This is a genomic window from Modestobacter sp. VKM Ac-2978 (assembly GCF_026968025.1).
Classification (GTDB): domain Bacteria; phylum Actinomycetota; class Actinomycetes; order Mycobacteriales; family Geodermatophilaceae; genus Modestobacter.
Window position 1 is genome coordinate 166,606 of record NZ_JAPVBP010000002.1, and the last position, 56,229, is coordinate 222,834.

Consider the following 56,229-nt stretch of genomic DNA (forward strand, 5'->3'; position numbering starts at 1 on the left):
CGAGATCCCCTACGACCCGCCGTCGCAGGCCGACTGGCAGGAGCCGGACGGCACGCTCGGCTGGGCCGGCTACAAGGTCGGTGACCACGTCCGGCAGCACCGGCTGGACGGTGGCGGCGTCTACGGCTACCAGCGCAACGCCGAGCCGGGCATCACCACCGAGACGGGGTTCGAGGTGCCGGTCACCCCGGGCGTGCAGCTGCACCACGTCATGACCGTCCACCTGGACGGGATCGGCGTGATCGAGAACGTGGTCAACGACGTGGGGGGCCGGTCGGACGCCAGCACCCAGGGGACGCCGCAGTACGTCGTGGACTACCCGGGCTGACCCGTAGCCGGCGGGCCGGGGCGTCGTGCCCCGGCCCGCCGGTCACGCCGTTCCCCGGACCACCAGCCGCAGCACCTCGGCCCCGTGGGTGGCGGGCGCCGGGACGCCGTCCAGCGCCGCGGCGACGGCGGTGGCGATCGCCCGGGCCTGCACTCCCGCGTCCTGGGCGACGGTGGTCAGCGCCGGGTCGCTCAGCCGTCCGGCGGGCACGTCGTCGACGCCGATCACCGCGACGTCGCCCGGCACCGACAGCCCGCAGGCGCGCACGCCGGCGAGGACCGCGAGCGCCACCTCGTCGTTGTAGGCGGCCACCGCGGTGACCCCTCCTCTGCGCCAGGCGCGGACGGCGGCGGTGGCCGAACCGACGTCCAGGTCGACGTCCTGCACCACCGGCGCGGCCAGCCCGAGCCGCGCGCACTCGGTGCGCACCCCGCTCAGCCGCCGCTCGGCGAAGTCGGCGAGCCGGGGCTCGACGGGTGCAGCCCAGCCGAGGTGCACGTGCCCGGTGTCGGCCAGGTGCCGCACCTGCAGCTGCCCGACCCGGGTCTGCGGGACGGCGAACACCGCGCGCGGGTCCTCGTCGAGGGAGGTGTTCAGCACCTGGATGCCGGCCCGGCGCATGGCGTCGGCGTCCTCCGCCCCGAACTCGGTGAAGCCGACGACGGCGCGCGGGGTGACCGCCCGCCACAGCTCCGCCAGCGGGCGAGGCCCCCGGCCGTGGTGCACGAGCACCGACAGCTGCCGGTCGGACAGCTCCCGGGTCAGCTCGTCGAGGACGGTGTCGAGGACCGGCCCCACCGTCCAGTTCGGCAGCACGCAGAGCACCAGGTCGCTGCGGCCGCTGCGCAGCGTCCGGGCGGCGGCTGAGGGGGAGTAGCCGAGCCGGGCCGCCGCCGCCAGCACCCGTTCCCGGGTGTCCGCGGAGATCATCGCGCCGTGCTTGTCGTTGAGCACGTAGCTCACCGTCGTCCGGGAGACGCCGCTCTCCTGGGCGACGTCGGCGCTGGTGACCCGTGGCACGTCTCTCCTCCCGCCCGGTGTGCTGCGGTGATCGTGCCGTACCGGTCGCGCGCGGAGGAGCATCGCGCCCGCGACGACGACGCCCGTCCCGGTCGGTGGACCGGGACGGGCGTCGTGGGTCAGGGGCCGGCCGGTGGGCGACGGCATCCGCCCACCGGCCCGGAGTCACGTGCCGGCGCGGGAGAAGCGCTTCAGGCTGTCCAGCGCGATGGCGATGATGATCACGACGCCCTTGATGATCAGCTGGTAGAAGAAGGGCACGTCCAGCAGGATCAGGCCGTTCGACAGCACCCCGATGATCACTGCGCCGACCAGCGTGCCGAGGATCCGGCCGCGGCCACCCGCCAGGGAGGTGCCGCCGAGCACGACCGCGGCGATGGCGTCGAGCTCGTAGCCCTGGCCGGCGGTCGGCTGGGCGGACAGCACCCGGGCGGAGAAGATGAGGCCGGCGACCCCGGCGGCCGCCCCGGCGAGCATGTAGGCCGACAGCAGCACCCGCTTGACGTTGATCCCCGCCAGCCGGGCCGCCTCCATGTTGCCGCCGACGGCGTAGACGTGGCGGCCGAACCGGGTCCGCTCCAGCAGGAACCAGAAGATCGCGTAGACGACGACCATCACGACCACCGGCTGCGGGATGCCGGCCACGCTGCCGTTGCCGATACCGCGGAAGCCCAGGTCGCTGGCGACCAGCGGTTGGCCGTCCAGCAGCGAGTAGGCCAGGCCGCGCAGGTACGTCATCGAGCCCAGGGTGACGATGAACGCGGGCAGGGCCAGCCAGGCGACGAACGCGCCGTTGAGCGCGCCGGCGACGGCACCGATGAGGATGCCGCCGAGCAGGGCCAGCGGCGTGGGCACCCCGTCGACCGCGAGCAGGACGCTGCCCACCCCGGCCACCGCGAGGATCGACCCGACGGACAGGTCGATGCCCGCCGTCAGGATGACCACGGTGAGCCCGGCGGCCAGGATCGCGTTGATCGAGACCGACCGCGCCACGTTGATGGCGTTGTCGACCGAGAGGAAGTTCGGCGCGAGGGCGGCCATCAGCGCGATGAGGATGAGCAGCACCAGGAAGATGCCGACCCGGTCCCACCAGTGGGCGATGACGGACCCGCGCCGGACCGCCGCCGGCTCGGGCTTCGTGTCCGGGAGGGGGTTCTCCGGGGTGGTGTCGGTGATCGGGTTCATCGGGCAGTCCCAGCGGTCTCGGTCGTGGTGGCGCCGTCGTCGTAGACGCCGGTGGCGTGTTGCATGACGCTCTCCTCGTCCGCCGTGCGGGCGTCGAGGGTGGCGACGATCCGGCCGTTGCGCATGACCAGCAGCTCGTCGCTGATGCCGAGGGCCTCCGGGAGGTCCGAGGAGATGACCAGCACGGCTGCCCCGGTCCCGGCGATCTCGTTGATCAGGCGGTAGATCTCGCTCTTGGCGCCGATGTCCACCCCGCGGGTGGGCTCGTCGAGGATCAGCAGCCTGGGCTTCTGCAGCAGCAGCCGCCCGAGCACGAGCTTCTGCTGGTTCCCGCCGGACAGCGCCCGCGACTCGAGCTTCAGCGCGTTGGACCGCACCTTGAGCTGGTCCATCACGCCGCGCACGGCCGTGAGCAGCGACCCGTTCCGGACGACGCCGGCGCTGCTGTGGTCCGGCAGCGTGGACATGCCGATGTTGTCCTTGACCGACAGGTCCAGGAACAGCGCCTGGTCCTTACGACTCTCCGGCAGCAGCCCCACCCCGGCCTTGATGCCGTCGATGGGGTTGCGCACCTCCAGCGGTTCGCCGTCCAGGGTCACGGTCCCCCCGGTGCGGCGGTCGGCGCCGTAGATCAGCCGCGCCACCTCGGTCCGTCCGGCACCGATCAGGCCCACCATCCCGACGACCTGGCCGCCGCGCACGTCGAAGCTGACCGGTCCGATGTCGCCGGGCCCGGTGAGGTCCCGGACGGTGAGGCGGACCTCCCCGGACTGGTGGGCGTTGCGCACGTAGAGGTCGTCGATGTCGCGGCCGACCATCATCTTCACGATGTCGCCGGGCCCGACCTGATCCGGCCCGCTCGCCCGCATGTCCCGGGTGCCGATGAGCTGCCCGTCGCGGAAGACGGTGACCCGGTCGGCGAGCTCCCAGACCTCCTCCATGCGGTGGCTGATGTAGACCAGCCCCATGCCGCGCGAGCGCATCGACCGGATGAGCTCGAACAGCTGCTGGCTCTCGGTGCGGGAGAGCGCGGCCGTCGGCTCGTCGAGCACCAGGACCTGGGCGTTCTCCGCGACCGCGCGGGCGATCTCGACCATCTGCTGCATGCCGACGCTGAGCCGGCCGATCGGCCGGTTCGGGTCGATGTCCGCGCCGACCCGGGCCAGCTTCTCCCGGGCCTGCGCGACCATCGCCTTGCGGTCCAGCATCCCGAAGCGCAGCGGCTCGTTCCCGGTGGCCAGGTTCTCGGCCACCGTCATCTCCGGGATGGTGTTGAGCTCCTGATGGATGATCGCCACCCCGGCGGCCATGGCGTCGCGGGGCGAGGCCATGGTCACCGGGGAGCCGGAGATCCTGATGGAGCCGGTGTCCGGCTGGTAGTTGCCTGAGATGATCTTCATGAGCGTCGACTTGCCGGCGCCGTTCTCGCCCATCAGGGCGTGCACCTCGCCGGCCCGGACGTCGAAGCTCACGTCCGACAGAGCGAGGGTGGCGCCGAAGCGCTTGCTGATGCCCTCCACCTCGAGCAGTGGAGCTGTTGACCCAGTCACGAGAGTTCCTCCCACCAGCCGGTCACGCCGTCACCAGCCTTCGTACGAGCTCACGTTGTCCTTGGTGACGAGCGTCGGCTCGAGCAGGGTGACCCGCTCCGCCGGGGCGTTCCCCGCGACGATGTCCTTGCCGACCTCGAGGGCCTCCAGCGCCATGCCACCCGGGTCCTGGGCGGCGCTGGCGACGAAGTTCGAGGCCGGGTCCTCCAGCGCGTTCACGGCCTCGGGGGAGCCGTCGACGCCGACGATCGTCACGCCGCTGCGGCCGGCCTGGGCCACGGCCAGGTCGGCACCGAGCGCCTCGGGGTCGTTGATCGCGAAGATCCCCTGGACGTCCTGGTTCGCGGTGAGCATGTCGGTGGTCAGGGCGAGTCCGCTGGCGCGGTCGTTGTTGCCGGCCTGGCGGGCCACCACGGTGATCCCGGGGTTCTCGGCGAGGACCTCCTCGCAGCCCTTCACCCGGTCCTGCGGAGCCGTCGTGGGGGTGCCCTCGATCATGAAGATGTTCCCCTGGCCCCCGAGGGCGTCCACCAGCGCCTGGCAGGACTGCCGGCCGGCCTCCACGTTGTCGGTCGTGACGGCGGCGGCGGCACCCTCGGCGTCCACGTCGACGGCGACGACCGTGATGCCCGCAGCCTCGGCCCGGGCGACCGCGGAGGCGATCCCGGAGCTGTCGACGGCGTTGAGCAGGATCAGGTCCATCCCCTGCTGGATGAAGGCGTCGATCTGGTCGTTCTGCGCAGCGAGGTCCTGCCGCCCGTCCTGCACGTTCAGGTCGAAGCCCTGCTCCTCGGCAGCCGCCTCCATGCTGTCCTGCATCGAGGCGAAGAACGGGTTGGAGATGTCCTGGAGCATCAGCCCGACCTTCTCCACCTCGCCGTCGCCACCTCCGCCGCCGCCCGCGCTGGTGTCTCCGTTGCTGCAGCCGCTGAGTGCCACTGCGCCCAGGATGACCAGGGCGGTGGACGTGGTCCGGGCCCGAGAGATCGACTTCATCGTCTGTTCCTCCGTTGGATCGTGCTCGAGTCGTGCACCGTAGGACGGTCCCGCCGTCCGGTGGACGGAGGGGACCGTGGACGGGCCGCCGGTGAAAGATAGCTTCGCTCACGACGCCCGCGAGGAGGGTGACGTCCGGTGTCTCCGACGGGTCGGTCGGCTGCCGGGTGATCCCCGTCCGGGCGTCAGCGCGCCTGCCCGGTACGGGTCCCGTCACCTCCCGCCCATCGAGGAGCCTGCATGTCCCTCTCGCCGATCTCGCTGCCCGGCAACCGACCGCCGGACCGGTTCTACGCAGGCGGTGAGCGGATCGCCGAGTTCCGTGGCGTGCCGTGGACCGGCGGCAACCTGCCGGAGGACTGGATCGGTGCCACCAACACCCTGCACGGGGAGGAGGTGCTCGGGCTCTCGGTCCTGCCCGACGGGCGCGTGCTGCGCGATGCGGTCCAGGCCGACCCCGTGGCCTGGCTGGGGGCGGCGCACGTGGCGCGCTTCGGCACCGACACGAAGCTGCTGACGAAGTTGCTCGACGCCGGCCAGCGGCTGCCCGTGCACGTCCACCCGGACACGGCGTTCGCCGCCCAGCACCTGGGGCGGGCCCACGGCAAGACCGAGGCGTGGGTGATCCTGCGCGGGGGCAGCGTGCACCTCGGCTTCGCCCGGGCCCTGCCGCGCGCGGAGGTGCACCGGCTGGTGCAGGAGCAGGACGTCCAGCCGCTCCTCGCGGCGATGCACCGGATCGAGGTCGCCCCGGGCGACGCCGTCCTGGTGCCCGCCCGGATGCCCCACGCGATCGGCGAGGGCGTCTTCCTCGTCGAGGTCCAGGAGCCCGAGGACCTCTCCATCCTGATGGAGTGGCGCGGGTTCGCCATCGACGGCGAGCGCGACGGTCACCTGGGGCTGGGCTTCGACCTCGCGCTGGAGGCCGCCGACCTGACCGCTTGCTCCACCGAGCAGGTCGGTCGGCTCGTGCGGCGAGCCGAGGGCAGCGGCTCGGTCCTGCCCGGGCAGGCGGCGGAGTTCTTCCGGGTCGACCGGATCGCTGCCGGCGCGGTGCTGGACGCCGGGTTCGGCGTCGTCGTCGTCACCGGCGGGAGCGGTCGGCTGCGGGCCCAGGGCGGGGAGCAGGCGACCCCGGTGCGTGCCGGGCAGACGGTCCTGGTGCCCCACGCGGCCGGGGAGCTGGTCCTGGAGACCGACGGCGGCGACGTCGAGGCGCTGTGGTGCCGCCCGCCGGTGGCAGGCTGATCGGTCAGTCGCTGCCCACCGCCTCCTCGGCGTGCGGGTCCTCCTCGCGGTGCGGGGTGGACGGCGGCACGAGGACGTCGTCGCTCAGTCGGTGGGTCCCACCGGCACTCCGGGCACCGCGGCGGGGGCCACCGCTCCGTCCCGGAGCCGGAACACGGGCAGCATGCTGTGCATCAGCGGCCCGATCGCGGCGGCGTACAGCACCGTCCCGACGCCGACGGTGCCGCCGAGCAGCCAGCCGCCGCCCAGCACCAGCAGCTCGATCGTCGTCCGCACGACCCGCACGGAGTGACCGCGGGCGGCGATGCCGGTGGTCAGCCCGTCGCGCGGCCCGGCGCCGAGCCCGGCGCCGATGTAGGCGCAGGTGGCCACCGCGTTGAGCAGCACCCCGGCCAGCAGCAACGGGATGCGGGCGCCGAGCGCCTCCGGTGCCGGCAGCAGCACCAGCGTGGCGTTGATGGACAGCCCGATGAGGACGACGTTGCACAGGGTCCCGAGGCCCGGGCGGCGGTGCAGCGGCACCCACAGCAGCAGCACCACCGCGCCGACCAGGATCGAGCCGGTGCCGACCTCGATGCCCAGCACGCCGGCCACTCCCTGGTCCAGCACGCCCCAGGGCATCTGCCCCAGCCCGGCCTGCAGCATCATCGCGACGCTGACGCCGTACAGGGCCAGGCCCCCGAGCAGCAGCGCCAGCCGGGCGGGACGGCGGTCGACGGGCACCGGGTCGATCAGTCGCATGAGGCCACCCTGGACGACTTGGCCCTGCCCGAACAGGGCCAAGTCCCGCACAATGGCCCGGTGCGCACCGACCGGCTGGCCGACCTCCTGGGACCCTGGCTGGACGGCGGCCGGGCCTACGCCGGCGTGGCCGCCGGGATCCGCGGCCTCGCGCTCGACGGCCGGCTGTCGGTGGGCGCCCGGGTGCCCTCGGAACGCCAGCTGGCCCAGGCGCTGGGCCTGAGCCGCACCACGGTCACCGCCGCCTACGACGTGCTGCGCGGCGAGGGGTACCTGCACAGCGCGGCAGGTGCCGGGAGCCGGGTGACCCTGCCGTCGTCCGCGCCGGTCCGCCCGGACGCCGATCCGGGGGAGCCGGCCGTCGTCCGGGACCTCACCATCGCGGCCGCACCGGCACCCGCCCAGCTGCTCGACGCCGTCGCCGGGGCCACCGACGACCTGCGCCCGCTGCTGGCCGGCCACGGCCTGCACCCCTACGGCCTGCCCGCGCTGCGCACCGCGGTCGCCGGGCACCTGACCCGCCGCGGGCTGGCCACCGAGCCGGAGCAGGTGCTGGTCACCAACGGCGCGCTGGCGGGCTGGGACCTGCTGCTGCGCACCGTCACCCGGCCCGGGCAGCGGGCACTGGTCGAGCAGCCCACCTACCCCGCGGCGCTGGACTGCCTCGCGGCCCACCACCTGCGGCCGGTCGCACTGCCGGTGGGCGCCGACGGCTGGGAGCTGCCCGGCGCCGCGGCCGACGTCGCGCTGGTGACCCCGGACGGGCAGAACCCCACCGGCCTGCTCGCCGACGACGGCCAGCGCCGGGCGTTGCTGTCCGCCCTCGACGCCCCGGTGGTCGCCACGGACGAGACGTTCGCCGAGCTGGTGCTCGACGGCGCCCGGCCCACCGCGCTCGCCGCGCTCGACCGCCGGGTCGTGACGCTCGGCTCGATGAGCAAGGCGTACTGGTCGGGGCTGCGGGTGGGCTGGGTGCGCGCCGAACCGGCGCTGCTGGCCCGGCTCGCCCAGGCCCGCGGCACCGTCGACCTCAGCAGCCCGGTGCTGGAGCAGCTGGTCGCCGTCCGGCTGCTCGCCGTCGCCGACGAGGTGCTCGCTGACCGGGTGGCCTGGCTGACCGCCGCCCGGGACGGGCTGCTCGCCGCGCTCACCGCCCGGCTGCCGGACTGGCGCGTCGTGCGGCCGCGGGCCGGCTCGGTGCTCTGGGCGCAGCTGCCGGGGGAGAGCTCCACCCGGCTGGCCGCGCACGCCCTCGACCTGGGCCTGCGGGTGACCCCGGGACCGCGGTTCACCGTCGACGGCACCGCCGACCGGTGGCTGCGGCTGCCGCTGAGCGTGCCGCCGGAGCAGGCCGACGAGGTGGCCGCCGTGCTGCAGGCCGCCTGGGCGCGCACGGCGAGTGGCGCCGACAGCCGCCGCACCCCGTCCCGCTGGACCGCCTGACCGGCGGTGCCGCCTGGCGGCTGGTCAGCGCGTGTCCGCCCAGTGCCGCCGTTCGGGGCCGGTCGGCGGCGGATCGGTCGGCGGCGCGGTCGGGCTGGGGCAGCAGGCCCGGCAGGTCTCACCACGATCGCGCCCTGGCTGCTGCGGGCCCTGCGCACCCCGGCGCGGACGTGCCGCAGCGGCTGGTGTCAGTCGTCGGGGACCTCCTGGCCTGCCATGCGCGGCGGGCCACCGCCGGGACCCGGCCCCGGCCCGGGTCAGGCGAGGCGTTCGGCGACCGCGTCGAGGTAGTCGTCGGCGGGGGTCAGCAGGGCGGGGTCATCGCCGTCCGTCCGGGTCACCACCAGCAGGACGACGGCACCGTCGGACACCAGCCGGCGGTCCACCTGCTCGGCCCCGGGGACGGTGCGGACGATCCGCGTCCCCGACCAGTCGTCGGTCGACCACTGCTCGACCTGCTGGGCGTGCGCCCCCGGCGTCTCGGTGACCCCGTCGCCGTCGAGATCGAGGTCCTGGGTGACCGTCCAGGTGCAGGCCGACGCGGCAACGGTGGCCTCGGAGACGAGGGTCTGGGCCGCGTCGGCGTCCTCGGCGGTCCAGAGGTACGCCTCGACGGTCGTGGGCGCCGACTGGAGGTACGCCGCCTCCGGGTCGCCGAGTCCGGCGGGCAGCCCCGGGGGCGTGCTGGCCGTGGCCGTGGGGTCCGGGTCGCACAGCGTCGCGGGCGTCGGCCGTTCCGCGACCGCCACGAAGCCGTCGAGAGACACGTCGAGCACGTCCCTCGAGGCCGTGCCTCCGGTGCCACACCCGGCCAGCACCCCGCCGGCCAGCACCCCGCCGGCCAGCACCCGGCCGCTCAGCGCCGCTGCTCGTCCCATGCCGCCGCTCCCTCGTCGTCCCCGGAGGGGGAGGCTACGACCCGAGCGGTCAGAGGAGCTTCAGGGTGAGGGCGCGCCGGCCCTCGTCGCTGCGGGCGGTGGCCATCCGTTCGGCGCTCGGGGTGCCGTAGTCCGTCGTCCGCTGGCGGGCCGGACGGCCGATCGCGGCGGCCATCGACTCCAGCTCGGCGATCGTCTTCAGCGACCCGTTGCCGGAGCCGGCCATCCGGCTGATCGTCTCCTCCATCAGCGTGCCGCCCAGGTCGTTGGCGCCGCCGTCCAGCATCGCCTGGGTGCCGGTGTCGCCGAGCTTCACCCACGAGGTCTGGATGTTGTCGATCCGGCCGTGCAGCAGCAACCGGGCGACAGCGTGCACCGCCCGGTTCTCCCGGTTCGTCGGCCCCGGCCGGGCCACGCCGGCCAGGTAGATCGGCGAGTTGTGGTGCACGAAGGGCAGCAGCACGAACTCGCGGAACCCGCCGGTCCGGTCCTGCAGGGCGGCGAGCGTGCGCAGGTGCGCGACCCAGTGCGCGGGGGTGTCGACGTGGCCGTACATCATCGTCGAGGTCGTCGGCAGGCCCACGGTGTGCGCCGTCTCGACGATCTCCAGCCAGGTCGCCGTCGGCAGCTTGCCCTTGGTGAGCACCCAGCGGACGTCGTCGTCCAGGATCTCCGCCGCGGTGCCGGGGAGGGAGTCGACGCCGGCCTCCTTCGCCGCGGTGAGGAAGTCGCGGAAGCTCAACCCGGTGCGGGCGGCGCCGTTGACGACCTCCATCGGTGAGAAGGCGTGCAGGTGGATGTCGGGACGGCGGGACTTCACCTCCCGGGCCAGGTCGAAGTAGGCGGTGCCGGGCAGGTCGGGGTGGATGCCGCCCTGCATGCAGATCTCGGTCGCCCCGCCGGCCCAGGCCTCGTCGACCCGGTCGCCGACCTGCTGCATCGACAGGGTGAAGGCGTCGGCGTCGGTGCGCCGCTGGGCGAACGCGCAGAACCGGCAGCCGGTGTAGCAGACGTTGGTGAAGTTGACGTTCCGGTTCACCACGTAGGTGACGTCGTCGCCGTTGACGTCCCGGCGGACCGCGTCGGCGAGCGCGCACAGGTGCTCGAGGTCGGTGCCGTCGGCGCCCAGCAGGGTCAGGTACTCGGCGTCGGAGAGCCCGGCCGGGTCCTGCTCGGCGTGCAGCAGCGCGGCCAGCACCTCCCGGTCGCCGACGGTCAGTGCGGTGGAGGAGCCGTCGCGGGCGGCGACGGTGGCCTCGCGCAGCTCCGACCAGTCGCCGTAGACGGCGTCGAAGTCGCTGCGCCGGTCACCGGTGCGGCCCACGGTGTCGATCTCGGTGTGCAGGTCGACCCGGCCGGAGGAGGTCCACGCCTCGTCCGGCTCCTGCCACGGCAGGCCCACCGGGAGCCGGCCCTCGACCGCCAGGCCGTCGGAGCCGGCGAGCGCGGAGACGTGCGGGCGCACCCGCGGGTCCAGCCACGGCTCGGGCTGGGTGACGTAGCCGGGCTGGGCGGCCAGCCGCTCGCGCAGCGTGAACCCGGCCTCGGCGCTCAGCGCGGCGAGCTTGTCGATGTTCGGCCACGGCCGCTCGGGGTTGACGTGGTCCGGCGTCAGGGGCGAGACCCCGCCCCAGTCGTCGACCCCGGCGCGCAGCAGCAGGCCCAGCTCGGTGGAGTCGCTCAGGTTCGGCGGTGCCTGCACCCGGGCGGACGGGCCGAGCATCAGCCGGCTGACCGCGACCGCGGCCACGTACTCCTGCAGGTCCAGGTCGTCGTGGGCGGCCATCGCAGTGCGCGGCTTGGCCCGGAAGTTCTGCACGATGACCTCTTGCACGTGCTGGTGCCGCCGGGCCGAGGCGCGGATCTCGGCGATCGCGTCGACCCGCTCGGCGTAGTCCTCCCCGATGCCCAGCAGCACGCCGGTGGTGAACGGGACGGCGGAACGGCCGGCGTCCTCCAGCACCCGCAGCCGGACGGCGGGCTCCTTGTCCGGGCTGCCGAAGTGCGGGCCGCCGGGCTCGGACCACAGCCGGGTCGCCGTCGTCTCCAGCATCATCCCCATCGAGGCGGCGACCGGCTTGAGCCGCTGGATCTCCTCCCAGGACAGCACGCCGGGGTTGAGGTGCGGGAGCAGCCCGGTCTCCTCCAGCACCCGGATCGCCATCGCCCGGAGGTAGCCGAGCGTGGAGTCGAAGCCGTGCGCCTCGAGCCACTCGGCAGCCACCGGCCAGCGGTCCTCCGGGCGGTCGCCCAGGGTGAACAGCGCCTCCTTGCAGCCCAGCGCGGCCCCGGCCCGGGCGACGTCGAGTACCTCGTCCGGCGACAGGAACGGCGCCTTGCCCTGCGCGCGGAGCTGGCCGGGCGTGGTCACGAACGTGCAGTAGTGGCACCGGTCGCGGCACAGGTGGGTGAGCGGGATGAACACCTTGCGGCTGTAGGTGACCACCCCGGGGCGCCCGGCCGAGGCGAGCCCGGCGTCACGCACCCGGGAGGCGGCGGTCAGCAGCCGGTCCAGCGGTTCACCCTCGCCCAGCCCGCGGGCGTGCAGCAGGGTCTCGGCCTCGGTGGCGTCCAGCGTCACCCCGCGCTCGGCGCGCACCAGGGCGCGGCGGAGGGCGGAGTCGGTGGGTGCGGGGATGGGCTGGCTCATCAGGGTCACGACGCTAACCCCGCGTCCCGACACCCGCGTTCCCCGGCTCCCCGTCCGGCCGCCGGCCGGCCATGTCGGCCGACATGGCCGGAGCTCGCGGGGGCGGACGGGCCGCTCCGGCCCGGGGGTCAGCGGAGGGCGGTGGCGGCCACCTCGGCGGCGCGGGCGACGACGGCGTCGGAGGGCTCGGCGTCGGCGCCGGGGTGGGTGGAGAGGACGGCGAGCACGATCGGGGCCCGTCCCGGCGGCTGGACGACGGCGATGTCGTTGCGGGTGCCGTGCTCCGCGCTGCCGGACTTGTCGGCCACCTCCCACCCGGCGGGCACGCCCGCGCGGACCAGAGCGGCCCCGGTGGTCGCCGTGCGCATCCACTCCAGCAGCAGCGCCCGGTCGTCGGGCTCGAGCGCGTCGTCCACGGCGACCGCCCGCAGGTCGGTGGCCAGCGCCCGGGGCGTGCTCGTGTCCCGCTCGTCGCCGGGGACGGCGGTGTTCAGCTCCGGCTCGTACCGGTCGGCCGAGGTCGTCTCGTCGCCGAGCTCGCGCAGCTCCTGCTCGAACGCCTCGGTGCCGCCCAGCTGGTCCACGAGCAGGTTGCCGGCGGTGTTGTCGCTGACCTGCACGGCGGCTGCCGCCACGTCGCGCAGCGTCATCCCGGTGTCCACGTGCAGCTCGGTCACCGGGGAGTACGTCACCAGGTCCTCGGCGGTGTAGGTGACCACCTCGTCCAGCTGGGCGGGCGTCGTCCGGTCGAGCACCGCGGCGGCGGCCAGTGCCTTGTAGGTGGAGGCGTAGGGGAAGAGCTCGTCGGCGCGGTGCTCGACGACCTCCTCGGAGCCGGTGTCCACGGCGAAGACCCCGAGCCGGACGCCGAACTCGGTCTCCAGCGCGGCCAGGGCGGCCTCGGCCGCGGCGTCGGTGGACCCGGTCTGCGCAGCGGAGGTGGCGGCGGAGGTGCTGGTCGCGGGAGCGGCGGACGGTGCGTCCGGCGAGCCGCAGCCGGTCACCAGCAGCAGGAACGGGACGGTCGCGGCCAGTGCGGCGCGCGTCCGGGGGCGTGGCAGGGACATGAGTCCTCCGGTCCGGGGAGGCGGCGGACGAGGAGGTCCGCCGCGCGACGACCCCACCCTGGGTGCCGGACGTCATGCGGTCCAAGACGGAAGTGGAGGGATCGATGCGGGATCGGCATAGGTTGGCGGAATGGACGTCCTCGCCGGGTGCCGGGCCTTCGTCGACGTCAGCGCCCACGGCACCTTCACCGTCGGCGCCGCGGCCGGCGGGATACCGCAGTCGGTCGCCAGCCGGCGGATCGCGGCGTTGGAGGAGCACCTGGGGGGCAAGCTGTTCGACCGCACCTCCCGACAGGTGCGGCTCACCCCCTTCGGCCGCGACCTGCTGCCCTCGGCCCGCCGGCTGGTGGAGCTCGCCGACGCGATGGCCGAGCAGGCCCGCAGCGCCCGGCACCGCCCGTTCCGGCTCGTCCTGCCCGAGACCTGCGCCGCCCCGGTGCTCGCGCAGCTGGTGCTCGACGCCCGGCGGCACGGCCTGCACCTGGAGCTGGAGAACGCCGGTCCGACCCGGCGCAGCGAGCTCGCGCACACCCCGGAGGTGGGCGCAGCGGTGGTGGCGGTGCCTCCGGAGGAGGCCGGCTGGCAGGTCCCCCTGGGGCTGGCGGGCCGGACCGCCCCTCGGACGGCGGTGGTGCACCTGGAGACCTTCCGGCCCGGCCGCACCGACAGCGGCCCGCGGCGGCGCATCTGGGTGCAGCCGGAGGACGACGTCCCGCACGTGCGCGACCGGCTCACCCGGCTCCGCGATGCCGTCGGGCTGCACCCCGGCCAGCTCGGCGTGGCCCGGTCGCTGGTCACGGCGGCGGCCCAGGTGCTCGGCTCGGCCGACGTGCTGCTCTGCTCCGCCGTCCAGGCCACGGAGCTCGGGCTGCACTGGCGGCCGCTGGGCGAGCTGGCCGTGCTGCGGGGCTACGACGTCGCCGGGCGAGCCCGGGAGGACGTGCAGCGACTCCGGGGTGAGCTGCACGCGTCGGTGGGGCGCTGCCTCGGCGTCCCGGAGCACGTCGGGCCACCGGCGTGAGCGCGGCGGTGGTGCTGCACGAGGCCCGGTCGGCGTTGCGGGTGGCCGGACTGCGGGCCGGGCTCCTGGTGCGGGACCTGGCGACGGGCGAGGAGATCGGCCTGGAGCCCGACGCGGTGTTCCCCAGCGCCTCGCTGGTCAAGGTGCCCCTCGCGGTGGCCACCCTGGAGCGGATCGAGCGCGGCGAGCTCGACGGGGCCACCCAGCTGCGGGTCGGCCCGGTCGAGGTGGGCGCACCCGGGCCACCCGGGATCAGCCGGTTCCGGCACCCCGCGACCATCGCCATCGATGACCTGCTCTACCTCGCCGTCGCGATCAGCGACGGGGTGGCCGCCGACGCGCTGTTCGAGCTCACCCCGCCGGACCGGGTGCGGGCCGAGCTCGCCCGGCTGGGCATCGAGGGGATCGCCGTCCGGCACCTGGTCTGCGACCTCACCGACACACCCGCCGAGCGCTTCACGGAGGACGAGGTGCACCTGGCGCACGTGCTCGCCCGGTCCGCAGGCACCGGCGGGCGAGGGCACGCGGTCGCCCAGCTGGACGTGACCAGGGCCAACTCCGGCAGCGCCCGGGCCCACGTCGACCTGCTGCAGGCGCTGTGGTCGCCCTCGGCGATCGCGCCCGCGGTCGCGCGACGGGTGCGCGACCTGCTGGGTGCCAACCTGCACCGGCAGCGGCTGACCCCGGACTTCAGCACCGACGCCTCCCGCTGGTCGTCCAAGACCGGCACGCTGCTCAACCTCCGGCACGAGGTGGGCGTGGTGGAGCACGCCGACGGGCAGCGGTTCGCGGTCGCCGCACTGTCGGAGTCACGAGTCGCCGCCGTGCACCAGCCGGGCGCAGAGGCCGTCCTTGCGCAGGTGGCCAGGCAGCTGCGGGACGTGCTGCGTGGCGGGTGAGCCGTCAGGGGCGCCGCAGCGGCGCACCCGCCCCGTCGGTCCAGCGGCCGCGCAGTCGCACCAGCGGGTCGCCGTCCCCGAGCACCGGGACGCCCTCCACCGTCAGCAGCACCACGACGTGGCTGCCGGCCTCGACCACCGAGGCGACCGTGCAGTCCAGCGCGGCCAGTGCGCCGTCCAGCACGATCGCGTCGCTGACCGGGGCGCGGTGCCACGGCACCGACTCCAGCAGGTGCCGGGCGCTGGGCCGCCCCGCCGTGGCGAACCGGCTGGCCAGGATCGCCTGCCCGGTGCTCAGCACGTTCACCGCGCCGCTGCCGATACCCTGCAGCACCTCGGCCGGGTACCCGTCGGCGGCCAGCCCCACGGCGATCAGCGGGGGGTCGGCGGAGACGCTCATCATCGAGGTGACCGTCGTCCCCACGTCGTCGATGTCGTCGCGCACGGTCAGCAGCACGACACCGGCGGCGTACTGGCGCAGGGCGGCGGCGTGGTCGGCTGGATCGACAGGCACGGGGGTCAGTCGACCACAATGCCCAGGTGACCACTGCGGAGCAGACGTTCGACGTCATCGTCCTGGGCGCCGGATCGACGGGGGAGAACGTCGCCGACATCGCCACCCGTGGCGGGCTGAGCACCGTGCTGGTGGAGAGCGAGCTGGTCGGCGGCGAGTGCTCCTACTGGGCGTGCATGCCCAGCAAGGCGCTGCTGCGCGGCAGCGAGGCGCTCGCCCAGGCCCGCGCCGTCTCCGGCGCCGCAGCCGCGGTCACCGGCGAGCAGGACGTCGCCGCCACCCTCGCCCGCCGGGACGGCTTCACCAGCCACTGGGACGACGCCGGCCAGGCGCAGTGGGTCGAGAGCGCCGGGATCGCCCTGGTGCGCGGGCACGGGCGGCTGGCGGGGGAGAAGCGGGTCGTCGTGGCCCAGGACGACGGCACGGAGCTGGTGCTCACCGCCCGGCACGCCGTCGCCGTCTGCACCGGGTCCCGGGGCGCCGTCCCGCCGGTCGAGGGTCTCGCCGACGTGCAGCCGTGGACCCCGCGGGAGGCAACCAGCGCCAAGGAGGCACCGGGCCGGCTGCTGGTGCTCGGCGGCGGCTACGTCGGCAGCGAGATGGCCACCGCCTGGCAGCAGCTGGGCTCCTCGGTGACCCTGCTGCAGCGCGGGGGCCGGCTGCTGCCGGCCCTGGAGCCGGCCGCCGGGGAGGCGGTCGAGGCGTCGCTGCGGGCGATGGGCGTCGACGTCCGGCTGGGCAGCGAGGCGCGCTCGGCCCGGCGGGAGGACGGCGGCGACGTGGTGCTCACGACCGCCGACGGCGAGTTCCGCGGCGACGAGGTGCTGGTGGCCACCGGCCGCGCCGCCAACACCGACGAGATCGGGCTGGACACGGTCGGCCTGGAGCCGGGCGGGTACCTGGACGTCGACGAATCGCTGCAGGTGCCCGGCCTCCCGTGGCTCTACGGCGTCGGCGACGTCAACGGCCGCCAGCAGCTGACCCACATGGGCAAGTACCAGGCGCGCCAGGCCGGCGCCGCGATCGTCGCCCGGGCGCGCGGCGAGCAGGTCGACCTGGCCGACTGGTCGCCGTTCGTCGCCACCGCCGACCGCCGGGCGACGCCGAGCGTGGTGTTCACCGACCCGCAGGTGGCGGCGGTCGGGATGACCGCCGCCCAGGCCGTCGACGCCGGCGTCCCGCACCGGGTCGTGGAGTACCCGATCGGCAGCATCGCCGGCGCCTCGCTCTTCGCCGACGGCTACGCCGGGACGGCGATCGCCGTGGTGGACACCCAGCGCGAGGTGCTGCTCGGCGTCACGTTCGTCGGCGCCGGCGTGGCCGAGCTGCTGCACTCGGCGACGATCGCGGTGGTCGGCGAGGTGCCGATCAGCCGGCTCTGGCACGCCGTCCCGTCCTACCCGACGATCAGCGAGATCTGGCTGCGCCTGCTCGAGACCTACCGGGGCTGACGGGTGCACGATGGCAGCCGGATCGGCCTCGTGCTCCACCCGTACCGCGACTGCGTCGGCGCGGTGGCCCAGGTGCTGGCCTGGACCACGACGCACGGGGTGGAGCTGGTCGCCGCGGCGGCGGACGTCGAGCGGCTGCACCTGCACGGCGTGACGCCGGTGGACGTCGCCGAACTGGCCAGCAGCTGCGACGGGATCATCGCCCTGGGCGGTGACGGCACGCTGCTCGGCGCGATGCGGATGGTGGTCGCCGACCCCGTCCCGGTGTTGGGCGTCAACTTCGGCCGGCTGGGCTTCCTCACCGAGGTCGAGGGCCAGGAGCTGGACGGGGCGCTCACCGCGCTGGCCGAGGGCCGCTCGACGCTGGAGTCGCGCAGCTGCCTGGTGGTGCGGGGGCCGGGCTGGGAGACCGTGGCGTTCAACGACGTCGTCCTGGCCCGGGTGCCGGGGGAGGGCATGGTCGACGCGACCCTGTCGGTGGCCGGCCGCCGCTACGGCCACTACCGCAGCGACGCGCTGATCATCGCCACCCCGATGGGGTCGACGGCCTACAACTTCGCCGCCGGCGGTCCGGTGATGTCCCCCGGGGCCGCGGGCGTGCTCGTCACCCCGTCGGCGCCGCTGAACGGCATCGACCGCACCGTGGTGCTGGGGCTGCACGAGCCGCTGCACCTGGCGCTGCCGGAGACCGCCGGCCGCCCGGCCGTGGAGGTGGACGGCCTGGTGGTCGGTCGCCTCGGGCCGGGGGACGAGCTGCACGTCGAGGCCCGCGCGGACGCCGGGCTGCTGGTGCGGCTGGACGACTGGCTGGCCGCCGACCGCAGCCGGGTCAAGCTCTCGCTGCTGGACCTGCCGCTGCTGCCGGAGGAGCTGGTGGAGTTGCTGCCCGAGGAGCTGCGCCGCCGGACACCGGGCGGGGTGCCGGCCCCGGGCACCGGCCCGGCGCGCGCTCCGCAGGGCGCCCGCGGGCCCGGCGACGAGGTCGGCTGAGCCGGGCGGCCTCAGGGCAACGGGGCAGCCGGGGCCGGCCGGACCCCGTCACCCTGGCGCCCGGAGGGGCGTGGTGCAGTAGGGGACGTGCAACCGGGCAGTGATCGTCGGACGTGGCAGCGGTACATCGCGCTGGGGGACTCCTTCACCGAGGGCCTCAGCGACCCCGAGCCCGGGACGCCGGACTCCTTCCGGGGCTGGGCCGACCGGCTCGCCGAGCACCTGGCCGCGGCCTCGCCGTCGGGCACCGTGGAGTACGCGAACCTCGCCGTCCGCGGCCGGCTGCTGGCGCAGGTGCTGACCGAGCAGGTGCCGGTCGCGCTCGCCTCCCGACCGGACCTGGTGAGCCTGGTCGCCGGTGGCAACGACCTGCTGCGCCCGGGCGCCGACCCCGACCAGCTGGCCGCGGACCTGGAGTCCGCCGTCGTCTCCCTCCGCGCGGCCGGTGCCGACGTGCTGCTGGCCACCGGCGTGGACCCACGGCAGACGCCGATCATCCGCCGCACCCGGGGCCGGGTCGCGGTCTTCAACACCCACCTGTGGTCGATCGCCGCTCGGCAGGGCGCCGTCGTGCTGGACCAGTGGGGCGCCTCCTGGGTCCAGGACGCCCGGATGTGGGACCCGGGCGACCGGATCCACCTGACGGCCGAGGGACACCGACGGACGGCGCTGGCCGCCGCGGCCGCGCTGGGCGTCCCGGTGGCCGGCGACCACACGGACTGGCGCACGCCGCTGGACCCGGCGCCGCCGCTGCCGGTGTGGGAGGTGGTCGGGCAGGAACTGGCCTGGGTGCGCGGGTTCGTCCTGCCCTGGATCGGACGCCGGTTGCGCGGTGAGTCCTCGGGCGACGGGCGGGCGGCCAAGCGACCCGACGCGCTCCCGTTGCGAGCCGGCGTCGTCGCCGTGCCGGACTCCTGAGCCGGAGAGAGGACTCCTGACCCGGGGGACGGACGCGCAGGTCCGTTCCCCGGGTCAGCTGCGGCCGACCTCCGGCAGGTCGCCGGTGTCCAGGCCCAGCCGTTGCTGGAAGGACTCCAGCCACGGGCGCAGCCCGGAGAGGTCGGTCGGGTCGGCGGTCAGCGCCCGCAGGTCGCCCAGCTCCGCGGGCTCCCGCGGCCCGGGGACGCCCGGGGCGTCGGGGGCACCGTTGGCGGCCAGCAGCGCACGCAGTTCCAGCAGCGCGCTGGAGGGCCGGAAGACGCCCGGGTCGAAGGAGTCGCCCTGCGGTGGCCCCGCCTCGGGGACCTCGTCGCGCGCCGGGGCATCGGCCGACGGCGTGGACGGGGGCTCCGTCGTGGTCCCCGGGAGCTCGAAGGAGTCGAGCTGGGGGACGGCGGCGCTGCCCACGGCCGGGCCGGGCCCGTCGAGGTCCTGCTCGGCGAGCGCGGCGCCCAGGTCGAACCCGGGTCCGGTCTCGTCGTCGTCCGATCCGGACCACTCCGGCTGGGACTCGGCAGCGGAGCTGTCACCGGCTGCCGGGGCCGGGTCGGGCGTCGGGTGCACCGGCGGGTCGTCGAGGTCACCGAGCCGCAGGGGTGCCGGGTACTCGTCGAGCTCGCGGGCCGGCAGCGGGGCGGGCCGGCCGAAGGCGTAGCCCTGGGCCATCGCGCAGCCGTGCTCGCGCAGCCAGCGGGCCTGCTCGCCGTCCTCGATGCCCTCGGCGATCACCTGCAGGCCCATGCCCTGACCGAGCTGGAGCAGGCCCTGCACCAGGGCCGCGGTGGCCGGCTGGGCGACGATGTCGGCGACGAAGGAACGGTCGATCTTCAGGGTGTGGATGGGCAGCCGGTGCAGCGCGGTGATCGCGGAGTAGCCGGTGCCGAAGTCGTCCAGCGCCAGGGTCACGCCCGTCTCGGTCACCGTGTCGACGGCGTGCAGCGTCGCGTCCGCGGCGAACAGCGCGGTCGACTCGGTGATCTCCAGCTCCAGCCGGTCCGGCGCCAGCCCCGACTCGGCCAGGGCGTCGGCGACGAGCTCGCTGAAGCCCGGCTCGGCCAGGTGCCGGGCGGAGATGTTCACGTGCACCCGGAGGGAGGGGTCCCAGCCGGCGGCGTCCCAGCAGGCCTGGTGCAGCACCCAGGCGCCCAGCCGGGAGGTGAGCCGGTTGTCCTCGGCCGCGGACAGGAACGCGCCGGGGGGCAGCAGACCGCGGGTCGGGTGCTGCCAGCGGATGAGCGCCTCGTAGCCCAGCAGGTGCTCGTCGGACAGCGCGACGATCGGTTGGTAGAACAGCCGCAGCTCGCCGGCCTCCAGCGCGTGCCGGAGGTCGGTCTCCAGCTGCAGCTGGTCGACGTAGCCCTCGCCGAGCGCCTCGTCGTGCACCTCGATCCGGCCCCGGCCGCCGCTGGCCTTGGCCCGGGCGAGCGCACTGTGCGCCTGGCGCAGCAGGGCCTCGGGGGCGAGGTCGGAGCCCAGCGTCATGCCGACGCTGGCCGACAGGGTCACCTCGCGGTCGAGCACGTGGAAGGGCTCGTCGAGCACGCCGAGCAGGCGGTCGGCCAGGGTGTGCAGCCCCTCGACGTCCTCGACGTCCTCGGCGAGGACGAGGAACTCGTCGGCCCCGAAGCGGACGGCGGTGTCCTCCACCCGGGTGCTCCAGCGCAGCCGGTCGGCGACCTGGCAGAGCAGCTGGTCGCCGCCCTCGTGGCCCAGGGAGTCGTTCACGGCGGTGAAGCGGTCCAGGTCCAGGTGCAGCAGCCCGACCAGCGTGCCGCGTCGGCCGGACGCGGCCAGGGCGCGCTGCAGCCGCTCGGTGAGGGCCCGCCGGTTGGGCAGCCCGGTCAACGGGTCGGTGAAGGTGCGGCGGACCAGGTCGTCCTCGACCCGGCGGCGGTCGGTCACGTCGACCAGGGTGAGCAGCACGAACTGCGGCTCGCCGTTGCTGTGGTGGACGAGCTCCTGGGTCTGCATCGCCCAGATGCTGCTGCCGTCCGCACGGCGCAACCGGCGCTCGCCGACGACCTGCAGCTGGGGGTCCAGCAGCGGGGTGCCGGGCACGTGCTCGGCCGCGCGGTCCTCCAGGGGGACGTCGTCGGGGTGGGTGAGCAGGTCCAGGTGCCGGCCGACGAGCTCGCCGGAGGTCCGGCCGGTCAGCTCGCACATCGCCGAGTTGACGACGAGCAGCCGGCCGTCCGGGTCGACGACGGCCTTGGCGACGGGCGCGGACAGGAAGAGGGCGCGGAAGAGCTGGCCGCGGTCGGCCAGCAGCACGTCGGCCGCGCTCAGTCGTCGCCCGGCAGCGCCGGCGGGCCCGGGGGCGCCTGGCGACTCGGGGGCGGGGATGGTCACCCGGACAGCCTGGACCATGCCCCGCCCCCAGCCGGGGAACCTGCACGGGTCGATTGTGTTCGTGCCGTCACTTTCCGTGACCGGTCGGCCTCAGTCGTCCCGCCGGCCCGCTGTGACACACCGACCCCGCCCGCGGCGTGTCACTCGGCGATGGTGACCTCCCGGGAGAAGGCGACGTAGCCGGCGAAGTCCTTGCCGACCCGGTCGACCGCGGACGGCTTGAGGTCGGGGTAGCTCCAGGCGCCGTCCTTGCGGGTGCCCGCGGGCGTGACCACGTCGAAGTACTGTGCCGGCCCCTTCCACGGGCAGGTGTAGGCCGTCGGGCTCTCGGTGAGCGAGCCGGCCGTGACGGCCGACGGCGGGAAGTACCAGTTGCCCTCGATGCGGACGAGCTCGGACTCGGGTGCCTCGGCGATGACGGTGTCCTCGACGGTCGCGCGCATGCCTGCTCCTCCGTTGGTTATGACCCTGGACACATCCGGCAACGCACGCACCGCTCCAGGTCATCCCACCGTGGGTCCGGGGAACACCCCCGGCCCCGCCGACGCTCGCCGCAGTGCAGACGATGAGAGGTGAGTGCAGTGGACAAGCGGATCGGTTTCCTGTCCTTCGGGCACTGGCAGTCCATCCCCGGCTCGCAGGTGCGGACCGGGCGGGACGCGCTCGTGCAGAGCGTCGAGCTCGCGGTGGCCGCCGAGGACCTGGGCCTCGACGGCGCCTACGTGCGGGTGCACCACTTCGCCCGGCAGCTGGCCTCCCCCTTCCCGTTGCTGACCGCCATGGCCATGCGCACCAGCCGGATCGAGCTGGGCACCGGCGTCATCGACATGCGGTACGAGAACCCGCTCTACATGGCCGAGGAGGCCGCCGCCGCCGACCTGCTCAGCGGTGAACGGCTGCAGCTGGGCGTCAGCCGCGGTTCACCGGAGACGGCGCTGCGCGGCTCGGAGGCGTTCGGCCACGTGCCGGACGACGGCCGCAGCGACGCCGACCTGGCCCGGCGGAAGACGGCGCTGTTCCTCGCGGCCATCAGCGGCGAGACCGTCGTGGACGCCGACCCGCGGATGACCGGTGGCGCGTCCGGGCGGCTCGCCGTCCAGCCGCAGTCCCCGGGGCTGCGGCAGCGGATCTGGTGGGGGTCGGGTACCCGGCAGACCGCGGTCTGGACCGGGCGGCAGGGGATGAACCTGATGAGCTCCACGCTGCTCTCGGAGGACACCGGGGTGCCCTTCGACCAGCTGCAGGCCGAGCAGATCGAGCTGTACCGCGCGGCCTGGGCCGAGGCCGGCTGGGCGCACGAACCGCGGGTCTCGGTCAGCCGCAGCGTGCTGCCGATCACCAGCGACCTCGACCGGGAGTACTTCGGTTCGGGCCGGGGCGGTGACGACCAGGTCGGCATCCTGGACGGCGTGCGGGCCCGGTTCGGCAAGAGCTACGTCGGCGAGCCCGACCAGCTGGCCGAGGAGCTGGCCAAGGACGCCGCCGTCCGGGACGCCGACACCCTGCTGCTGACCGTGCCCAACATGCTGGGCGTGGAGTACAACGCGTACCTGCTGGAGACGGTGGCCAGGCACGTCGCCCCGGCGATCGGCTGGACCCCTCCGGCGGAGCGCGCCGCGGGCTGACGGCCGACGGTCAGTCGATCGTCATGGCCCCGGTGCTGGTCAGCTCCTCGGCGACGTCGAACAGCTTGCGGTTGGTGTGGGACGACGCCCGCACCAGCAGCTCGAAGGCCTGTGCCGCGGTCAGCCGGTGGCGCTCCATCAGGATGCCCTTGGCCTGGCCGATCAGGTCGCGGTTGTCCATGGCGCTGCGCAGGTTCGACTCCTGCCACGCCGCGGACAGTGCGATGGCGGCGTGCGAGGCGAAGATCTGCCCCACGGACTCCGACTCGGCGTCGAAGGAGTGCGGCTTCTGGGCGTAGAGGTTCAGGGCGCCCAGGTTGTCCCCCTCGGTGAACAGCTGGAAGCTCAGCATGCTGCCGGCTCCCCGCCGGGCGGCCTCGCCGGCGAAGCGCGGCCAGCGGGACTCGCTGGCGAGGTCGTCGACCCGGACGGTCTGCTCCTCGCGGAGGGCGTCCAGGCAGGGCCCCTCGTCGAACTCGGACTGCAGGGCGTCGATCTGCCGGGCCTGCTCGCTGGTGGCGGCCTGTGGCTCGACGCGGCGGCGGATGACCAGGCTGATGCTGGCCATGTCCGTGCCCGGCACCGTGTCGACCGCGGCGGCGGTGATCGACGCCAGCGTGCGGTCCACGTCGCCGTGTTCCTGCTGCAGGGTGCGGGCGATCCGGCCCATCACGTCCCCCAGGTCGTCCTGCATCCGACTGGGGTGATCCGGCCCGGTCTCGGATGGGATCTGGGGAGCGGACATGCGGGAAAGCGTAGGCCGCCGGCAGGTGGTCCGAGGTGCCCCGTCCGCGTCACCTCGTCGCCGGCAGCGCGTCGGGGGGTGTCACTCCTCGAGGGGTGACACCTCCCCGGTCAGCTCCTCCGGCACCGGGACGCCGGTGAGCTCGAGCAGCCGACGCACGGTCTCCTCGACGAAGAGGTCCTCGGGGTCGTCGTCCTCGTCGTCCGGGGCCAGCAACGCCGCCACGTCCCGGGGGTCGACCTCCCGCCCGGTCGCCAGCCGTGCCCAGTGGGCGAGCCCGCGGGCCTCGGCGTCGTTGTCCACCGGCGCGCTCGCGGTCGGGTCCTCGAAGTAGACGCGCGGCTGGAACCCGAGGTGGCACCGGCCGCCGCCGTCCCCGCTCGGCCGGTAGTCGATGGTCGCGATGTCGCTGTCGTGGACGTCGATGACCAGGTACGGCTCGCGGCGGGCGTCCGGGCTGGTCCAGGTGCCGTCGCTGTAGGTGAACGTCCCGAAGAGGCCCATGGCGGGGCAGGCTATCGACCGACGTACCGACCAGCCGGACCCGCTCGCTCGCGGCCGGGTGCGGTGAGCAGCCGGCGGCTGAACGGTGAGAAGACTCTCTCGGCTTCCCCGGGCGTGCCTCGCGCCGACCCCGCAGGCTGTGACCGGCCTGTGACATCAACCGTGAAACAGACGGGTCGTCCACGCACCCCCGTCGGCGAGATGTCCGAACCCCTCAACGCGCTTGGAGCCCTCGTGCGCCCGTCCCGCATCGTGCTGGCAGCGCTGGTCGCGCTGTTCGCCACCGCCACCGCCACCGCCACCGCCACACCCGCTGTCGCCGCCCCGACCGGCGGATCAGGCGGCCCGCTCACCGACCGCACGTTCCAGACGTTCACCGGCGCCGGGTACACCGCCCAGCACCACCTGTACGCGGCCGGGATCGACCCTTCCCAGCCGGTCGGGCTGCTCGTCTACGCCGACGGCACCGGCGAGTACGGGTTCGAGAACCCGTCGGCCAGCTACTCACTGGGTGGGGTCAACGGGGTCGTCGCCGTGGCGAAGCGGAACAACATGGTCCTGCTGGTGCCCTCCAGCCCCAACCGCGCCTGCCAGTGCTGGGAGCGGGGCGACCCGACCGGGTACGCCGACCACCTGGCCGCGCTGATCGACTCCGTCTACGGCCAGTACGACATCGACCGGGACCGCGTGTGGCTGGGCGGGTACAGCACCGGGGCGCAGCTGACGACCCGGTTCCTGTTCCCCCGGCACTCGGAGCTCCTCACCGGCGGCGGGACCATCGTGATCGGCGGGGGTGGCGCACCCGCGGTCGCCGCGGACGCGTTCCCCGCGTCGCTCAAGGCCAACGTGCACATGCACTGGGACACCGGCGAGCTGGACACCGACACCAACGGGTCCGCGCCTGGTGGCCTGAACTCGCTGAACGGTCCCTACGGGGCCAAGGTCGGCGAGGCCTGGTACGCCGACCGCGGTTTCCAGACGTCGCACGAGCACCCGGCCGGGGTCGGCCACGCCCGCAACGGTCAGTTCGGCACCATCATCGAGGGCGTCCTCAACCGGCACGCCACCCCGATCGCCGGGTCCGAGCCCGCGGCCAGCCCGCAGCCGTGGGAGCACACCGTCACCCCGAGCCGCATCGGCGTGACCGTGTCCGCTTACGTCCCCCCGAACACGTCGCGGACCACCCTCCGGGTCTCCGCCTCACCGTTCGGCTCGCAGACCGGCTTCTACACCTACCGCACGACCAGCAACGACGTCGTCCCGCTGTCCATCAACAGCAGCCTCTCCCCGGACAGGTCCTACTACTACCAACTGGAGACCGGGACGGACCGGACGGTGGTCGCCTCGGGCACCTTCCGGACGCTTCCCTGACCCGGGCGCCGAGACGCCCTGCGCAGGCTGACCGTCCGGCCCGAGCTGAGCCGGGTCCGCCGAACCGCGCCGCGTCCTGACGACGGCGGTGGTCCGGGGTTGGGACCGCGGGACGCCGGGCATGTCGGCCATGCCCACATCCGAGTCGGCCCCGGCCGATCGACCACGAGGAGAACGATGACCAGCATCTCCCTGCCCGCACGCCGCAACCGGTGGCGCTCCGCGGCCGCCGGCGTCGCCATCGCCGCTGCGTCGTTCACCATGACCGCCTGCGGTGGTGACGAGGAGGGCGTCGAGGACTCCGGCGTGGTCGAGGACGGCGGCATGGTCGACGAGGAGGAGGACGACGACTAGGAGTCGTCCGGTCGCGACGACTGAGTCGGTCGGCGGGGTGCGCGGTCTGCGCCCCGCCGACCGACTGTGTCCAGCCGGCTGATCGGGCGAGCCGGCGCCCGCGTACACCGGGGACGGGGGGAGCCAGTGGCGCGCCCGGCAGGGATCGAACCTGCGACCAAGTGCTTAGAAGGCACCTGCTCTATCCACTGAGCTACGGGCGCTCGCGGCCAGATCATCGCATCGGACCCCGGTCGCCGTGCCGGGACCGGGGGTGGCGTCGCGGGTGCCTACCGGTCGGCCCCGACCGGTCGGCGTCGGTCGTCCACAGCGAGCGGGCGCGTCCACAGTCCGGCGGCACGCCTGTCCGGGGGCGCCGCTGCGCTCCACGGTGGTCACAGCCCGGCAGGTCGCCGGGGACCGCACCCTGAGGAGCACCGTGAACGACACCCCTCTGCACGTCGTCGGCAACGTGGTCGACGTCCCGCGCCAGCACCGCACCAGCAACGGGTCGGTGACCAACTTCCGGATGGCGTCCACGTCCCGCCGCTGGGACGAGGAGACCAAGGGCTTCGTCGATGGCGCCACGCTCTGGATCGACGTGGCCTGCTGGAACGAGCTGGGCGGCAACGTCGCCCGCAGCGTCACCAAGGGCGACCCGGTCGTCGTCGTCGGCAACCTGTCGACCGAGTCCTGGGAGAGCGAGGCCGGGCGGCGCAGCGCCAACCGGATCAAGGCCACCGCGGTCGGGCTGAACCTGGCCCGTGGGTGGTCGGACTTCACCCGGCCGCCGCGCGTCGACCGGTCCGCCGGGCTCGCCTCCCCGCAGGAGCCGGGCGAGGACGCGCCGCCGACCGAGGACCCGTACGCCCACCGGGCCACGGACTACACCGGGGGGTCGGAGACGTTGCACAGCACAGACTCCGAGGTCACGTCCGAGGAGCCGGCGGTCCCGGCGCTGACGTGAGCCTCCCCGGCTGGGAGGATCGGAGCTGAGAACGCAGGGGGCGGGGCCGGTGCCCGCCGAGCACGGCCGCCCCGCCCCGCCCCCACTCGCGACCTGACGGAAGGCTCCCACTCAGTGGCCCAGTACATCTACTCGATGGTCCGTGCGCGCAAGGCGCACGGCGACAAGGTGATCCTCGACGACGTGACGCTGGCGTTCCTGCCCGGCGCGAAGATCGGTGTCGTCGGCCCCAACGGTGCCGGCAAGTCGACCGTCCTGAAGATCATGGCCGGCATGGAGACCGCCTCCAACGGGGACACCGTGCTGGCCCCCGGCGCCTCGGTCGGCATCCTCGAGCAGGAGCCGCCGCTGAACGAGGACCTCGACGTCCGCGGCAACGTCGAGGAGGCGGTGAAGGACCTCCGCGCGGCGCTCACCCGCTTCGAGGAGGTCAGCGCCGCCATGGGCGAGCCCGACGCCGACTTCGACGCGCTGATGGCCGAGCAGGGCGAGCTCATGGAGGTCATCGAGAACGCCGACGGCTGGGAGCTCGACAACCGCATCGAGCAGGCCATGGACGCGCTGCGCTGCCCGCCCGGCGACGCCGACGTCCGGGTGCTCTCCGGTGGTGAGCGCCGCCGCGTGGCGCTGTGCAAGCTGCTGCTGGAGGCCCCCGACCTGCTGCTGCTCGACGAGCCCACCAACCACCTGGACGCGGAGAGCGTCGCGTGGCTGGAGCAGCACCTGGAGAAGTACGCCGGCACCGTCGTCGCCGTCACCCACGACCGGTACTTCCTGGACAACGTCGCCCAGTGGATCCTCGAGCTCGACCGCGGCCGGGCCTACCCCTACGAGGGCAACTACTCCACCTACCTGGAGACCAAGCAGACCCGGCTCAAGGTCGAGGGCGCCAAGGACGCCAAGCGCGCCAAGCGGCTGAAGGACGAGCTGGAGTGGGTCCGCTCCGGCGCGAAGGCCCGCCAGGCGAAGAGCAAGGCGCGGCTGGCCCGCTACGAGGAGATGGCCACCGAGGCCGACAAGTTCCGCAAGCTGGACTTCGAGGAGATCCAGATCCCGCCGGGCCCGCGGCTGGGCAACGTGGTCATCGAGACCAAGGACCTCACCAAGGGCTTCGGCGACCGGGTGCTGATCGACGACCTCTCCTTCACGCTGCCGCGCAACGGCATCGTCGGCGTGGTGGGGCCCAACGGCGTCGGCAAGACCACGCTGTTCAAGATGCTGGTCGGCGAGGACAAGCCCGACGACGGCGACATCAAGATCGGCGAGACGGTCAAGGTCGCCTACGTCGCGCAGGACCGCAGCGGCATCGACCCGGCGAAGAGCCTGTGGGAGGTCGTCTCCGACGGTCTGGACCACATCAAGGTCGGCAACGTCGAGATGCCCTCCCGCGCCTACGTCTCCGCGTTCGGGTTCAAGGGCCCGGACCAGCAGAAGAAGGCCGGCGTGCTCTCCGGCGGTGAGCGCAACCGGCTGAACCTGGCGCTGACCCTCAAGCAGGGCGGCAACCTGCTGCTGCTCGACGAGCCCACCAACGACCTGGACACCGAGACCCTGACCAGCCTGGAGGGCGCGCTCCTGGAGTTCCCCGGCTGCGCCGTGGTGGTGAGCCACGACCGCTGGTTCCTGGACCGGGTGGCGACGCACATCCTGGCCTATGAGGGCGACTCGAAGTGGTTCTGGTTCGAGGGCAACTTCGACGACTACGAGAAGAACAAGGTCGAGCGGCTCGGCCAGGACGCCGCCCGCCCGCACCGCGCCACCTACCGGAAGCTCACGCGGGACTGAGGAAGGACCCCGCTGCCCCCCACGCCTCGTACCTCGGCGCGGGCCCCTGCAGCGGGGCCGGGCGTCACCGGACGGCCGGTCGGAGCTCCGTGCTCCGGCCGGCCGTCGCCGTCTGCGGGCCCCTCGTCAGCGGATGCGGGGGCGCTCCGTCAGGCGGTGAAGCTGGCGACGAAACGGGCCTGGCCGCGGGTCTCGACCGCGTGCCTGCGGTAGTGGCCGCGCACGAAGGCGACCGCCCGGGCCGGGGGGAGCCCGTCCAGGACCGCCAGGCAGGCCAGCGCCGTCCCGGTGCGCCCGGTGCCGCCCGAGCAGGCGACCTCGACCCGCTCGGTGTCCGCCCGCCGCCACAGCTCGCGCAACGCGTCGTGCAGGTCGACGGGAGCGGTCGGCAACCGGAAGTCCGGCCAGCACACCCAGCGGGTCGTCCACGGGACAGGGCACGGCGGGCGGCCCAGCAGGTACAGGCCGAAGGCCGGTGGCGGGCTGCCGTCGGGCAACGGTCGCCGCAGGCCACGACCGCGGACGCGGCGTCCTGACGGCAGCACCAACACGCCTGGCTCTGTCTCCGCCCACGGGTCCACGACGGCACCGTAGGCCTGCACGGCCCGGTACGGAACAGGGGCGGTGCGGACGGCGGCGGGCCATGAGGCAGGGTGACGGGTGTGAGGCACACCGTCGCCGTCCCGATGCGCTGGTCGGACATGGACGCCTACCAGCACATCAACAACGTGGCCTTCCTCGGCTACTTCGAGATGGCCCGGGTGGACCTGTTCTTCGACCAGCCCACCCACGACGAGAAGACCGGCCTGCGCCGGGGGATCGTGGTCGCGTCGCACGAGATCGCCTACAAGCGGCCGGTCCTCTACGACGCCGAGCCGCTCCAGGTGCAGATCTGGGTCTCCGGCGTCCGGGCGGCCGCGTTCACCTGCCACTACGAGCTCTTCGATCACGGCCGGCTGGCCGTCACCGGCAGCACCCTGCTGGTGACCTTCGACTTCGCGCTGGACCGGCCCCGTCGGCTCAACCCGGAGGAGAAGACCTTCCTCAGCCGCTACCTGGACGAGCCCGCGGCCTGACCCCCACGGCGCCCTGCCTCCTCGCCCCAGGGCGCGCAGGCCGCGGCGTCAGTCGGGGAGGGGGAGCATCCGAGGCTCCGGACGGCCGGTACCGGTCGGCGCCCCCCGCCGGGCGGCCTCCTCCTCCGACACCGGCCGGACGACGGCGCCCTCGGCGATCTCCGCCCCGCCGAAGACGGCCGCGTTGATGCCGCCGCGGCGGACCATCGGCTTCACCAGCCGGGCCCCGGTCAGCCGCTCGAGGTGGGCGCAGGGCGGGCAGCGCTTCATGCCGAACAGCAGGGCGTCCCCGACCGCGAACCAGTGACCGACCAGCGCGGGCAGGTCCACGCCGGCCGTCACGAGGTTGCGGCGGGTCTCGCCGGGCGTCAGCGGCACGCCCGCCTCGGCGGCGACGGCGGCGACGTCCTCCCGATCGATGAGCGTCACCTGCTTCTCCAGGTCCGGGTACTGCGCCCAAGTGCCGCCGCCGAGGGCGTAGCGGTCGCCGTCCAACCCCCGCCCGGCCAGCAACCACGCGGCGGGCACCCGCTGCATCAGCCCGGCCGCCACCGGGGTGCGCCAGATCTCGTGCAGGGTGCCGGGCTCGGTCACGGGGCCTCCAGGACGGGGGAGCGCCGGCGGCGCGGCGGGGGGACGTCGTCGGCCCCGCGGGCGTCGAGCGCCTCGCTCACGTCGTGGGCCATCTGCAGCACCTGCACCAGCAGCGGGGCGATCGTCGTCCGCAGCGCACGCAGCCCGCGAGGCTGACCACCACGGGCCGCCTGGGCGGCCCGGATGCGGTCGGTGCGCTCGATCAGCACCGGGATGAACCGCAACGCCATGGTGATGGCCAGCCCCACCCGCGCCGGCCGGACGCCGACCAGCCGCAGCGGCGCGCACAGCCACTCGACCACCGCCACCATCGCGTTCACTCGGGTCGTCGCCGTCACCACCGCCGCGGCCAGCACCAGCGTCAGCAGCCGGAGGCTGACGTGCGCGCCGGTGCGCACGTCGGTGGTCAGCGCGTGCACGACGAGCAGCGCCAGCAGCCACCAGCGCACCGCGCGGGCCTGCCGGGCCAGGACGGCGACCGGCAACCGGGCCACGAGCAACCCCACGGCGAGCACCCCGGCCAGTGCCGCGCCGGCCGCGGTGAGCGTCGGCAGGGCGAAGAGCAGGACGGCGAGGACGGCCAGGCCCAGCAGCTTGACCCCGGCCGGCAGCCGGTGGACCGCGCTGCTGCGCGGGACGTAGAGCGCCAGGGTCACCGGTCGGCCATCAGCGTGCGGTAGGCGGCCACGGCCGGGCCCGGAGCGGCATCCTCGACGACCCGGCCGCGGTCGATGACCAGCACCCGGTCGAAGCCGTCGAGCAGGTCGAGCTGGTGGGTCACCACGACGACCTGCTGCTCGAGCCCGGCGACCAGCTCGGCGATCCGGCGGGCGTTGACCAGGTCGAGCAGGGTCGTCGGCTCGTCGAAGACGATGCGAGCCGGCCGCATCACCAGCACGCCGGCGATGGCCAGGAGTTGCTTCTGCCCGCCGGAGAGCAGGTGGGCCGGGTGGTCGGCGTGCCCGGCGAGTCCGTGGCGGGCGAGCACCTCGGCGACGCGGACGGCGCGCTCCTCGGCCGGCACGGCCTGGTTCTCCAGCCCGTAGGCGACGTCCTCGGCGACGGTCGGGTGCACGATCTGCGCGTCGGGGTCCTGGAACACGAAGCCCACCCGGCGACGGACCGCACGCACCTGGGTGCGGGTGTCCAGCCCGTCGACGAGCACCTGGCCCTCGCTGGGCACCACCAGCCCGTTGAGCAGCCGGGCGAAGGTGCTCTTGCCCGACCCGTTGGCGCCGATCACCCCGACCCGCTGCTCGCCGAGCGTGAGGTCGATGCCGTCGAGCACCACCCGGTCGCCGTACCGGTGCCCGACCCCCCGCAGCTCGATGCCGCGGGTCGGGTCGGCGACGTCGACGTCGGTGCCGGCGGCACCGGGACGACGGAACCTCACCGGGTGCCGACGGCCCGTCGTGGTCGCTCGATCACCGGGTAGCTGCGCCGGACGACGTCGGCGATGGCCGCCGCGGCGAAGGCCTTGACCAGGTCGCCGGGGACGAAGACGGCGGCGCCGCTCCACAGCGCGGTCTCCCAGGGCAGGCCGGCGACGACCTTGAGCACCGGGACGCCGACCGCGTAGATGACGACGATGCCGCCGAGGACGTTGGCCAGCATGCCGAGGGCGACGTTGTAGCGGTCCCAGGTGCGCTCGGTCAGCCAGCCGATGACGGCGGCGGCGAGCGGCCAGCTGAACAGGTACCCGGCCGAGGCCCCGGCGAAGGGCGCCAGGCCGCCGGCGCCGCTGGCCAGCAACGGCAGCCCGACCGCGACCAGGACGAGGAAGAGCAGCACGGCGAGGAAGCCGCGGCGGGCGCCCAGCACGCTGCCGGCGAGCATGACGCCGAGGGTCTGCGCCGTGATCGGCACCGGACCGACGTTGATGGCGGGCAGGGTCCCGAGCACCGCGATGATGGCGGCGAAGAGGGCGATGTAGGCGAGGTCCCGGGTCTTCACGGCGTCTCCTCCAGCGGAGCGGGCGGAGGCCCGCATTCCCGGCGGAAGGTACCCGAGGCCGGTCCACCGCCGACAGGCCGGGGCGCGGTCGCGACGGCGCCGGAGAGCGGTCTCGTCGGTGGTGGCTCGGTGGTCCACGAGGGTCGCGGGGCTGCGTGCGCTCAGTGTCGAGGCGCTCACCTGCAGGTACATCACCCGGTTTGCCGGGCCTCTCGGAGCCGTGTTGGCTGGGGTCCTGAGCCCCTCGGCGAAGGCAGGACAGGGCAATGGCAACCGGGTGGTGGGCATCGCTGTGGTCGTGGTCGCGGCCCCCGCTGCAGGATGCACCTCCGGGGTCGCCGCAGCCGGGCCCGGTGCCCGACGACGGTGCCCGGCCGCACCGCCCTGACGCCCCGCCCGCCGGCGACGAGGTGGCCCCGCACCGTGCTCAGCCCGGTGCGGCGCACGCCGGGGTGGCCCTGCCGCCTCCCCGGAGCCCCGTGCACGTCCGGACCGCAGGTCCGTCCGCTCGATCCGGGTCAGCCCCTGACCCGGTGCGCAGCACCCCGCTGCGACCCCCACCGAGAACGACAGGAGCCTCATCCGTGGCACAGCTCGACAACGTCATCGCCGATCTGCTCGCGATCGAGGGCGCCAGCGGCGCCGCGATCGTCGACATCGACAGCGGCATGGCCCTCGCCGTCGGCGGTTCGCCCGGCTTCGACCTCAACGTCGCCGCCGCCGGCAACTCCAACGTGGTGCGCGCCAAGCTCCGCACCATCTCCGACCTCGAGCTGAACGACGAGATCCAGGACGTCCTGATCACGCTGGAAGGTCAGTACCACCTGATCAACGTGCTCAAGGGCCAGGGCAACGCCGGCCTGTTCATCTATCTCGTGCTCAACCGCGCGACGGCCAACCTGGCGCTGGCCCGCCACAAGCTGCGGGCGGTCGCCGGCGGCGTCAGCGTCTGACCCCGGCGTGGCGCCGCCTGCCCGGGCGGCGCCACCCGGCGCAGACCACCGACGCGGATCGACCCGGCAGCGCTCACCCAGGGCGTGGCCCGGTCGGCGTCCGGCCTCAGGCGGTGGCTGCCTCGACGATCCGGTCGCGGACGGCGTCCGCGGCCAGCTGGGTGGTGTCGATCCAGCGCGCGACCCGGCCGCCGGAGACGATGCCGACGCGGTCGCAGCACTCGGCCAGCTCGTCGGGGTCCACCGACACGACGACGACGGACGTGCCGTGCGCAGTGGCGTCGTCCAGCATCCGGCGCACCTGCTGGCGGGCCCGCACGTCCAGCCCTCGGGTGGGTTCGTGCAGCACGAGGACGTCCTGTGCGGAGGAGGCCATCCACCGGGCCAGGGCGATCTTGTGCTGGTCGCCACCGGACAGCGCGCCGAACATCGTGCGGATGCTCAGCGTCTTGACGTCCATCTGGTGCACGGTCCGGATGACCGCGCGCAGCGTGGCGATCTCCTTGCGCACGTCGGTCAGCGCGCCCCACTGCTCCTGGGTGAGCGTCCGGGCGATCGTCTCCCCGGGGTCGACCCCGTAGGCGTCCTCGTCGGGGCGGTAGGCGGGCAGCCGCAGCAGCTCGTCGCCGGCCGCCGAGCCCAGCGACCGGGGTTCGCCGTGCAGCAGCAGCTCGTCGGTGATCGCCGGGAGCTCCCCGGACAACGCGCCGACGAGCTCACCGACGCCGGAGGAGCGGTGCCCGGTCAGCCCGATCACCTCGCCCCGGTGCAGCAGCAGGTCCACGCCCTCGACCGCGCCGGGCACCCGCAGGTTGCGCACCTGGAGCGCCACCTCGTCGGAGGCCACCCGCCGCGGGGTGAGCACGGCGGCCTCGTCCGCCGGCGCCGGCTGCGGCGCCACCCGCCGCGTGGGCAGCGGCACCTGCTCGCCCACCGTCACCGCGGCCAGCTCCACCGGGTCCAGCGCGTCGGCCGGGCTGTCCAGGGCGATCAGTCCGTCGCGGAGCACCAGCACCCGGTCGACGACCGCGAGCATCTCCGGCAGCCGGTGGCTGATGTAGAGCACGCCGCGCCCCTGTCGGCTGAGCCGGCCGGCGACGGCGTGCAGGCCGTCCACCTCCACGGGCAGCAGCGCGGCCGAGACCTCGTCCAGCACCACCAGCCGGGTGTCCTCGGCCAGCACGCGGGCGATCTCCACCACCCCGTGCACGAAGTGCGGCAGGTCGCCGACCAGGGTGTCGGGGTCGACGTCCAGGGACACCTCGGCGAGCAGCACCTGGGCCTGCCGGCGCAGGTCGGATTGCGGGCGCCCGGCCAGGGTGGTGCCGCGGAAGACCGCCTGGGCGACGGTGAGCCCCGGGTCGATCCGGACGAGCTGCTCGACGACCCCGACGCCGAGGTGGCGAGCGTCCTCCGCCGACAGCGGGGCGTAGGGGTGGCCCAGCAGGGTCATGGCGCCGGAGTCGGCCGCGGTGATGCCGGCGAGGACGTCGCCGAGGGTCGACTTGCCTGCGCCGTTGGCGCCCACCAGCCCGACGATCTCGCCCTCGCCGAGGCTGAACGAGACGTCCCGCAGGACGCGTCGGGCCCCGAAGGACTTGGTCAGGCCCGCGACCTCCAGCAACGGCATGGGCGGGCGGGCCTCCCCCGGAGAGCGCCCCCGGCACGGCCGGTGGACGACGGTTCCAGCGCCCCCGCGACGCTGTGTAACGACAGCGATGCTACCCGCTGGGGGGTGACGCGCCTCCCGAGACGGCCGGTCTCGGGAGGCGCGCCGCGGGTTCCTTCAGGCGCTGAGCCAGACCGCCGCGTCGACCGGCACCGACCCGTCGGTGACCGGTGCGCTCGCCAGCAGCAGCTTCCCCTCCGGCAGCGGGACCGGGGCGGCGGAGAGGTTGAGCAGGCACACCAGCCCACCGGGTCGCCGGAACACCAGGCAGCCCTCCGGGGCGGGCAGCCACTCCACGCCGTCCCCGGCGAGGACCGGGGAGCTGCGGCGCAGCGCCAGCGCCGCCCGGTACAGCGACAGCATCGAGTCGGCGTCGTCCGTCTGGACCTCGGCGGTCAGCGGCGCCCAGCCGGCGGGCATCGGCAGCCAGGTGTCGGGGGTGCTGGAGAACCCGTACGGCGGCTGGTCGCCGGACCAGGGGACCGGCACCCGGCAGCCGTCCCGGCCGCGCTCGGTGCGGCCCGACCGCTCCCAGATCGGGTCCTGGAGCACCTCGTCGGGCAGGTCGACGTCCGGCATGCCGAGCTCGTCGCCGTTGTAGACGTAGGCGACGCCGGGCAGCGCCAGCTGCAGCAGTGCGGCAGCCCGGGCCCGCCGGGTGCCGACCTCGCCGCCGCCGTAGCGCGTGACGTGCCGGGGCCGGTCGTGGTTGGACAGCACCCAGCAGGCCGGCGCCGGGGTGGCGGCGACCGTGGCCAGCGAGTGCTCGACCGCCGAACGCAGCTCCGCAGGCTCCCACTCGGCGGTCAGCAGCCGGAAGTTGAACGCCAGGTGCAGCTCGTCCGGGCGCAGGTACTGGGCCAGCCGCTCGTCGTCGAAGACCCAGACCTCGCCCACCGCCATCCGGTCGGGGTACTGGTCCAGCACCGCACGCACCCGCTGGTGCAACGCGTGCACGTGGTCCTGGTCGAACCGGAGGTCGCCGGGGCCGTCGTCGGCGAACAGGCCGGTGTCCTCGGCCGGCACCATGTCCGGCAGCCCGGCGGGCTTGGCCATCCCGTGCGCCACGTCGATCCGGAAGCCGTCCACCCCGCGGTCCAGCCAGAAGTGCAGGGTCTCCTCGAGGTCGGTGACCACCTCGGGGTTGTTGTAGTCCAGGTCGGGCTGCTCGGGGGCGAACAGGTGCAGGTACCACTGACCGTCGGGCACCCGGGTCCAGGCCGGGCCGCCGAACACCGAGGGCCAGTTGTTCGGCGGCTGCGCGCCGTCCGGGCCGGACCCGTCGCGGAAGAAGTAGCGGTCCCGGGCCGGCGAGCCGGGCGGGGCGGCCAGCGCCTCGGTGAACCACTCGTGGTCGTGGGAGCTGTGGTTGGGCACCAGGTCGATGGTCACCCGCAGGCCCAGCGCGTGGGCGTCGGCCAGCAGCGCGTCGAAGCCGGCGAGGTCGCCGAAGACCGGCTCCACGCCGCGGGGGTCGGCGACGTCGTACCCGTGGTCGTGCATCGGTGAGGGGTAGAAGGGCGTGATCCACAGCGCGTCGACCCCGAGCTCGGCGAGGTACGGCAGGTGCGTGCGGATGCCCTCGAGGTCACCGACGCCGTCGCCGGTGGCGTCGGCGAAGCTGCGCACGTAGACCTGGTAGAACACCGCGTCCCGCCACCAGTCGGTGGTCGTGGGGGAGACGGGCGTCGGGTGCTGGCTCAGCGGAGGCTCCTCGGGAGGTCGGTGCAGGTGCGGCCGCGGCGCAGGGGGTCGGTCAGCGGTTCTGCATGCTGTGCGCCGCCATCTCCAGGTAACCCCACAACGTGGCGTCCTGCTCGGCGGTGAGGCCCAGGCTGTCGACGGCGGCGCGCATGTGGGTCAGCCACGCATCGCGCGCCTTCTCGTCGACGGCGAAGGGCGCGTGCCGCATCCGCAGCCGGGGGTGCCCGCGCTGCTCGGAGTAGGTGCGCGGCCCGCCCCAGTACTGCTCCAGGAACATCCGCAGCCGCGTCTCGGCGCCGTCCCAGTCGTCGGCGGGGTACATCGGGCGCAGGATCGGGTCCTCCCGGACCGCGCCGTAGAAGTGCGCGACGAGGGTGCGGAAGGTCTGCTCGCCACCGATCTCGTCGTAGAAGCTGCCCGCCGAGGGCAGCGGCCGGCTCGTCTCGCTCATGACTGCGATGGTCCTCCAGGGGCGGGCGCGGGGCTCACGCGGGCCGTGGTCTCCCCGGGTCGGCTGCGCCGCAGGGCGATCAGCGGGACGACGACGACGACCAGCCCGATGCCGCCCGACAGCGCCACCACCGTGCTCGGTGCCAGGGCCTCCGCCCCGAGCCCGGCGAGCACGACACCGAGCCCCTGGACGCCGGCGAGTCCCGCGGCCGCCACCCCGAACGCCCGTCCGCGGTAGGCGCTGGGCACCGCCTGCACGAAGGCGACGTTCAGCGGGATCGAGCAGGCGCCGCCGATCCCGGCGACGAAGAAGAGCGCCACCACGGCGGCGAACGCGGCGGTGCCGGTGCCCAGCCACACCGGCACCAACCCGGCCAGCAGCACGCCGCCGAGGGACAGCGCCACCAGCGGGGCCAGCAGCCGCTCGCGGACGTGCGGCGGGCAGAACCGGCCCACGACCAGGCCGCCGAGGGCGGTGCCGGCCGGCGCGGCGGCCAGCAGGACGCCGGTGGCGGCGGTGGTGCCCTGCAACTGCAGGCCCAGCGGGGTGGCGATGCCCTCGGGCGCGTTGACGAACAGCGCGGCCACCCAGAGCACGCCGACGATCGACAGCAGCCGGGGCGTGGCGGCGACGAACCGCATGCCGCTGGCGGTCTCCCGCCACAGCGACCGGACTTCCGTCCCGGCGTCGGCCGACCCCGGCGCGGGGCGGGGCTGCAGGCCGAGGGCCAGCCAGCCGGCGGAGACGGCGAAGGTGGCGGCGTTGAGCAGCAACGCCGCCGAGGGGGAGAAGTGCAGCAGCAGGGCGCCGCCGAGCAGGAAGCCGATCAGCTGGGAGACCTGGGCCGTGACGCCGGTCAGTGAGGTGGCCACGGCGTAGCGGTCGCCCTCCAGCACGTCGGCCATCAGCGCCGAGCGGGCTGCCTCGAACGGTGGCGAGCACAGCGAGACCAGCAGCAGCAGGCCCAGCAGCAGCGCCAGCGGCAGGCCGGGGACGGCCATGGCGGCCACCAGGACCGCGCGGGCGAGGTCGCTGGTGATCAGCACCCGGTGCCGCGGCAGGCGGTCGGCCAGCGCGGCCAGCAGTGGGCCGCCGAGGATCCACGGCAGGTAGCTGATGCCGAAGGTGATCGCCGACAGCAGCGCCGACTCGGTGCGCTGGTAGACGAGCACGGTCAGCGCGACTCGGGCGAGCTCGTCGCCGATGGTGGAGAGCAGGTAGGAGCCGAAGAGCGGCCGGAACTCGCCGACCGCGAAGACCTGCCCGTAGGTGGCCGGGCGGGTGGTCCCGCGGTCGGACCGAGGACGGCGGCGGCTCAGCAGCGTCCCCTGTCGCCGGGGGCGGCGATCACCGCTCGTACCCGTTCCATGACGCGGGAGTGTGGCAGGTCGGTGTTGCACCGTCGATCACCGGCGGCGGGGCCGATCGGCGTGCCGCCCGCGTTCCGGTACCGACATGCCCGGCAGTCGCCCGGCGGGGGCTGCCGCGTGGCGGAAGGGCCCGTTGACGTGACCTGGCTCACGACCTAGCGTCCGCCGCCACCCACCCGAACGACGACCCGGCGCGTTGCCCGGCGGGCGTCGAGATCCCCTGGAGGAACGCGTGCGCAGGACGTCGAGGAGCTCGATGGTGCTGGGCTCGATGGTGATCGGCGCCCTCGTGCTGACCGGTTGTGGCGGCGAGGAGGAGGCGGCCGAGCCCGTGGCCGGCGCGGGATCGGACGAGCTGACCACCGTGCGCGTGGGCGCCATCCCGATCGTGGACGTCGCGCCGCTGTACCTGGCCCAGGAGGTCGGGATCTTCGCCGACCACGGACTGGAGGTGGAGCCCTTCCTGGCGCAGGGCGGCGCCGCCATCGTCCCGGCGGTGCTCGCCGGGGAGGCGGAGTTCGGCTTCTCCAACATCACCAGCCTGCTGCAGGCCGAGTCGCGTGGGGTGCCGCTGGCCCTCGTCGCCCCGGGCTCCGGGGCCACCGGCAACGCGGAGGAGGACTTCGCCGCGGTGATCGTCCCGGCCGACTCCGAGGTGCAGGAGCCGGCCGACCTGGCCGGGAAGAGGGTCGCCATCAACTCGATCAACAACATCAGCGACACCGTCGTGCGGGAGACCGTCCGGCAGGACGGCGGCGACCCCTCGTCGATCCAGTTCGTGGAGCTGGCCTTCCCCAACATGGTCGCCGCGGTCGCCGACGGCTCGGTCGACGCGGCCTTCGCGGTCGAGCCGTTCGCCACCGTCGGGGTGAGCCAGGGCATGCGCGTGGTCGCCGCCCCCTACACCCAGACCGACGAGGCGCTCACCGTCGCCGGCTACTTCACCTCCGACCAGTACGCCGCCGAGAACCCCGACACCGTGCAGGCCTTCGCCGACGCGATGGTGGAGGCGCAGCAGTACGCCACCGAGCACCCCGACGAGGTGCGCGAGGTGCTGGGCTCCTACACGAGCATCGACCCGGCGATCGCGCAGGAGCTGACGCTGCCCGCCTACCAGACCGAGATCGACCGGGACTCGGTCGAGGTGCTGCTCGAGCTCGGCGTGGAGGACGGGGTCATCCCCGAGGGCGTCGACCTGGAGAACGTCTTCGCCGACCTGGAGTGAGCGCCTCCGGCTGGTGCCCGCCCCGCCCTCAGGCCCGGGCGGGCACCAGCCCGGTGTACTCGGCCAGGAAGGCCAGCTGGTCGGCGGCCAGACCCACCGTGCGGCTGACCGCCCGGGCGCCGTGCCCCACCGACAGCTCCCGGCGCAGCACGATCGGCGCCTCCGCCGTCGTCGCGTGCTGCAGGGCCGCGGCGAGCTTGCGGGCGTGCAGCGGGTCGACCCGGGTGTCGGACTCGAAGGTCGTGAACAGCACCGCCGGGTAGTCGGTGCCCTCGACCACCCGGTGGTACGGCGAGTACCCCAGCAACCAGCCCAGCTCGGCCGGGTCGGCGGCGGTGCCGTACTCGTCGTTCCAGGTGCGGCCCAGCCCGAACAGCTCGTACCGCACCATGTCCAGCAACGGCGCGCTGCACACGACGGCGGACACCAGGTCGGGGTGCTGGGTGGTCATGGCGCCGACCAGCAGCCCGCCGTTCGAGCCGCCCATCACGGCCAGCTGGGCCGGCGTCGTCCAGCCCTCGGCGATCAGGTGACCCGCGGCCGCGGCGAAGTCGTCGAACACGTTCTGCTTGCGCTCCCGCATCCCGGCCCGGTGCCACTCCTCCCCGTGCTCCGAGCCGCCGCGCAGGTTCGCCACCACCCACACCCCGCCGGCGGCCACCCAGGCCAGGGCCTGCGCGGTGTAGGCGGGGGTGAGCGAGACGTTGAACCCGCCGTAGCCGTAGAGCACGGCGGGGCGCGGGGTGTCGGGGGCGCCGGTGCCGGAGAGCACGAACAGGTGCACCGGCGTCCCGTCCGGGGAGGTCGCGTGCGCCTCGACCACCCGCACGTCGGGCACCGCGCCGGCCACCGGGGCCTGCTCGTGGCTGGTGAGCGCGGCCGGGTCGGCGGAGTCCCAGCGCAGTACCGACGGGGGCGTGGCGTAGTCGGTGAAGCCGACCCAGGCGGTCGTGCCGCCCTCCGGGGGTGCGCTGACGCCGGCGACGCTGCCCGGGCGGAGGGCGGTCACCTCGGCCACGCGGCCGGAGCCGTCGGCGGCCCACAGCGAGAGCCGGTCGGTGGCGTCGACCGCGTGCACGGCGAGCACCCGCAGGTCGCCGTCCGGGCCGTCGACCAGGGCGACATCGCCGAGCACCCCGTCGTCGGACTGCGGGACCACCTCGTGCCAGGCCGCCGGCGCCCAGCTGGCCGGGTCGGCCGGGTCGGCCACCACCAGCCGGCTGCGGGGCGCGTCCCGGTCGGTGTGCAGCCACAGCCGGCCGTCGCGGGCCACCCAGGCCGAGGTCTGCGCGTCCACGCCGACCTGCAGCTCGCGGAGGACGCCGTCCCCGGCCAGGTCGGCCAGCCAGACGTCGTCGCGCGGGGCGGTGCCGACCGAGGCGGAGACGACCAGCCAGCGGCCGTCGGCGCTGGTGCGGGCGCCGAAGTAGGTCGAGGGGTCACTGCCCTCGCCGTGCACCAGGACGTCGTCGGCGGGGTCGCTGCCCACCCGGTGGCGCCACACCCGGCGGTGGAACTGCTCCTCACCGGCCGGGACGAGCTCGGGGGCCAGCCGGCGCACGTAGAACAGCTCCTGACCGCCGGGCAGCCAGCCGACGGGGGAGTAGCGGCACCGGTCGATCGGGCCCTCGACCAGCTCGCCGGTGGCGACGTCCAGGACGAACAGCTGCGACTCCTCGTCGCCGCCGACCGAGACCTGGTAGGCGAGCCGGTCGCCCTCCCACGAGGGGGACCAGGCGTCCAGCGTCGTGGTGCCGGCCGGGTCCAGCGCCGTCGGGTCGACCAGCACCCGCACGCTGCCGTCGGGCTCGGTGACCCGCAGCACGGCGTGCTCCTGGCCGGGGTCACGCCGGGTGGAGAACGCCCGGCCGTTGCGCCACACCGGGATGCCGACCGCACCGGCGTGCACCAGTTCGGCCAGCCGGTCGGCGAACGCCGGCCGGCCGGGGAGGCCGGTGAGGAGGCCTGCGGCCAGCTCGTCCTGGGCGGCGGCCCAGGCCACGGTGCGTGGGTCCTCGGCGTCCTCCAGCCAGCGGTAGGGGTCGGCGACCGGGTGACCGTGCAGGTCGTCGACCAGGTCCAGGCGGGGGGCGTCGGGGTAGCGCACGCGCCGACCGTAGCCGCGGCCACCGACAGCCGTCGGGTCGGTCGATGGCCGAGACCGCCGTCGCCAGTGCAGGATGGCAGGTGCCCGTGGGCTGTCGAAGCCGTCGGTGGCCGGGGGCACTCGGAGGTGTCCCGTGTCGATCACCGCACTCGGGTCGTCGTCCGGGCCGGGTCCCGCCGGCTCCCGACGCGACGTCCTCGCCCGTCCGCACACGCCTGCCCCGGCGGCGTGCACGACCGGTGCGACGCTCCTGCTCAACGCCACCTACGAGCCGTTGTGCGTGGTCTCCAGCCGCCGCGCGATCGTGCTCGTCCTGGCCGCCAAGGCCGAGGCCGTCGACGTCACCGACGACGAGGTGCACGCCGAGCGGGTCACCGTCGCCGTGCCCGTCGTCGTCCGGCTGACCCGGTACGTGCGGGTGCCCTACCCGGTCTCGGTGCCGCTGTCCCGCCGGGCGGTGTTCACCCGGGACGGGCAGACCTGCGTGTACTGCGGGGGCTCGGCCACCAGCATCGACCACGTCGTGCCGCGCAGCCGCGGTGGCACGCACACCTGGGACAACGTCGTCGCGGCCTGCCGGCGGTGCAACCACACCAAGGCCGACCGGTCGCTGGCCGAGATGGGCTGGTCGCTGCCGCACCCGCCCGGCGCCCCCAGCGGTGCGGCCTGGCGGCTGCTCGGGCACCGCACGGTCGACCCGCGCTGGCGGGAGTGGCTCGGCATGCCCGACTCGGTGAGCGCGTGACGATCGCCCCTGCTCGGCGTCTCTGGGCACTCGGCGAGCCGTTCCACGCGCTGACCTACTTCGCCGACGAGTCGCGCACCGCCTACGCCGAGGCCGGGCTGCGCGGCTTCTGGGCCGGGTACTTCGCCGGCCGCGCCGCGCCCCTCGGGCCGGTCGGACCGGCGCTGGTCACGGCGACGTTCGGTTCGTTCGCCCCGGACTTCGTCGCCCGGCGGGTGCCCGAGGTCTGGACGACGACGCCCCCGGCCGACGCCCTGACCGCCCGGCTGGCCGGGGTGGACGCCGCGGCCCGCCGGGCGCTGCCCGACTGGCTCGGCTCACCCGAGGCGCAGGAGGCCGCGACGCTGGCCCGCCGGGCCGCGGAGGCAGTCGACGTCCTCGGCCGCCCGCTGGCGTCGGCGAACGCGGACGTGCCCTGGCCGGTCGAGCCGCACCTCGTGCTGTGGCAGGCGCTGACCACGCTGCGCGAGCACCGGGGCGACGGCCACCTGGCCGTCCTGCTGCAGCAGGACCTGCTCGGCCTGCCCGCACTGGTGCTGACCGCGGCGGCCGGGACGACGTCGGCCGACTGGCTGCAGAAGGCCCGCGGCTGGTCGCCCGGGCAGTGGGCGGCCTGCGCCGAGGAGCTCACCGGGCGCGGCCTGCTGGCCGACGGTGGGCTCACCGCCGACGGGGTGGCGCTGCGCGCGGCGATCGAGGCCGACACCGACCGGCTGGCGCAGGGCCCGTGGACGGCGCTCGGCCAGGCCGGCTGCGGTCGGCTGGCCGAGCTGCTCGAGCCGGTGCGCCGGGCGGTCGTGGCGGCGGGGGAGTGGCCGCCGCACAACCCGATCGGCGTCCCCGACCTGGAGTGAACGCTCTCCGTCAGGTGACCCGGGCGTGCTCCACCGGGTAGCCCTCGTGCACCCGGTCCGTCAGCACGGTGTGCAGCCGGTCCATCGCGTCCCAGACGTCGACGAACCGGGTGTAGAGCGGCGCCGGGCCCAGCCGGAGCCGGTCGGGCGTGCGGAAGTCCGGGACGACGCCGCGGTCGATCAGCGCCTGCGTGAGCTGCCACGCCTGCGGGTGCGCGAGGCTGACGTGTGCCCCGCGCCGGGCGGCCTCCCGCGGTGAGGCGACGGCGACCCCGTGCCCGGCGAGCCACTCGTCGGCCAGTGCGATCACCAGCTCGGTCAGGGCCTGGCCCTTGGCCGCCAGCCGCTCGATGCCTGCCTCGGCGGACAGCCGGGCGCCGACCTCCACCGCCGCCATGGCCACCACCGGGGGAGTGCCGACGGCGAACCGGTCCACGCCGTCGGCCGGGTCGTACGCCGTCCCCATCGCGAACTGGTCGCGCTGGCCGAACCACCCCCAGATCGGCTGGCGCAGCTGCTCCTGCAGCTCACGGCGCACGTAGAGGAAGGCCGGGGCCCCGGGGCCGGCGTTGAGGTACTTGTAGGTGCAGCCCACCGCCAGGTCGGCGCCGGCCGCCGTGAGGTCGGCGGGCACGGCGCCGGCGGCGTGGCTGAGGTCCCACACGACCAGCGCCCCCGCCTCGCGGGCCAGCCGGGTCACCTCGGCGATGTCGACCAGCGCGCCCGACCGGTAGGCCACCTGCGAGAGGACGACGACGGCGACCCGCTCGTCCAGCGCCCTGGCCAGCACGTCCAGGTCCAGGCCGGTGTCGATGTGCGCCTCGACCTCGCGCACCGTCATCCCGCGCGCCTGGGCCACCCCGGCCACGATGTACCGGTCGGTGGGGAAGTCGTCGGCGCAGCAGACCAGCGCGTCCCGGCCCGGGCGGGCGTCGGCCGCGGCGACCAGGAGCTTGTAGAGGTCGACGCTGGTCGTGTCGCCGACCAGCACCTCGCCGGGCTGCGCCCCCAGCACACCCTCGGCGAGGACGTCACCGATCCGGCCGGACTGCTGCACCCAGTCGCGCCAGGAGCCGACGAGCCCCTGTCCCCACTCGCGCTCGACGGCCCGGGCCACCGCGGCGGGGGTCTCCCGGGGCAGCCGGCCGAGGGAGTTGCCGTCCAGGTAGAGCAGCCGGTCGGGGCCGTCGTCGTCGGTGCCGGTGAACCGCGCCCGGAACCCGGCCAGCGGGTCGGTGGCGTCGGCGGCTTCGGCGGCGGCGCGGGAGAGGTCCACGGGGAGATCCTGCCCGTCGCGGCTAGCGTCCGGGTGGTGACCTCCTCGCCCGGCACACGACTGCACGACCTCACCGCGCTCGAGCAGGCAGCCGCGGTCCGCGCCAAGGAGGTGAGCCCCACCGAGCTGGTCGAACACTCCCTCGCCCGCATCGAGGCACTGGACCCCGCCGTCGGGGCCTTCCTGACCGTCACCCCCGACCGGGCGCGCGCCGCAGCGGCGGCGGCCGACCGTGCGGTGCTGGACGGCGGGGACCTGCCGCCCCTGCACGGCGTCCCGACCGCGATCAAGGACCTGGCCAACACCGCCGGGGTGCGCACCACCTTCGGCTCGGCCGTGCTGGCCGACTTCGTGCCGGCCGTCGACGACGCCGTGGTCACCGCGCTGGCCGCCGCGGGCACGATCAGCCTGGGCAAGACCAACACCCCCGAGTTCGGCTTCCCCTGCTACACCGACAACGACCTCGTCGGACCGGCCCGCTGCCCGTGGGACCCCTCGCTGTTGGCCGGTGGTTCCAGCGGTGGTGCGGCTGCTGCGGTGGCCGCCGGGCTGCTGCCCTTCGCCCACGGGTCCGACGGCGGCGGCTCGATCCGCATCCCGGCCGGGATCAACGGGCTGTTCGGCATCAAGCCCAGCCGCGGCCGGGTGAGCAACGCCCCGCTGGGCAGCGAGACCACGGGCCTGGGCGTGCAGGGGCCACTGGCCCGCACCGTCCGGGACGCCGCCGCGATGCTCGACGCGATGGCCGGGCCGGTGCCCGGCGACCCGTTCTGGGCCCCGCCGCCGCCGGCCGGGGAGACCTTCCTCGGTTACGCCGACCGCCCGCCGGGCCGGCTGCGGATCGGCCGCTACCTGGACTCCGGCATGCCCGGCGCCGACCTGGACCCGGAGGTGCGGGCGGCGTTCGAGGACGCCTCCACGCTGCTGTCCGAGCTGGGCCATGAGGTCGAGGACCTGCCGGCCGCTCCGCTCACGCCGGAGGTGTTCCCGGCCTTCGAGGTGGTCTGGGCGCTGTCCGGCACGACGCTGCCCGTGCCGCCGTCCCAGCTGGACCGGCTGCGGCCGCTGACCCGCTTCCTCCGGGACCGCGGACTGGCGCTCAGCGCGAGGGACGCGATGCAGGCGATGTTCACGCTGCGGGTCTTCGCCCGCCGATTCGTCCAGGCGACCAGCCGCTACGACGTGCTGCTGGCCCCGATCTGCACGCTGCCACCGCGACCGGTCGGCTGGTTCGACGGGGACGGCGACGGTGCGGCGGACTTCGAGCGGCAGAAGCGCTACGCGGCCTTCCCGGCGGTCTACAACGTCACCGGTCAGCCGGCGGTCAGCGTGCCGCTGTGGTGGACGGCGGGCGGGCTGCCCATCGGGACCATGCTGGTGGGCCGCCCGGCCGACGAGGCGACGCTGATCTCGCTGTCCGCGCAACTGGAGGAGGCGCGACCGTGGGCCCACCGACACCCTGCGCTCTGGTGACCCGTCCTGCCGGGCCGGTGCTCGGTGGTCCCGGTAGATTGCCCCCCATGTCCGTGCTCGAGACCGTGCTCATCTACGGCGTCGTCCCCCTGGTGATCGTGCTGCTGTTCGCTGCGGTGACGTTGTTCCCCGGCCGCAGCAAGGACCGCACCAAGTACCGCCCCGGGCAGTCCTGGGACTACGCGCCGCTCTGGTACGAGCCGCACCCCGACGTCCCCGGCGTGGTCGGTGGCCACGCCGAGGACGCACCCGGGGCCGGGCACGCCGCTCCGCGACTGGGCGCCACCGCCTCGGCGCTGGCCATCGGCCAGCACCCGCACGTGGCCGCCCCCGACACCGTCCGGCGCACCGCCGCCGGCGGCGCCCGCGGGACCTGGTGACCCGCCGGTGAGCACCGCGTCGTCCCACGTCCCGTCGCAGTCCGCGTCGCAGTCCGGAGGCACTCCCCAGATGACCCAGCAGCTCAGCCGGCAGCCCGCCGCCGACCAGTACGGTCCCAGCGCGACGCGGGAGACCGGGAACAGCTCCGTGATGGAGCCGGGCTCGGGGCCGTTCAGCTACCGCGACCTCGCCCGGCTCGACGAGGCGCTGACCATGTCCTCCCGGGAGACCGGGCTGCGGTTCACCCTCTACGTGGGCGAGCTGGGCTCCGACACCCGGGCCACGGCGGAGGACCTGCACTCCCGCTCCGGCGGGGACACCGCCAACAGCGTCCTGGTCGCCCTCTCGCCGGGGCAGCGGGTGCTGGAGATCGTCACGGGCACCGCGGCCGCCCGCCGGCTGCCCGACCGGGCGTGTGCCCTCGCCGTGCTGTCGATGACCAGCCGGCTGGGCGCCGGCGACCTGGTCGGGGCGATCATCAACGGCCTCCGGCAGCTGTCCGACGCCGCCGGTCACCCCGCGCGCCGCAAGGCCGACTGAAGAAGGACCACGGCCCCGCAGCGGGCTGAACGCCAGCGGCCCAGGACTCGTCGAGTCCTGGGCCGCTGGCGTTCAGCGGGTCATCCCTGGCCGGCTGCGGCGTCCCGCTTGCGGGCCCACAGGGCCCGGGCGATGCCGTCCCGGCCCTCGCTCACCAGCCGGCGCAGCGGCGCGGGGGCGTCCTGATCGGTCAGCCAGGCGTCGGCCGCGGCGAGCGTCCGCTCCTCGACGACCTTCGGGAACAGGTACTCCACGGCGTTCTTGGCGATCTCGCCCGGACGCCGCTCCCACAGCCCGCGGATGTCGGCGAAGTACCGGTCCACGTAGGAGGCGGTGAGCTCCTGCTGGGCCGGGTGCCAGAAGCCGGCCACCATCGCCTCGTGCACGGCGTTGGCGATCGACTCGTCGGTGAACGCCCGCTCCCAGGTCTCCGCCTTCGACTCCGGCGTCGGCCGCAGCGCCCGGGCGGTCGCAGCCCGCCGGGCACCGGTGGCGGTGGCGTCCCGCTCGGCCTCCGCGTCGATCTCCGCGTCACCGGCGGCCCCCACGGCGACCAGGCCGTGCAGGAACGCCCAGCGGGCGTCGGTGTCGACGGTGAGGCCCTCGACGGCCAGGGAGCCGTCGAGCAGCCCCCGCAGCGCCGCCACGTGCTCGTCCCCGCGGGCCGCGGCCGCCAGGGTGCGCGACCACTGCAGCTGGGCGTCGCTGCCGGGCGCCGCGCTGTGCAGGGCGGCCAGTGCCTTGTCGGCCAGCATCGTCCAGCCGGTCGGTGCCCAGGCCGGGTCGGCGTAGGAGGCCAGTGCCGACTGCACCCGGGCGAGCAGCGACTGGACGACGCTGATCTCGGTCTCCGCGTCGACGCCGGCGAGCACGAGCTGGACCCAGTCACGGGCCGCCAGCTCACCGTCGCGGGTCATGTCCCAGGCCGCCGACCAGCACAGCGCCCGGGGCAGCGAGTCGGGGATCGTGCCGATCTGGCTGCGCAGCGTGGCCAGCGACCGCTCGTCGAGGCGCAGCTTGGCGTAGGTGAGGTCGTCGTCGTTGACCAGCACCAGGTCCGCGGCGGGGTGGCCGACCAGCTCGGCCACCTCGGTACGCGCCCCGTCGACGTCCAGCTCCACGCGGTGCGACCGGGCCAGCCCGTCGGGGCCGGAGCTGTAGAGGCCGACCGCCAGCCGGTGCCGACGCAGCACGGGGTGCTCGGGGACGGCGGTCTGCTCGATCGCGAACGAGGCGTACCGGCCGTCGGCGTCGAGCTCGTACACCGGGCGCAGGGTGTTGACCTGGCTGGTCTGCAGCCACTGCGCCGACCAGTCCGACAGGTCGCGACCCGACGCCTCGGAGAGCTCGCTGAGCAGGTCGTCGAGGGTGGTGTTGCCGTACTCGTGCTTGCGGAAGTACCGGCGCACCCCGGCGAGGAAGTCGTCTTGACCGACGTAGGCCACCAGCTGCTTGAGCACCGAGGCGCCCTTGGCGTAGGTGATCCCGTCGAAGTTCACCTCCACCGCGGCGACGTCGACCATGTCGGCCGCGATCGGGTGGGTGGAGGGCAGCTGGTCCTGCGCGTAGGCCCAGGACTTCTCGGTGTTGGCGAACGTCGTCCACGCGGTCGTGTACTCGGTGGCCTCGGCCTGGCACAGCGTGGAGATGTAGGTCGCGAAGGACTCGTTGAGCCACAGGTCGTCCCACCAGCGCATGGTCACCAGGTCGCCGAACCACATGTGCGCCAGCTCGTGCAGGATCGTCTCGGCGCGTCGCTCGTAGCGCGCCCGGCTGGTCTTGGACCGGAAGACGTAGTCCTCCAGGAACGTCACGCAGCCGGCGTTCTCCATCGCCCCGGCGTTGAACTCGGGGACGAAGAGCTGGTCGTACTTGTCGAACGGGTACGGGTAGTCGAAGACCCGGTGGTAGAAGTCGAACCCGGCCTTGGTGACCGCGAAGATCTCCTCGGGGTCGAGGTGCTGGGCCAGCGACGCCCGGCAGTAGATGCCCAGCGGGATGCCGTCGTGCAGATCGGTGACCCGGGCGTACGGGCCGGCGACCAGGGCCACCAGGTAGGTGGAGATGCGCTTGGTCGGGGTGAAGTGCACCAGCTGCGAACCGGCCTCGCCGGCCTCGATCGTGCGGTCACCGGTGTTGCTGACGACCTGCCAGTCGAACGGCGCCGTGACGTGCACGGTGAACGTCGCCTTGAGGTCGGGCTGGTCGAAGCAGGCGAACATCCGCTTGGCCTCGGCCGGCTCGAAGTGCGTGTAGAGGTAGACCTGCTCGTCCTCCGGGTCGACGAACCGGTGCAGGCCCTCGCCGGTGCGGGAGTACCGGCAGTCGGCGTCGACGACCAGCTCGTTGGTGGCAGCCAGCCCGGGCAGGGCCAGACCGCCCTCCTCGGTGTAGCCGCTGACGTCGAGCTCTACGCCGTTGAGCGTCGCCGAGCGCACCCGGTCGGCCACCAGGTCGACGAAGGTGTCGGCGCCGGGGGAGCGGGCCTCGAAGTGGATGGTGGTGACCGAGCGGAACGTCTCCTCGCCGGGATGGCCCTGGCCGTCGGTCACGTCCAGGAAGAGGTCGTAGCTGGAGACGGCCAGCAGCGCGGCGCGGGCCGCGGCGTCGTCACGAGTCAGGTTGGGAACTGCCACGCCCCGGAGCCTCCCATGCGGGGCCGACGGTCTCCTCTCCGTGTGGTCCCGAGGAGAGCGGGGAACAAGCCGGGGACGGCCCGACTTGGTCGGCCCAGACGACCGGGTGTCGTTCGACCGACCGCCCGGAGCACCGACGACAGACTGAGGAGCACCATGACCGAGGCAGTGCAGAGCTCTCCCGTGAAGGCCCGCGTCGACTTCTGGTTCGACCCGCTGTGCCCGTGGGCGTGGCTCACCAGCCGGTGGGTGCTGGAGGCGGCGAAGGTCCGTGACATCGACCTGCACTGGCACGTGATGTCGCTGTCGGTGCTCAACCGCGGCCGCGACCTGCCGCCGGACTACCAGGAGATGATGGCCAAGGCGATCGGCCCGGTGCGGGTCGCGGTCGCCGCCGCCCAGCAGCACGGCGACGCCGTGCTGGGCGACCTGTACACCGCGATGGGCACGCTGCGGCACCACGACGGGGTCGAGATCGAGGAGATCATCGCCCCGGCGCTGGAGCGCGTGGGCCTGCCCGCCGAGCTGGCCGAGGCCGCCGGCTCGACCGAGTACGACGAGGCGCTGGAGAAGAGCCACCACGAGGGGATGGACCCGGTCGGCGACGACGTCGGCACCCCCGTCATGCACATCGACGGCGTGGCCTTCTTCGGTCCGGTGATCAGCAAGGTGCCGACCGGTGAGGAGGCCGGCAAGGCCTTCGACGGCGCCGTCCTGCTGGCCAACCTGCCCGACTTCTGGGAGCTCAAGCGCACCCGCCTGTCCGGGCCGGACATGTCCTCGGTGCCCGCCGACGCCCTGGAGCTGACCGGCACCCGCTGACGGGCCGGCACCCGCGGCGCGAAGGTGCCGTGAGCTGGACCGCAGCGGGTGGCAGCTGCCCCACCCGCGCCTGGACGGCCGCCTCCCCCGACGGGGAGGCGGCCGTCGTCGTCCATGCAGACCGTCCCGTCCCACCCGCGACACCTCGACGGCGTGTCCGGGCCTGCGCTGCCGACCAGGGGTGGACCCGCCTCTAGACATGCCGCAGCCGGACCGGGCCGACCGGTCCGCCGAACAGTGACGGAGACCCTCATGCCCCGCCTGTCCACGCGCCGCGTCGCCGCCGTCACCATGGCCGGCCTGACCACCTGCGCAGCCACCCTGGTCGTTGCGCCGGCGGCCCTGGCTGCGCCGGTGCCGCTGCCGGCACCCGTGCTGTCGGCGACGACCGTCGTCCCGGGACAGCCGTTCACGTTGACCTTCACCGGGTGCCTCCCCGACAGCGCGGACGGGTCGCCCACCGGCGTCTATTACTCGAACACCGACGAGTACGCCTACTTCGGCAACGGGGGCGAGGCGCTCCCTGACGGCAGCGTCACCTTCGACGAGTGGTTCCAGCCGGGGACCCCGTTGGGGGAGTACACGATCCAGGGCGTCTGCGACCGGTACACCTCCAGCCAGGCCTACCCGCCGGTCACCGTGACGCTGGCCGCGACCGCACCGGCCCCGCCGTCCGAGCCCACCACCCCGGAACCGGGAGAGGACGAGGACAAGGGCGAGAAGAAGGACAAGGGCGAGAAGAAGGTCAAGGGCGAGAAGAAGGTCAAGGGCGAGAAGAAGGTCAAGGGCGAGAAGAAGGTCAAGGGCGGGAAGAAGGGCGAGGCCACGGGCGAGGAGTGAGGGGGAGGAGCCGCAGGGCAACGTGCGGGTCGGCGGCCATCCGGTCGCCGGTCGACGGCCGGTCCCCTCGGCTCCTGAGCACGCCCGTCGCGGCGGAGCGCCGACCGGAACCGCGCCACGACCGAGGTCCTCGGCTGGAGGCCGCTCCCCCTTCCGGGGAGCGGCCTTCGCCGTTCGCGTACCGAGCCGGCCGGGGCATCGCCTGGGCAGCGCGCTGCGGCAGGATGGCCCGATGGCACCCCCTGTCCGGCAGCGCATCTTCATCACCGGCGCGAGCGCCGGCCTCGGTCAGGGCATGGCCCGGGAGTTCGCCGCCCGAGGCCGTGACCTGGTGCTGGTGGCCCGGCGGCTGGACCGCCTGGCCGAGCTCCGCGACGAGCTGCTGACCTCGCACCCCGGCATCCGGGTCGTGATCGGGGAGCTGGACGTCGACGACCCCGAGGCCGTCGCGGCGACCGTGCCCCGGCTGGCCGGGGAGCTCGGCGGCATCGACCGGTTCATCGCCAACGCGGGCCTCGGCAAGGGCGCCCCGGTGGGCACGGGCAAGGCGCGGCCGAACCGGCAGGTGCTGGTCACCAACGTGCTGGGCACGCACGCCTGCTGCGAGGCCGCCGTCGAGCTGTTCCGCGCCCAGGGGAGCGGGCACCTGGTGGTCATCTCCTCGGTCGCCGGGGTGCGCGGCATGGGCGGCACCCGGACGGCGTACGCCACCTCCAAGGCCGCGGACGCCGTGCTCGCCGAGGGCATCCGCGCCGACCTGCTGGGGAGCCGGCGCACCCGCGCGATCCGGGTCAGCACCATCCACCCCGGCTTCATCGAGACCGACATCAACACCGGCCGTCGCGGTCCGTTCACCGTCGACCTGCAGACCGGGGTCACCGCACTGACCGCGGCCATCGAGCGGGAGCCGGTGCGCGCCTACGTCCCCGAGTGGCCGTGGCGCCCGATCGCCGGCCTGCTGCGCGTGCTGCCGCTGCCGGTCGTCCGCAAGCTCGCCTGAGAGCCGTCAGGCCCCCGGCGCTGCGGGGACGACGTCCGGGACGTGGCCGGGTCCGGCCACCGCCGGGCGGGGCCGGTCCTGCCGGTGCAGGCGCACCGCCACCAGCGCGACGTCGTCCTCAGGACGGCCGTGCACCAGTCGCTCGAGGGCGGCGTCGCACAGCGACCCCAACGGCAGGTGGGCGAGGTCGGCCAGCGCCTCCCGCAGCCGGTCCAGGCCCACGTCCAGCCCGATGGGGCCCTCGGGCCCACGCTGCTCGATCAGCCCATCGGTGTAGAGGAACACCGTCGTGTCGCGGTCGAGCTCCGTCACGTGCTCGACGCGCCTCGTGGCCGAGTCCACGCCCAGCAGCAGGTCGGCCCGCCGGCTGTCCAGGGTGGTCACCCGGCCCTCGACGTCCAGCAGCAGCGGCGGCGGGTGCCCGGCGCTGGACCAGCGCATCCGGGTGACGCCGCGCTCGCGTTCCTCGTCGGTCTGCTCGAAGCGGGCGATGGCGGCGGTGGCGATCGTGCCGACGGCCAGCACGTCCATCGCGCGGTCCAGCCCGGAGAGCACCTCGGCCGGTCCCGCGTCGCTGTAGACGGCGATGCCCCGCAGCAGGCTGCGCAACTGGCCCATCGCCGCCGCTGCCTCGATGTCGTGCCCGGCCACGTCGCCGATCACGACCATCGTGGTGCCCCCGGGCTGGATGAACGCGTCGTACCAGTCCCCACCCACCCGGGCGGCCTGCACGGCGGGCAGGTACCGGACCACGACCTCGCTGTGGTCGGGCTGCGGTGGTTCGGTGAGCAGGCTGCGCTGCAGGTGCTCGGCGACCTGGCGCTGCTGGGTGAACAGGCGCGCGTTGTCCAGGGCCGTGCCGGCCCGGGCCGCGACATCGGTGACGGTGCGCAGCTCCCGGGGGGTCCACGGGGTGGAGCCGACGTCCCGGAAGAGGCTGAGCAGACCCACGGTGCGGCCACCGGCCAGCAGCGGGACGGCGGCGACGCCGCCGGGCCGCAGGGCGGCCAGCAGCTGCTGCGCCTGCGGGGTGACCACCAGCGCCGCGGCGAACGAGTCGACCTGGTCGGCCCGGCCGCCGCCGAGGAGCACCGGCCGCCCGCTGCGGATCGCCCGGCGTGCCGGCGAGTCCGCGGCCAGGGCGCCGGTCCGGGACTCGGCGTAGACCTCGGCGGCGTGCTGCATCTCAGGGCGCCGGTGCACCACGGCGAGGTCGTCCAGGGCGCCGCTGGCTGCGTCGTACGTGCTGACGATGACCCAGTCGGCGAGCCGGGGGACGACCAGCCGGGCCAGCCGGCGGACGCCCTCGCCGACGTCGAGGGTGGTGCTCAGTGCGGCCGACGTCTCGGTGAGCAGGTCCAGCAGCTCCACCGCCGGGGCGTCGTCGGCTGTCGCCGGGGAAGGCGTGGGTGCCCCTGCGCGGCGTCGCTCGGCGGTGATGTCGTGGAACTCGACGTCCATGCCGTCGGCGGCCGGGCGCACCGACATCCGGTACCAGCGGTCGTGCGGTGGGTAGTACTGCTCGAAGTCCACCGGCTCCCGGGTGTCCATCGTGTGCCGGTAGGCCCGCTCCACGTCGGTGCCCAGGGTCAGCGGGTGGATCTCCCACTGCGTGCGGCCGAGGAGGTCCTCCCGCCGTTCCTGCAGCAGCGTCTCGGCGGCTCGGTTGACGTACACCCAGCGGAAGTCGCGGTCCATGCAGACCAGCGGGATCGCGACCGACTCCGCCCAGGCGCCGGCGCGGCGCGCGTCAGGGAGAGGGTGGGCACGGGGCCGGTCCTGCACGGGGTTCCTCCGGCTCAGCGGGGAGAGCCCGCCGCTGCTCGGATCAGGCACCACAGATCCCATCACACACCACGGACCGGGACGACGGACCTCGGCCCCTCGCGTTCGTGGGGTGCGTCAGGCTCGGGTACGGGCGGTCGCCCGGGTGGCATCGTCGAAGGGCGGGTGTGCAGCGGGGTCGGTCAGCCAGGTCGCCAGCTGGGCCAGTTCGTCGCGCTGGGCGGCCACGAAGGCCGCGTCCACCACCCCGCCGTGCCCGGGGACGACCGGCCCGCGCACCAATTCGAGCAGCGCCGTGACCGTCTGCGCCCACTCCAGCGGGTAGGCGTCCTCCATCGCCGGTGGCGACCCGTCCTCGACCAGGTCCCCGGCGAAGAGGACGTCGTCCACGGTGACCACCAGGTCCGCGCCGGTGTGCCCGCGCCCGAGGTGGCGCAGCGTCACGGTGCGGCCACCCACGTCCAGCCGGGCGAGGTCGTCGACCAGGCGGTCGGGCGGGTCGATCGGTACGGTGGCGACCAGTTCGGCGGCGGGGTCGCCGTCCTCCCGGAGACCGGTGACCACCGAGGCGCGCTGCTGCTCACCGGTCGCCTCGAGCTCCTCGGCGCAGCGGCGGTGCCCCCAGACGGCGGCCGGCCGGAACGCCGCGTTGCCGAAGCAGTGGTCGTAGTGGGCATGGGTGTTGACGACGGTCCAGGGGTGCGGGGTGACGGTCCGGACCGCCTCGGCCAGGGCCCGGCCCTCACCGAGGTGGGAGCGGGTGTCGATGACCAGGCAGCCGCCGTCGCCGACGACCAGCCCGCAGTTGAGGTCGAGCTCGCGGTGCCGGCGGACGAACACCCGGTCGCCGATCTCCCGCCAGCCGGCGGTCACCAGCAGATCCGCATCGGCCGGCCGCGGGAGTCCGTCGTCCCGTCGCCCACCCGCTCGGCGGTGCCGGCGGCCAGCCGCTGGGCCGACCAGGCAGCGGCGCAGGCGTCCAGCGCATCGACGAGCGGGACGCCGGCCGGTGCCCCGGCCAGTGCCTCCTCCACGTCCATGACGGCGCGCAGGGCCTGCAGTCGCTGCACCGTGCCGCGGGCGGTGCCCTTGCGGTCGGTGACCCCGCCGAGCCCGAGCCGGAACGCCAGCTCGGGGTGCACCTCGACCACCCGGTCGGTCGGGGGCTGACCGAGGACGTCGTCCAGGGCGCGGATGGAGCGGACGAGCATGAACGCCTGGGCCGACGGCGCACGCGGTGGATCGGTGGCCGCGCGGGAGATGGCCCGGGCCTCGGCGTAGTCGTCGGTGGCCAGCACCGCCCGCACCGGGGTGGGGAAGACCGAGCTGGCCGCGCCGGTGGGGCGCAGGAGCCCTGCGGCCGCGACGTCGCAGGCCCGGACGCCGTCCTCCGACAGCCCGATCGGCATGTCGATGGCGACCACCTCGACGTCCGGCACCGCCAGCACCGCCGCCGCGTCGTCCAGCGCCCGCAGCTCCACCGTGCGCCCGTCGAGCAGCGCACCGACCCACTTCCCGCGCCAGCCGTCCACTCCGAGCACCGCCACCGGGCCAGCCTGCCAGGAGTCGGTGAGAAGATCGGCACATGCGCGTCTTCCTCGGCACGGACCACGCCGGCCTCGAACTGAAGTCCCACCTGATGCAGGTGCTCGCCGACGAGGGCTTCGAGCCGGTCGACTGCGGGGCCTTCGACTACGACCCGCAGGACGACTACCCGCCGTTCTGCTTCGAGGTGGGGGAGCGGGTCGTCACCGAGCCGGGCAGTCTCGGCATCGTCATCGGCGGCTCGGGCAACGGCGAGCAGATCGCCGCGAACAAGGTGCCCGGGGTGCGCGCGGCGCTGATCTGGAACGAGAGCACCGCCCAGCTGGCCCGCCAGCACAACGACGCCAACGTCGCCGCCGTGGGCAACCGGCAGCACAGCGTGGAGGAGGCCACCGCGCTGGTGCTGACCTACCTCCGCGAGCCGTTCAGCGGCGAGGAGCGGCACTCCCGCCGGATCGGTCTGCTCACCGAGTACGAGCAGAACCGGCAGCGTCCGGCCGGCGGGCTGCCCACCCGCAACCCGTGAGCCGGACCCGGTGACCGGGGACGACCTGCGTGCCGCGGTCGCCGCGGTCCAGCAGGTGTTCGCCCGGGTGCCCGACGGTGCGGCGGCGGTGCCGACACTGGGCAC

At 74.5% G+C, this 56,229-nt stretch carries 54 protein-coding genes and 1 tRNA gene (2 of these 55 cut by a window edge); 26 read left to right on the plus strand and 29 right to left on the minus strand.

The genetic code is table 11. From position 1 onward, the window contains the following. Window positions 1-328 carry the end of a glycosyl hydrolase family 28-related protein gene (locus O2W53_RS04645; protein ID WP_269161861.1) on the plus strand. Its footprint begins 1,517 nt before the window's first position, so only the last 328 of its 1,845 coding nucleotides appear in the window; its start codon lies off the left edge, out of view; it ends in the stop codon at window positions 326-328. Window positions 329-370: 42 nt separating this feature from the next. On the opposite strand, the gene O2W53_RS04650 is transcribed toward O2W53_RS04645, so the two are convergent. From O2W53_RS04650 to O2W53_RS04665, 4 genes are all read right to left on the minus strand, one after another. Continuing rightward, window positions 371-1,348 carry a LacI family DNA-binding transcriptional regulator gene (locus O2W53_RS04650; RefSeq protein ID WP_269161862.1) on the minus strand — a complete coding sequence of 326 codons (978 nt, stop codon included), beginning with the start codon at window positions 1,346-1,348 and terminating at the stop codon, window positions 371-373. A gap of 165 nt (window positions 1,349-1,513) precedes the next feature. After that, window positions 1,514-2,533: an ABC transporter permease subunit gene (locus O2W53_RS04655; protein ID WP_269161863.1), complete on the minus strand. Its 1,020-nt coding sequence runs from the start codon at window positions 2,531-2,533 to the stop codon at window positions 1,514-1,516. Beyond that, the gene (locus tag O2W53_RS04660) at window positions 2,530-4,083 is read right to left on the minus strand and encodes a sugar ABC transporter ATP-binding protein (RefSeq protein ID WP_269161864.1); all 1,554 of its coding nucleotides are present in this window, start codon (window positions 4,081-4,083) and stop codon (window positions 2,530-2,532) included. Before O2W53_RS04660 ends, O2W53_RS04655 begins: the two co-directional genes overlap by 4 nt. Window positions 4,084-4,113: 30 nt before the next feature. Next, on the minus strand, window positions 4,114-5,079 hold the full coding sequence (locus O2W53_RS04665) for an ABC transporter substrate-binding protein (RefSeq protein ID WP_269161865.1): 966 nt from the start codon (window positions 5,077-5,079) through the stop codon (window positions 4,114-4,116). A 240-nt stretch (window positions 5,080-5,319) separates the two neighbouring features. Between O2W53_RS04665 and O2W53_RS04670 the strand changes: the two genes are divergently transcribed. After that, window positions 5,320-6,327, plus strand: coding sequence for a class I mannose-6-phosphate isomerase (locus tag O2W53_RS04670; protein ID WP_269161866.1), 1,008 nt, complete (start codon window positions 5,320-5,322; stop codon window positions 6,325-6,327). Between the two features lie 84 nt (window positions 6,328-6,411). Here the strand turns inward: O2W53_RS04670 and yczE are convergent, their stop codons facing one another. Further along, window positions 6,412-7,068: a membrane protein YczE gene (gene yczE, locus O2W53_RS04675; RefSeq protein WP_269161867.1), complete on the minus strand. Its 657-nt coding sequence runs from the start codon at window positions 7,066-7,068 to the stop codon at window positions 6,412-6,414. Window positions 7,069-7,128: 60 nt separating this feature from the next. On the opposite strand from yczE, the gene yczR reads away from it, so the two are divergent. After that, on the plus strand, window positions 7,129-8,511 hold the full coding sequence (yczR, locus tag O2W53_RS04680; RefSeq protein WP_269161868.1) for an aminotransferase-like domain-containing protein: 1,383 nt from the start codon (window positions 7,129-7,131) through the stop codon (window positions 8,509-8,511). A 257-nt stretch (window positions 8,512-8,768) separates the two neighbouring features. Here yczR and O2W53_RS04685 read toward each other — a convergent pair whose 3' ends face one another. From O2W53_RS04685 to bla, 3 genes are all read right to left on the minus strand, one after another. Beyond that, complete coding sequence (locus tag O2W53_RS04685; RefSeq protein ID WP_269161869.1) at window positions 8,769-9,389, minus strand: hypothetical protein; 621 nt, start codon at window positions 9,387-9,389, stop codon at window positions 8,769-8,771. A 49-nt stretch (window positions 9,390-9,438) separates the two neighbouring features. Then, window positions 9,439-12,039: a bifunctional FO biosynthesis protein CofGH gene (locus O2W53_RS04690; RefSeq protein WP_269161870.1), complete on the minus strand. Its 2,601-nt coding sequence runs from the start codon at window positions 12,037-12,039 to the stop codon at window positions 9,439-9,441. 128 nt (window positions 12,040-12,167) lie between these two features. Then, window positions 12,168-13,106, minus strand: coding sequence for a class A beta-lactamase (gene bla / locus O2W53_RS04695; protein ID WP_269161871.1), 939 nt, complete (start codon window positions 13,104-13,106; stop codon window positions 12,168-12,170). A gap of 130 nt (window positions 13,107-13,236) precedes the next feature. On the opposite strand from bla, the gene O2W53_RS04700 reads away from it, so the two are divergent. Next, entirely contained in the window at window positions 13,237-14,127 is an 891-nt protein-coding gene (locus O2W53_RS04700) for a LysR family transcriptional regulator (protein ID WP_269161872.1), read from the plus strand. Beyond that, on the plus strand, window positions 14,124-15,026 hold the full coding sequence (locus O2W53_RS04705) for a serine hydrolase (RefSeq protein WP_269161873.1): 903 nt from the start codon (window positions 14,124-14,126) through the stop codon (window positions 15,024-15,026). Before O2W53_RS04700 ends, O2W53_RS04705 begins: the two co-directional genes overlap by 4 nt. A gap of 4 nt (window positions 15,027-15,030) precedes the next feature. Here the strand turns inward: O2W53_RS04705 and O2W53_RS04710 are convergent, their stop codons facing one another. Further along, on the minus strand, window positions 15,031-15,540 hold the full coding sequence (locus O2W53_RS04710) for a flavin reductase family protein (RefSeq protein WP_269161874.1): 510 nt from the start codon (window positions 15,538-15,540) through the stop codon (window positions 15,031-15,033). A 26-nt stretch (window positions 15,541-15,566) separates the two neighbouring features. Here O2W53_RS04710 and O2W53_RS04715 point away from each other — a divergent pair, with 26 nt between their 5' ends. The 3 genes from O2W53_RS04715 to O2W53_RS04725 all read left to right on the plus strand — a co-directional run bounded on the left by O2W53_RS04715 (window position 15,567) and on the right by O2W53_RS04725 (window position 18,899). Further along, window positions 15,567-16,991 carry a dihydrolipoyl dehydrogenase family protein gene (locus O2W53_RS04715; protein ID WP_269161875.1) on the plus strand — a complete coding sequence of 475 codons (1,425 nt, stop codon included), beginning with the start codon at window positions 15,567-15,569 and terminating at the stop codon, window positions 16,989-16,991. 30 nt (window positions 16,992-17,021) lie between these two features. Then, the gene (locus tag O2W53_RS04720) at window positions 17,022-17,981 is read left to right on the plus strand and encodes an NAD(+)/NADH kinase (protein ID WP_269161876.1); all 960 of its coding nucleotides are present in this window, start codon (window positions 17,022-17,024) and stop codon (window positions 17,979-17,981) included. An 87-nt stretch (window positions 17,982-18,068) separates the two neighbouring features. Next, window positions 18,069-18,899 carry an SGNH/GDSL hydrolase family protein gene (locus O2W53_RS04725; protein ID WP_269161877.1) on the plus strand — a complete coding sequence of 277 codons (831 nt, stop codon included), beginning with the start codon at window positions 18,069-18,071 and terminating at the stop codon, window positions 18,897-18,899. 54 nt (window positions 18,900-18,953) lie between these two features. On the opposite strand, the gene O2W53_RS04730 is transcribed toward O2W53_RS04725, so the two are convergent. Next, the gene (locus O2W53_RS04730) at window positions 18,954-21,269 is read right to left on the minus strand and encodes an EAL domain-containing protein (protein WP_269161878.1); all 2,316 of its coding nucleotides are present in this window, start codon (window positions 21,267-21,269) and stop codon (window positions 18,954-18,956) included. A 140-nt stretch (window positions 21,270-21,409) separates the two neighbouring features. After that, complete coding sequence (locus O2W53_RS04735) at window positions 21,410-21,712, minus strand: DUF427 domain-containing protein (RefSeq protein ID WP_269161879.1); 303 nt, start codon at window positions 21,710-21,712, stop codon at window positions 21,410-21,412. Window positions 21,713-21,841: 129 nt separating this feature from the next. Here O2W53_RS04735 and O2W53_RS04740 point away from each other — a divergent pair, with 129 nt between their 5' ends. After that, window positions 21,842-22,894, plus strand: a complete 1,053-nt coding sequence (locus tag O2W53_RS04740) for an LLM class flavin-dependent oxidoreductase (protein ID WP_269161880.1) — start codon at window positions 21,842-21,844, stop codon at window positions 22,892-22,894. Window positions 22,895-22,904: 10 nt separating this feature from the next. Here the strand turns inward: O2W53_RS04740 and O2W53_RS04745 are convergent, their stop codons facing one another. Together O2W53_RS04745 and O2W53_RS04750 are read right to left on the minus strand one after the other, a co-directional pair. Continuing rightward, window positions 22,905-23,639, minus strand: coding sequence for a GAF and ANTAR domain-containing protein (locus tag O2W53_RS04745; RefSeq protein ID WP_269161881.1), 735 nt, complete (start codon window positions 23,637-23,639; stop codon window positions 22,905-22,907). Between the two features lie 81 nt (window positions 23,640-23,720). After that, window positions 23,721-24,143 carry a hypothetical protein gene (locus tag O2W53_RS04750; RefSeq protein ID WP_269161882.1) on the minus strand — a complete coding sequence of 141 codons (423 nt, stop codon included), beginning with the start codon at window positions 24,141-24,143 and terminating at the stop codon, window positions 23,721-23,723. 201 nt (window positions 24,144-24,344) lie between these two features. Between O2W53_RS04750 and O2W53_RS04755 the strand changes: the two genes are divergently transcribed. Together O2W53_RS04755 and O2W53_RS04760 are read left to right on the plus strand one after the other, a co-directional pair. Continuing rightward, window positions 24,345-25,514 (plus strand): hypothetical protein, encoded by a 1,170-nt coding sequence (locus O2W53_RS04755; protein WP_269161883.1) that lies wholly within the window; start codon window positions 24,345-24,347, stop codon window positions 25,512-25,514. 177 nt (window positions 25,515-25,691) lie between these two features. Continuing rightward, window positions 25,692-25,868, plus strand: a complete 177-nt coding sequence (locus O2W53_RS04760; RefSeq protein WP_269161884.1) for a hypothetical protein — start codon at window positions 25,692-25,694, stop codon at window positions 25,866-25,868. Between the two features lie 127 nt (window positions 25,869-25,995). On the opposite strand, the gene O2W53_RS04765 is transcribed toward O2W53_RS04760, so the two are convergent. Further along, window positions 25,996-26,071, minus strand: a tRNA-Arg gene (locus O2W53_RS04765). Window positions 26,072-26,286: 215 nt separating this feature from the next. On the opposite strand from O2W53_RS04765, the gene O2W53_RS04770 reads away from it, so the two are divergent. Together O2W53_RS04770 and ettA are read left to right on the plus strand one after the other, a co-directional pair. After that, entirely contained in the window at window positions 26,287-26,814 is a 528-nt protein-coding gene (locus O2W53_RS04770; RefSeq protein WP_269161885.1) for a single-stranded DNA-binding protein, read from the plus strand. 114 nt (window positions 26,815-26,928) lie between these two features. Beyond that, on the plus strand, window positions 26,929-28,599 hold the full coding sequence (gene ettA, locus O2W53_RS04775; protein WP_269161886.1) for an energy-dependent translational throttle protein EttA: 1,671 nt from the start codon (window positions 26,929-26,931) through the stop codon (window positions 28,597-28,599). A gap of 149 nt (window positions 28,600-28,748) precedes the next feature. On the opposite strand, the gene O2W53_RS04780 is transcribed toward ettA, so the two are convergent. After that, on the minus strand, window positions 28,749-29,096 hold the full coding sequence (locus O2W53_RS04780) for a protein-tyrosine phosphatase family protein (protein ID WP_269161887.1): 348 nt from the start codon (window positions 29,094-29,096) through the stop codon (window positions 28,749-28,751). Window positions 29,097-29,261: 165 nt separating this feature from the next. Here O2W53_RS04780 and O2W53_RS04785 point away from each other — a divergent pair, with 165 nt between their 5' ends. Then, window positions 29,262-29,675 (plus strand): acyl-CoA thioesterase, encoded by a 414-nt coding sequence (locus O2W53_RS04785; RefSeq protein WP_269161888.1) that lies wholly within the window; start codon window positions 29,262-29,264, stop codon window positions 29,673-29,675. Between the two features lie 48 nt (window positions 29,676-29,723). Here O2W53_RS04785 and O2W53_RS04790 read toward each other — a convergent pair whose 3' ends face one another. From O2W53_RS04790 to O2W53_RS04805, 4 genes are read right to left on the minus strand one after another with little or no spacing between them, the layout of a single operon-like run. Beyond that, window positions 29,724-30,269 (minus strand): MOSC domain-containing protein, encoded by a 546-nt coding sequence (locus O2W53_RS04790; RefSeq protein WP_269161889.1) that lies wholly within the window; start codon window positions 30,267-30,269, stop codon window positions 29,724-29,726. Then, a complete protein-coding gene (locus O2W53_RS04795) occupies window positions 30,266-30,925 on the minus strand; it encodes an energy-coupling factor transporter transmembrane component T (protein ID WP_269161890.1) in 660 nt (219 codons plus the stop codon). Before O2W53_RS04795 ends, O2W53_RS04790 begins: the two co-directional genes overlap by 4 nt. Then, window positions 30,922-31,662, minus strand: coding sequence for an energy-coupling factor ABC transporter ATP-binding protein (locus tag O2W53_RS04800; RefSeq protein WP_269161891.1), 741 nt, complete (start codon window positions 31,660-31,662; stop codon window positions 30,922-30,924). The genes O2W53_RS04795 and O2W53_RS04800 overlap by 4 nt, the downstream gene beginning before the upstream one ends. Then, complete coding sequence (locus tag O2W53_RS04805; protein ID WP_269161892.1) at window positions 31,659-32,222, minus strand: biotin transporter BioY; 564 nt, start codon at window positions 32,220-32,222, stop codon at window positions 31,659-31,661. Before O2W53_RS04805 ends, O2W53_RS04800 begins: the two co-directional genes overlap by 4 nt. Window positions 32,223-32,806: 584 nt before the next feature. On the opposite strand from O2W53_RS04805, the gene O2W53_RS04810 reads away from it, so the two are divergent. Further along, window positions 32,807-33,175 (plus strand): hypothetical protein, encoded by a 369-nt coding sequence (locus O2W53_RS04810; RefSeq protein ID WP_036336489.1) that lies wholly within the window; start codon window positions 32,807-32,809, stop codon window positions 33,173-33,175. 106 nt (window positions 33,176-33,281) lie between these two features. Here the strand turns inward: O2W53_RS04810 and O2W53_RS04815 are convergent, their stop codons facing one another. From O2W53_RS04815 to O2W53_RS04830, 4 genes are all read right to left on the minus strand, one after another. Then, a complete protein-coding gene (locus tag O2W53_RS04815; RefSeq protein WP_269161893.1) occupies window positions 33,282-34,805 on the minus strand; it encodes an ATP-binding cassette domain-containing protein in 1,524 nt (507 codons plus the stop codon). Window positions 34,806-34,961: 156 nt separating this feature from the next. Then, a complete protein-coding gene (locus O2W53_RS04820) occupies window positions 34,962-36,491 on the minus strand; it encodes a glycoside hydrolase family 13 protein (protein ID WP_269161894.1) in 1,530 nt (509 codons plus the stop codon). A 109-nt stretch (window positions 36,492-36,600) separates the two neighbouring features. Beyond that, window positions 36,601-36,999 (minus strand): globin, encoded by a 399-nt coding sequence (locus O2W53_RS04825; RefSeq protein ID WP_269161895.1) that lies wholly within the window; start codon window positions 36,997-36,999, stop codon window positions 36,601-36,603. Further along, window positions 36,996-38,399, minus strand: coding sequence for an MFS transporter (locus O2W53_RS04830; RefSeq protein ID WP_269161896.1), 1,404 nt, complete (start codon window positions 38,397-38,399; stop codon window positions 36,996-36,998). Before O2W53_RS04830 ends, O2W53_RS04825 begins: the two co-directional genes overlap by 4 nt. 202 nt (window positions 38,400-38,601) lie before the next feature. Between O2W53_RS04830 and O2W53_RS04835 the strand changes: the two genes are divergently transcribed. Further along, window positions 38,602-39,594, plus strand: a complete 993-nt coding sequence (locus O2W53_RS04835; RefSeq protein ID WP_269161897.1) for an ABC transporter substrate-binding protein — start codon at window positions 38,602-38,604, stop codon at window positions 39,592-39,594. Window positions 39,595-39,622: 28 nt separating this feature from the next. Here O2W53_RS04835 and O2W53_RS04840 read toward each other — a convergent pair whose 3' ends face one another. Next, window positions 39,623-41,701 (minus strand): prolyl oligopeptidase family serine peptidase, encoded by a 2,079-nt coding sequence (locus O2W53_RS04840; protein ID WP_269161898.1) that lies wholly within the window; start codon window positions 41,699-41,701, stop codon window positions 39,623-39,625. A gap of 133 nt (window positions 41,702-41,834) precedes the next feature. Here O2W53_RS04840 and O2W53_RS04845 point away from each other — a divergent pair, with 133 nt between their 5' ends. Continuing rightward, window positions 41,835-42,446 carry an HNH endonuclease gene (locus tag O2W53_RS04845; protein ID WP_331253781.1) on the plus strand — a complete coding sequence of 204 codons (612 nt, stop codon included), beginning with the start codon at window positions 41,835-41,837 and terminating at the stop codon, window positions 42,444-42,446. Next, window positions 42,443-43,300, plus strand: a complete 858-nt coding sequence (locus O2W53_RS04850) for an SCO6745 family protein (protein WP_269161899.1) — start codon at window positions 42,443-42,445, stop codon at window positions 43,298-43,300. Before O2W53_RS04845 ends, O2W53_RS04850 begins: the two co-directional genes overlap by 4 nt. A 10-nt stretch (window positions 43,301-43,310) precedes the next feature. Here the strand turns inward: O2W53_RS04850 and kynU are convergent, their stop codons facing one another. Further along, the gene (kynU, locus tag O2W53_RS04855; protein WP_269161900.1) at window positions 43,311-44,576 is read right to left on the minus strand and encodes a kynureninase; all 1,266 of its coding nucleotides are present in this window, start codon (window positions 44,574-44,576) and stop codon (window positions 43,311-43,313) included. A 36-nt stretch (window positions 44,577-44,612) separates the two neighbouring features. On the opposite strand from kynU, the gene O2W53_RS04860 reads away from it, so the two are divergent. The 3 genes from O2W53_RS04860 (at window position 44,613) to O2W53_RS04870 (ending at window position 46,970) form a co-directional block, all read left to right on the plus strand. Continuing rightward, a complete protein-coding gene (locus O2W53_RS04860) occupies window positions 44,613-46,049 on the plus strand; it encodes an amidase (RefSeq protein ID WP_269161901.1) in 1,437 nt (478 codons plus the stop codon). Window positions 46,050-46,096: 47 nt separating this feature from the next. Further along, on the plus strand, window positions 46,097-46,429 hold the full coding sequence (gene ctaJ / locus O2W53_RS04865) for an aa3-type cytochrome oxidase subunit CtaJ (RefSeq protein ID WP_269161902.1): 333 nt from the start codon (window positions 46,097-46,099) through the stop codon (window positions 46,427-46,429). A 70-nt stretch (window positions 46,430-46,499) separates the two neighbouring features. Next, on the plus strand, window positions 46,500-46,970 hold the full coding sequence (locus O2W53_RS04870) for a DUF5130 family protein (RefSeq protein WP_269161903.1): 471 nt from the start codon (window positions 46,500-46,502) through the stop codon (window positions 46,968-46,970). 80 nt (window positions 46,971-47,050) lie between these two features. Here the strand turns inward: O2W53_RS04870 and pepN are convergent, their stop codons facing one another. Continuing rightward, complete coding sequence (gene pepN / locus O2W53_RS04875) at window positions 47,051-49,606, minus strand: aminopeptidase N (RefSeq protein ID WP_269161904.1); 2,556 nt, start codon at window positions 49,604-49,606, stop codon at window positions 47,051-47,053. 156 nt (window positions 49,607-49,762) lie between these two features. Between pepN and O2W53_RS04880 the strand changes: the two genes are divergently transcribed. The 3 genes from O2W53_RS04880 to O2W53_RS04890 all read left to right on the plus strand — a co-directional run bounded on the left by O2W53_RS04880 (window position 49,763) and on the right by O2W53_RS04890 (window position 52,268). Next, a complete protein-coding gene (locus tag O2W53_RS04880) occupies window positions 49,763-50,428 on the plus strand; it encodes a mycothiol-dependent nitroreductase Rv2466c family protein (protein ID WP_269161905.1) in 666 nt (221 codons plus the stop codon). A gap of 252 nt (window positions 50,429-50,680) precedes the next feature. Beyond that, a complete protein-coding gene (locus O2W53_RS04885) occupies window positions 50,681-51,268 on the plus strand; it encodes a hypothetical protein (RefSeq protein WP_269161906.1) in 588 nt (195 codons plus the stop codon). 232 nt (window positions 51,269-51,500) lie between these two features. Then, the gene (locus O2W53_RS04890; RefSeq protein ID WP_269161907.1) at window positions 51,501-52,268 is read left to right on the plus strand and encodes an SDR family oxidoreductase; all 768 of its coding nucleotides are present in this window, start codon (window positions 51,501-51,503) and stop codon (window positions 52,266-52,268) included. A gap of 6 nt (window positions 52,269-52,274) precedes the next feature. On the opposite strand, the gene O2W53_RS04895 is transcribed toward O2W53_RS04890, so the two are convergent. From O2W53_RS04895 to O2W53_RS04905, 3 genes are read right to left on the minus strand one after another with little or no spacing between them, the layout of a single operon-like run. Then, a complete protein-coding gene (locus O2W53_RS04895) occupies window positions 52,275-54,116 on the minus strand; it encodes a SpoIIE family protein phosphatase (protein WP_442929269.1) in 1,842 nt (613 codons plus the stop codon). A gap of 54 nt (window positions 54,117-54,170) precedes the next feature. Next, on the minus strand, window positions 54,171-54,926 hold the full coding sequence (locus O2W53_RS04900) for an MBL fold metallo-hydrolase (protein ID WP_269161908.1): 756 nt from the start codon (window positions 54,924-54,926) through the stop codon (window positions 54,171-54,173). Continuing rightward, window positions 54,923-55,600, minus strand: a complete 678-nt coding sequence (locus O2W53_RS04905) for a DUF429 domain-containing protein (RefSeq protein ID WP_269161909.1) — start codon at window positions 55,598-55,600, stop codon at window positions 54,923-54,925. The genes O2W53_RS04900 and O2W53_RS04905 overlap by 4 nt, the downstream gene beginning before the upstream one ends. A gap of 38 nt (window positions 55,601-55,638) precedes the next feature. Between O2W53_RS04905 and O2W53_RS04910 the strand changes: the two genes are divergently transcribed. Next, window positions 55,639-56,124, plus strand: coding sequence for a ribose-5-phosphate isomerase (locus O2W53_RS04910; RefSeq protein ID WP_269161910.1), 486 nt, complete (start codon window positions 55,639-55,641; stop codon window positions 56,122-56,124). Window positions 56,125-56,134: 10 nt separating this feature from the next. Beyond that, a protein-coding gene (locus O2W53_RS04915) for a hypothetical protein (RefSeq protein ID WP_269161911.1) crosses the window boundary here: on the plus strand, window positions 56,135-56,229 show its 5' end (the start). 496 nt of this gene lie beyond the right edge of the window; only the first 95 of its 591 coding nucleotides appear in the window; the start codon lies at window positions 56,135-56,137; its stop codon lies beyond the right edge, outside the window.

Coding starts and splice junctions, on each gene's coding strand:
- O2W53_RS04750 (WP_269161882.1), bottom strand. CDS start 24,143: ATGGGCCTCTTCGGGACGTTCACCTACAGCGACGGCACCTGGACCAGC.
- O2W53_RS04885 (WP_269161906.1), top strand. CDS start 50,681: ATGCCCCGCCTGTCCACGCGCCGCGTCGCCGCCGTCACCATGGCCGGC.
- O2W53_RS04870 (WP_269161903.1), top strand. CDS start 46,500: ATGACCCAGCAGCTCAGCCGGCAGCCCGCCGCCGACCAGTACGGTCCC.
- O2W53_RS04670 (WP_269161866.1), top strand. CDS start 5,320: ATGTCCCTCTCGCCGATCTCGCTGCCCGGCAACCGACCGCCGGACCGG.
- O2W53_RS04890 (WP_269161907.1), top strand. CDS start 51,501: ATGGCACCCCCTGTCCGGCAGCGCATCTTCATCACCGGCGCGAGCGCC.
- O2W53_RS04760 (WP_269161884.1), top strand. CDS start 25,692: ATGACCAGCATCTCCCTGCCCGCACGCCGCAACCGGTGGCGCTCCGCG.
- O2W53_RS04825 (WP_269161895.1), bottom strand. CDS start 36,999: ATGAGCGAGACGAGCCGGCCGCTGCCCTCGGCGGGCAGCTTCTACGAC.
- O2W53_RS04655 (WP_269161863.1), bottom strand. CDS start 2,533: ATGAACCCGATCACCGACACCACCCCGGAGAACCCCCTCCCGGACACG.
- O2W53_RS04665 (WP_269161865.1), bottom strand. CDS start 5,079: ATGAAGTCGATCTCTCGGGCCCGGACCACGTCCACCGCCCTGGTCATC.
- yczE (WP_269161867.1), bottom strand. CDS start 7,068: ATGCGACTGATCGACCCGGTGCCCGTCGACCGCCGTCCCGCCCGGCTG.
- O2W53_RS04735 (WP_269161879.1), bottom strand. CDS start 21,712: ATGCGCGCGACCGTCGAGGACACCGTCATCGCCGAGGCACCCGAGTCC.
- O2W53_RS04700 (WP_269161872.1), top strand. CDS start 13,237: ATGGACGTCCTCGCCGGGTGCCGGGCCTTCGTCGACGTCAGCGCCCAC.
- bla (WP_269161871.1), bottom strand. CDS start 13,106: ATGTCCCTGCCACGCCCCCGGACGCGCGCCGCACTGGCCGCGACCGTC.
- O2W53_RS04745 (WP_269161881.1), bottom strand. CDS start 23,639: ATGTCCGCTCCCCAGATCCCATCCGAGACCGGGCCGGATCACCCCAGT.
- O2W53_RS04690 (WP_269161870.1), bottom strand. CDS start 12,039: ATGAGCCAGCCCATCCCCGCACCCACCGACTCCGCCCTCCGCCGCGCC.
- O2W53_RS04910 (WP_269161910.1), top strand. CDS start 55,639: ATGCGCGTCTTCCTCGGCACGGACCACGCCGGCCTCGAACTGAAGTCC.
- O2W53_RS04685 (WP_269161869.1), bottom strand. CDS start 9,389: ATGGGACGAGCAGCGGCGCTGAGCGGCCGGGTGCTGGCCGGCGGGGTG.
- O2W53_RS04755 (WP_269161883.1), top strand. CDS start 24,345: ATGTCCGAACCCCTCAACGCGCTTGGAGCCCTCGTGCGCCCGTCCCGC.
- O2W53_RS04895 (WP_442929269.1), bottom strand. CDS start 54,116: ATGGGATCTGTGGTGCCTGATCCGAGCAGCGGCGGGCTCTCCCCGCTG.
- ctaJ (WP_269161902.1), top strand. CDS start 46,097: ATGTCCGTGCTCGAGACCGTGCTCATCTACGGCGTCGTCCCCCTGGTG.
- O2W53_RS04880 (WP_269161905.1), top strand. CDS start 49,763: ATGACCGAGGCAGTGCAGAGCTCTCCCGTGAAGGCCCGCGTCGACTTC.
- O2W53_RS04815 (WP_269161893.1), bottom strand. CDS start 34,805: ATGCCGTTGCTGGAGGTCGCGGGCCTGACCAAGTCCTTCGGGGCCCGA.